Origin of the sequence: Bacillus sp. GZB (genome assembly GCF_001975995.1) — a bacterium.
Classification (GTDB): domain Bacteria; phylum Bacillota; class Bacilli; order Bacillales; family Bacillaceae; genus Bacillus; species Bacillus velezensis.
This window is the reverse complement of sequence record NZ_MTQG01000017.1, coordinates 630,374-685,404: the sequence shown is the minus strand read 5'-3', so window position 1 is coordinate 685,404 and position 55,031 is coordinate 630,374. Positions and strand designations below refer to the sequence as shown.

Genomic DNA, 55,031 nt, shown 5'->3' with positions numbered 1-55,031 from the left:
CGTTCAAGCCTTTGAACGCCGCGCGCAGTCACTTTCCACGTTCCCTCTTCTTTTCCGGCTGTGATGTATGAGCTTTCGGTGAGTTTATGCAAAGAAGCCGCAATATCGCCGCGTTCACACTGTGAAGCCATGCCGAAATATTTAGCGATCTGAAATAAGCCGGCATCCTGAATGGTTTGAGACGACTTTTTTCCTTTTAATAAATGAAACACAGCACTCGGAGTCCGTTCGCCGTCTATTTTGTCCAGACAGTCGAGAACCACGATATCAAAGTAGTTTATCGCCAATCTAAACACACCTACATTTCTTCTGTGACAAGTTTCGTTTTTTGGTTCTTTTTATTTTAACAGATTTTCATATAAATTTGACGTTTAAAGTCATCTTTTAGGGGGAAGTGCTAAAGAGAATCCCTTATGTGATAAGCATTCTCAATCATTTTTCTGTTGAAATTTGACACTAACATCATTACAATAAGTAAGAGGAATAGGTGTTATATTTAAAAATATATAAGGTAAACCATTTGTTCCAACACGAACAATCTGGGAGGTTTTATTCATGGCAAAGTACACAATTGTAGATAAAGATACGTGTATTGCATGCGGCGCCTGCGGAGCTGCGGCACCAGACATTTATGATTATGATGATGAAGGCATTGCGTTCGTTACGCTTGACGAAAATAAAGGCGTCGTCGAAGTTCCGGAAGTCCTGGAAGAAGATATGATTGACGCATTTGAAGGATGCCCTACTGATTCAATCAAAGTTGCGGATGAACCGTTCGAAGGCGACCCGCTGAAATACGAATAAAAAAGCCCTCCCCGTGAGAGGAGCTTTTTCGTCCTGAATAAGACTCCGGCTGTTATCGGCCGGAGTCTTATTTTTTGCCGATCAGCACAAACAAAAAAGCGTCCGGCTGTTTTCACAGAGCGGACGCTTTCAATCTTTATTGTGTTTGGATGCTGCGTTTTTGTTCAATCCAAGGTTTCAGCTTCGTAAAGATGAACGTAAAGACGATGGTGATGATAATGCCTTTTACAATGTTAAACGGCAGAATTCCTGCGACAACCGCCGTTTTTAACTGGCTGTTTGACAGTGCCGGTGAATGTAAAAACCAAGTATACGCGGGCAGGATAAGAATATAGTTCAAAATACTCATCAGCACGGTCATCGCCGCGGTTCCGGCCAGCAGGCTCACCGCAAGACCTTTTGCAGAATTGAGCTTTTTAAACATAAACGCCGTCGGCAGAATAAACAGCGTTCCCGCGATAAAATTGGCTGCCTGCCCGACAGGCACGCCTGCCATGCTTCCTTGAATGATATACTGCAGAATATTTTTAATCGCTTCAACCGCAATCCCCGCCGCAGGCCCGTAAACCAAAATGGCGATAATTGCAGGAACGTCACTGAAATCAATTTTCAAATAATCCGGCAGACCCGGAAACGGGAAATTTAACAGCATAAGCACAAAAGCAATACTGCTAAGCATACTGATGACAACTAATTTTTTTACTTTCACAATGCTCTCTCCTTTTCGATCAAATCTCTCGAAAAGAGGAAAGGTTCTTTTGCGCCCCAATAAAAAAACCGCTTTTGTTAAAAAGCGGGAGCTTACTAAGGCTTGGCAAAGAAACGTTTGATATAAGCATCAAAACGTCTGCTGAACCTCCATCTTCTCCCATCCAGACTATACTGTCGGCTCCGGAATCTCACCGGATCCTGCCGCCGAAGCAGCTCGCGGGCTTAGAGCATGATGCTCATCACCGCCGGTAGGGAATTTCACCCTGCCCCGAAGATTGATCTTATGAATTTATTCACATTATATATGATCAAATTGCAATTGTATAGAGAACTGCTCAAATTTAAATAAAATATTGGGGAAGCCCAATTTAAGCTGATTCAGCGGTTTCCTTTTCTCCTTTACTGCGTCAATACACATTGACACTCTATTGAGAATATGATAAATTATCAGATATTTAGTCAGCTAAACTAGGAGGAAATCTAACAATGTTTCGAGTTTTGGTCTCAGATAAGATGAGCAATGACGGCTTAAAGCCGCTGATGGAATCAGACTTTATAGAAATTGTTCAAAAAAACGTCGCGGATGCAGAAGATGAATTACATACCTTTGATGCCCTGTTAGTCCGCAGTGCCACGAAAGTAACCGAAGAATTGTTTAAAAAAATGACCTCTTTAAAAATCGTCGGCAGAGCCGGTGTCGGCGTAGACAACATCGACATTGATGAGGCCACAAAACATGGGGTTATCGTGATAAACGCGCCGAATGGAAACACCATTTCAACGGCAGAGCATACATTCGCGATGATTTCTTCATTAATGAGACACATTCCGCAAGCCAATATCTCAGTAAAATCTAGAGAATGGAACCGGACGGCTTTTGTCGGGGCGGAGCTCTACGGAAAGACTTTAGGCATTGTCGGCCTGGGCCGGATCGGAAGCGAGATTGCCCAGCGCGCCAGAGCGTTCGGTATGACGGTTCATGTATTCGATCCTTTCTTAACCGAAGAGAGAGCCGGCAAAATCGGCGTAAACAGCCGGACATTCGAAGAAGTGCTTGAAAGCGCGGATATCATTACCGTCCACACGCCTTTAACAAAGGAAACAAAAGGACTGCTTAACAGAGAAACCATTGCCAAAACGAAAAAAGGCGTCCGTCTTATCAACTGCGCAAGAGGCGGCATTATTGATGAAGCGGCGCTTTTGGAAGCGCTGGAAAGCGGCCATGTCGCAGGCGCTGCCCTTGACGTGTTTGAAGTGGAACCGCCAGTTGAATCAAAGCTTCCCGACCATCCGCTGGTGATCGCCACACCTCACTTAGGCGCTTCAACGAAAGAAGCACAGCTGAATGTCGCGGCACAGGTTTCTGAAGAAGTGCTGCAGTTTGCAAAAGGTCTGCCTGTCATGTCAGCGATCAATCTGCCTGCGATGACGAAAGATGAATTCAAAAAAATCCAGCCTTATCACCAAATTGCTGATAAAATCGGAAGTCTCGTATCACAATGTATGAAGGAACCCGTCAAAGATGTTGCGATTCAATATGAAGGCACCATCGCCAAACTTGAAACATCATTTATTACAAAAAGCCTGCTGTCCGGTTTCTTAAAACCGCGTGTAGACTCAACGGTCAATGAAGTGAACGCCGGCGGTGTAGCAAAAGAACGCGGAATCAGCTTCAGCGAGAAGATTTCCTCCAATGAATCAGGATATGATAACTGCATCAGCGTAAAAGTAACCGGAGACCGGAGCACATTTACGTTAACGGCTACGTATATCCCTCACTTCGGTGAACGAATCGTTGAACTGAACGGCTTTAATATTGACTTAAATCCCGCCGGTCACCTCGTTTATATCCAGCACCAGGATACGACCGGTGTAATCGGACGCGTCGGACGAATCCTCGGCGATAACGATATCAATATCGCTACCATGCAGGTAGGCCGTAAAGAAAAAGGCGGAGAAGCCATTATGATGCTTTCTTTTGATAAACATTTAGATGATAAAGTCGTCAATGAGCTGACTTCAATTCAGGATATTGTTTCCGTTAAACTGATTGATCTTCCGTAACCAACAAAAAACCCAAAACATTCATATGTTTTGGGTTTTTTTACGTTTAATGGCTTGGAAGCGGATTAGGCGCGGCAGGCACAGCGATAGGTTTTGTCACATCATAATTACCGATTTTCTTTGTATGCGCATGTGTGAACAGCACCTCAGAATAACCGAATTCCTTCGCAGTTAACAGAAGCCCTTCGATCATTAAAATCCCTTCCAGCGAATCTTCAACCGTATGTTTTTCGGACAATTGAATCCGCAGCTGCTCACCGTCTTCCCTTTCCGATACCGATGCAATCGCATCTGCTTCTATAATGCTCGCGGTCTGTGAGCCTCCGTCTGTTGTCTTCATCCCGTCAATAGCCTGATATACTGAATAATAGGTTTGTTCAGACGGGATGAGATACTCTTGTCCCAGACTGTCGCTGTAAGAAAAATACGCCCGGTTTGTCTGTTTATGTACGGACATCTCAGCGGAAATGCCGTAAGATTTATAAAAATCCTGTCCGGCTCCGTTTTGAACCTTTTTCAATTTAATCCGCTCGTAAGGACTCCATGTCAAAGTCTCTTTCAGCATCTTTTTCAATAAGTCAGCATCGGCAACTGATTCGATAGAGAACCGTCCGTTTACCTGCACAAGCAAGTCCTTCTTATCCGCCGTTACCTGCACACCGTCCAAAAGGTTCGGCACAGACAGGAAGGATTCGGGCACTTCTAGGTTTTCCGCTTCGGATAAAGCCTCTGAAACCGATTCATCCGGCTTCTTTTTTTCAAAACTGACCGGAATGACGGCGGATGTTTCTGAATCGGCAAATGCCAAAGTAATGTAATTGTTTTTGTTTTGGTTTGAGACGACGAACGTCTTCTGATCCGGCGGCTTGACAGAAGCTGACTGACTGGCTTTTTCAGTCTGGCGGCTGTCAGCGGTAAGATCACCGGAAGATTTGTTTGTCATCAGGTGAGGAGATATAATCAGAGCGATGCACAATGCGCAGACGCCGGCTGCGGCGGGGCCGATCCAGCTTCGGGCCGGTTTTTTCCTGTACGGTTTACCTGTTTCAATATTCCGGTAAATGGCCTCGGGTGAACGATGATCTCTAACCGCCGGAAGTTGTCTTAACAACTCCTCTACTCTTTCTTCGTTCCAATATGACTTCATCATCCATTAGCTCCTCCCTCAAAAGCTCCATCTGTTTCCGAAGTATTTTGAGCCCTCTGTGTTGGGTCGTTTTGACTTTGCTTTCCGAGAAGCGGAGAGCGGCGGCTGTTTCCTGAATGGAATATCCCTGAATAAATCTCAAGATAATAACAGCTCTTTGATCAATGGTGCAATGATCAAGCGCGGTATAAATTTCCCGGACGTTTTCATGCTGTACGGCGAGTTCGTCCGGAAGCAAATGCTGATCTCTGACATCTTGTGTATCCCAATCAAACGTACCCATAATACGCTGTCTGATCGTCTGCTGCTTGCGGAACCAGTCAATCGCCACATGGCGTGCGATGGATAACAGCCATGTTTTTTCACTGCTTCTTCCTTCAAATGTATGATAGGAATTCAAGACGCGGATATACACTTCCTGCGTCAAATCTTCAGCCTGCGACTTATCTTTTACCATATAAAATAAAAATTGATATAAATCTTGATGGTATGCATCATATAATATCTGAAAGGTTTCTTCCATGGGAAACCCCTCCGTTCACTTTTTTGTCGTAAAAATGCGTTGAAAAGTTACATTACAACTATATTACGAGAAACTGGAATTTGGAAGGGAATTTATATTAACATATTCTTAAATTTTTAAAGGAGAAACAAATAAAAAACACCCGCAGAACATGCGGGTGTTTCGTATGGAACAAGATTGTTCGTCAATTTCAGACGTCATCCTGCACTTTTGTCGGAATATAAAATGTAAACGTCGTCCCTTTGTCGATGCTGCTATGAACCGCAATTGAGCCGCCGTGGGCTTCCACGATATTTTTTACGATGGCGAGTCCGAGTCCGGTTCCCGCCCTGCCTCTTGTTCTTGCTTTGTCCGCTTTATAAAAACGTTCAAAAATAAAAGGCAGGTCCTCTTCCGGTATTCCCGAGCCGGAATCTTTGATATCGATTTTCAGTCCGTCTTTTACGGTCTGAGCCGCGATATGAACGCTTCCGCCTGACTCCGTGTGGCGCAGCGCATTATCTATAAGGTTGGTAAACACCTGTTCCATTTTATCTTCGTCAAAGACACACTCCGGCTGAGACACCGAGATGTCTTCTGTGAGCGAAACGCCTTTTTCCTTCGCTACCCCGGAAAATTTGCGGGAGATCTTCTCCAGAAATTCATGCAGGTTTACCGTTTCATAGTGCAGGCCCGTATGTCCGGATTCCATTCTGGCCAAATCCAGCAAATCATTGACGAGCCGGCCCATGCGAAGAGATTCATCATAAATGATCTGCGCGATTTCTTTTTTCTCCTCTTCAGTGCTTGCAATGTCGTCCACTATTGCTTCGCTGTATCCCTGCAGCATAGAAATCGGGGTTCTGAGCTCATGACTGACATTGGCAATGAAGTCTTCACGCAATTTATCGAGCCTGCGCTCTTCGGTCATATCACGGAGCACGGCCACGGCGCCGCGGACGTGTGATTCCGCATAAAGAGGCGACATCAATAAAACCCATGACCTTCCTTGAAGCGTCATTTCAATCATTTGCTCTTTTTCCGTGTTCACTGCATTTTGAAATAGCTCTTTTGCTTCAGGGGGAAGGTTATCTCCTTCTTTAATGTTCATGTTCTGCTCATAATACCATGCCTGCAGAAAACGTTCGGCCGGCGGGTTGGTCACCAAAATGGTGCCGTCGATATTAATGGTGATGACCCCGTCTGCCATACTGCTTAAAATATTGGACAGCTGTTCTTTTTCCTGATTCAGCGCGTTAATATGGAAATTGAGCTGCCGTCCCATCTGATTAAAGGCAATGGCCAGTTCCCCGATTTCATCTTGGGTCAGAATCGGAATTTTTGTATCAAACTTTCCTTTCGCCAAGTCTTGGGCGCCTTCCCGCATTTTCCGAAGGGGATATGTCACCCTGCTGGATAAAAAGAACGCGAAAAACGTTGTCAAGACGATGGCAATGCCCGCCGCAAGAAAAATATAGCGTGTTGTATGTTTCGTCGTATCTTTGACGGCAAGCAGCGATTGGGATAAAAAGACCATGCCTTTTTTGCCGTCTTTTTCATACGGCACTCCGACGATCAGCCGTTCGTTATCCGAACCGGCATTGTTGGGGACCGCGCGTTTGCTTACTTTTTTGCGGTCTGTCAGCGCCTTGTGCAGATCCCGGTCATGTTTGATCTGCTCTAATGTAATAGAGGATAAATGATTATCGTCATTGGGCGAATACCAGACATGCTTATCATCCTGAATGATCGCGATGCTCGTTAAATTGTCCGCCAGTTCCCACGTGATGGATCTGGCAAGCGGCTGGTCTTCATGATTTTCTATTATGACCGCAATTTTATCGGCAAGCTGCGTTAAATCTTTTTCCGCTTCTTCAACGTGGTAGTTTTCTATAAATTCCAGAAGCAGCACCGTTAAAATAAATAAAACAATTAACACGAGTGAAAGAATGGTAAACCAAAGCTTTCCTACTACGCTTTTCCAAAACTTCATTCAGCGCCTACCTCAAATTTGTATCCGACTCCCCATACGGTGACGATTTTTTTCGCCGCTCCCGGGGACACTTTATTTAATTTTTCACGGAGCCGTTTGACATGGGTGTCCACCGTTCTGAGGTCTCCGAAAAATTCATACTGCCACACTTCTTTTAAAAGCTTTTCCCTGTCGTACACTTTGTCCGGTGTTTTCGCCAGAAAGTACAGCAGTTCATATTCCTTCGGCGTCAGGCTCACCTCCGTGCCGTCCGCAGTCACCCTGTGAGCATCGTGATCAATGGATAGATGCGAAAAGACGAGCACATTTTTTGTCGGGGTATTTGCTGTCAGATAAGATGTTTGGGAAGCCCTTCTTAAAAGCGCCTTTACCCGAAGCACCACTTCTCTCGGGCTGAAAGGCTTGACGATATAATCGTCCGTACCCGCTTCAAACCCCTGGACGCGGTTGGCTTCTTCCCCTTTTGCCGTCAGCATGATAATCGGCGTCGCTTTTTTTTCTCTGAGCTGCCGGCATACTTCGATTCCGTCCGTTCCCGGCATCATTAAATCCAAGAGCACCAGATCATAATCTGATGCCAGCCCCATTTTAATGGCCTCGTCGCCGTTTTCCGCTTCTTCAATCACATAGTTTTCCCGTTCAAGGTACATTCTTAAAAGGCGTCGAATTCTGGCTTCATCATCTACTACTAATATTTTAGTTTCATTTGTTTGATCCATCGTTTTCCCCCTGCTTTCCTTCTGTTACTTTCATTTTAACAAACTGTGCGGCAGCTTGAGAACTGTATCGGCTTTTTGCATCTATGCGTACGAATGAAGTCCGGCAAGCACGAGATTCACAAAAATTAAGTTAAACATAATAATGGCGAAGCCGATGACGGCAAGCCACGCGGACTTTTCGCCATGCCAGCCTCTTGACAGCCGCAAGTGCAAATACGCTGCGTAAAATAAAAAGGTGATCAGCGCCCATACTTCCTTCGGGTCCCAGCCCCAAAAACGCGTCCATGCAAGCTGCGCCCAAATCATCGCAAACACAAGCGCGCCGAGTGTGAATACCGGAAAACCGATGGAAACAGCGCGGTAGCCGACTTCATCGACCAAGTCCAGATTCACATTTTTGACGAGCGGGCTGATAAGAGCGCTGATTCTCTTTCTGAATATCAGCCTGAGCGCACCGTATAAAACGAGACCTGCGCCAAACGACCAGATCACCGTATTGACCTTTCTGCCTGAAAAAATGGCCGGAAGCTCAATAAGCGGCTTCATTGCGCCTTCCGTAAGCAGTTCTCCCTCATGCGGGCCGACAAGCGCAGGCATATCATATATCATGACGCTTTTGGCTTCTTTTTTATCCACCCAATTAAATTCAGCTTTGTAGTCCGCCAGCCGGAATGCCGACGTGACGGCGATAAATGCCACGGTCGTCACGAGTATAAACATGATGACTTCAAGCCAGAACGTTTTTTTGCCCGGTCTGGATTGGTCGACATGCTTTAACAGGAAAATGACGCCGGCTACAAAACTGATCGCAAGAATCGCCTGCCCAAGCGCCGCCGTCGTGACGTGAATGTACAGCCAATTGCTCTGCAGTGACGGAATAAGCGGTGTAATGTCTGTCGGAAACATGCTTGCATACGCGATAAGCAAAAGCGCGATAGACAATGTGAACATGCCTAATGAAGGCAGTCTGTAAATAAAGTAAATAATAATAAAAGCGAGAACAAGCATCATGCCGAATGACGTCGTAAATTCAAACATATTGCTGACAGGCGCATGTCCGCTTGCCGACCATCTCGCAATGAAGTAGCCGAGATGACAAAGAAATCCGAAAATGGTTAACGTGATTCCGATAGCCGACCAGCGGCCCTTACCGTCCTTAGCACCTTTTGTTCCCCGGATGGCGCCGCCGAAAACCGGGACGGCAATTAAATAAATCAAAAAGGCAGCATAAAGAAAATTTGCGCTCAGCTCCGCCATGACACCACTCCTTTTTCACTAGGCCTGATTTTTGGCCAATTCTTTTTGATCGGCCGGCTCTTGAATCCCGGTCCCGCTAAGAACAAATTCGATATCTTTTTTCAGACCGAACCAGTTTTTGTTCGTATGTCCCGCCACAAGCACTTCATGATCACCTGTTTTGATCCAGATCCTTCTGTGCTGCCAGTACATTCCTTGAATGACGCCGATCATAAAGATCGCGCCGCCGACGGCAAGCACCCATAAGGTTAAGTCTTTTCTGACGGTGAGTCCTGTAATGTTTTTCGTTTCCACATGGTCGAATTTTAATTTGTACTTGTTACTTTCGGAACCTTCAACAGTCTGCTGAATCGCAACAAAACTTTTCTCCCCTTTCGGCTTGTCAGGAGCCGTGATTTTAAAGACAAAAGCCGGATTGTTAGGAACCTTCGTTTTCGTGCTCGGTTCTCCGTCCTTGTTAAAATAAAAATCAGGAAGATAACTGGCGATCTGCACTTTGTAACCGTTACCAAGATCATAGTCCGTGTCGGGATCAAGAAGATTGATCTTCAGTTTGCCGAATGACTGTTTTGTTTTTTGGTCGATCAGCTGAAATACCATCTGATCGAGCTGGTTTTCTTTATAGTCCACCTGATACACAGAATAGGAGTCAAAGCGAAGCGGTTCATTGACGCGGATATTGTTTTCTTTGACTCTTTTAAGCTTCGGCTTTTCGCCGAATACAATGTCGCCTTCCCTCTTGTACAAAACCGCGTCCGTTGTGAAGGATTTGGCGACTTTGCCGTTTCCGGCTCTATCAATGGCGTCGGCGAATACTTTTTTCTCAGTGTCTTTGTTATATGTCTGCATCGTGAACCGGTTGTTTTTTAAGTAATACTTGCCATCAGTACCGGGGATCTGAGCGGTTTCGCCTTCACGGACCCAGAGCGTTTCATCGACATACATACCGGGTACAAATCTCAGCATGGCTCCGATCAGAAAAATGATCAGACCGATATGATTGACGTAGGGCCCCCACCTTGAAAAACGGCCTTTTTCCGCCAGAATGCTTCTCTCTTGTTCTCGCACTCTATAATGCTTTTTTTTCAATCGTGTTCTGATGCCATCAGCCGCATCCCCGCTCAGCTCGGTTTCTGTCCGGCTGTATAGACGCTGCCTCTTCAAAAAGATCGGATTCCGCCGAACTCCTTGATTTTTCAGCGCTCTGTACAAAGGAATCACCCGATCCAGGCTGCAGATGACCAGTGATATGCCAATGGATGCGATCAGGAGCATATACCACCATGAGCCGTACAGGTGATGAAATCCCAGCAGATAGTACAGTTGACCGATTATGCCATACTGCTGTTCATAATATGTATCCGGCTGGGCGCCCGGCGGCAGATAAGCTTCCTGCGGAAAAACCGTGCCGAAAGCAGAGGCCGCCAGAGTAATGACAATCAGCCATATTCCGACTTTTACGGAAGAAAAGAAGTTCCATACCTTATCTACGATTGTTTTGTTATATGTTTGCGAACGCCTTGCGCTGCCGTCGTACCGCATATCCGCAAGCAGCGATTTTTGATCATCAAGCGGCTTCCCGCACGACTCGCACAAAACCGTCCCGGCTGGATTCACGTGCCCGCATTCACATTTGACCTTTTTCATGAAGACGCCTCCGGCTTAATTAAATTCATATAGTCATGAACCATGCGTTCTGTCATCGTGCCGGTCACCACTTTCACGACTTTTCCGTCGGGATTGATCAAAAATGTCGTCGGAATAGGTGATACGCCGTACGCGTCCAGCACTTGCCGGTCAGTATCGAGCGCAACCGGGAAATTGACGCCGTATGTTTTCATAAAATTATGTACTGCAATCTTTGATTCGCCGACATTTACCGCAACCACCTCGACACCGAGGTCTTTAAAATGCTTGTATTGATTCTCCATGTAGGGAAATTCCTGCTTGCACGGCTCGCACCACGTTCCCCAGAAATTCAGAAAAACGCCTTTTCCTTTTAACTGACTCAGTTCTATGAGTCTGCCCTCTGTATCTTTCAGCGCGAAATTCGGGGCTTTGGACCCCTCAGATATACGCTCGCCGTTTGTGTAAACAGCATTATAGATGGTATATCCGAGCGCGCAGAGTAAGATGAGAAGGATGCCGGTCCGAATGAATAAACGCCGCCGTTTTTTGTTCATTGTACACTGCTCCCCTCCCCTGCCTGCAAATCCATTCAATTATATCATCAACACGTTTTGTAATTTTTGAAGGTTATGTGAAAATTAGAAAGCGTTTTTACCGTGTTCAGCTAAAGCCCGCAGCCTTTTCACCTCATGCGGCGACAATTCTCTTGCGTCTCCTGTGCGCAGGCCTCTTAAATCTAAAAATGCGTATTCTTCACGTTTTAGTTTCAGCACGTCATGACCGATCGCCTCGAACATGCGGCGGACCTGTCTGTTCCGTCCTTCATGAATCGTCAGCTGAATGATGCTCGTCTGCTTTCTTTTGTCCAGGGAAAGCATTTTCGCTCTGGCCGGCGCCGTCTTGCCTTCTTCAAGCTGAATGCCGCGCTCAAGCTTTCTCAGAAGTTCCTTGGAAGGAATTCCCTTCACTTTGGCGACGTACGTCTTATCAATTTCGTATTTCGGATGCATGAGTTTGTTGGCAAACTCGCCGTCATTTGTCAGCAATAAAAGTCCGCTCGTATCATAATCAAGCCTGCCGATCGGATAAATGCGCTGCGGCACTTCTTTGAAAAAGTCGGTCACCACTTTCCGCCCTTTGTCGTCATCAGCTGCTGAGATCACTCCTCTCGGTTTATAAAGCAGAAAGTACACGGGTTCTTCCCGCTCCACCTTTAATCCGTTTACTTCAATCTGATCAGAACCGGTCACTTTTACGCCGAGCTCTGTTATTACTTTTCCATTCACCTTTACTTTTCCTTCTTTTATCAGCTCTTCCGCCTTTCTGCGTGATGCCACGCCGGCATGAGCAATAACTTTTTGCAGTCTTTCCATGTCGTTCACCTCAAGTATAATCTTACTTTTTTCCCCCTGAACAAACAAGCTTTTTCAAGGAGAGTTATTTTGATATATAAAAAGCGCCTGATTTCAGGCGCTTCCAAATAATAACGTAACTATGATGATGGATGCAACCACCCCGATCAAATCAGCAAGAAGACCAACCTTTAAAGCATCCCCCATTTTTTTGATGCCGACCGCCCCGAAATACACCGTCAGGACATACAGCGTCGTGTCAGTCGATCCCTGCATGACCGAAGCCAGCCTGCCGATAAATGAATCAGGCCCGTACACGGCGATCAGATCTGTCGTCATGCCGAGCGCCGCCGTCCCCGAAATCGGGCGGATCAGAGCAAGCGGCACGACTTCTGCGGGAATTCCGAGCGCTGTAAAGAAAGGCTTGCACAGCCCCATGACAAAATCCAGCGCGCCCGAGGCCCGGAATACGGTAATCGCCACCAGCATCCCGACCAAATACGGAATGATGGAAAACGCAATCTCAATTCCTTCTTTTCCGCCTTCAACGAATGATTCATACGTCGGCACTTTTTTGATCGTGCCGTATATCAATATACCGGCGATAATAATCGGAATCATGGCTAAAGACAGCCAATTCACCATTTCCATTCGCTTACCTCCCTTTTCTTTTGCGGCGGTACCAGAAGTAGCGGTCAATGAAAATCGCGCCGATTCCCGAAATTAAAGTCGCTAAGATGGTCGGCCCGACGATATCGGTCGGTGATTTCGCCGAGTAAGCCATGCGCACGGCAATGACGGTTGTCGGTATCAATGTAATACTCGAAGTATTTACCGCCAAAAAGGTAATCATGGAACGGCTGGCCTCAGACTTACCTCCATTCAGCTTTTTCATCTGCTCCATGGCTTTAATGCCGAGCGGTGTCGCCGCATTTCCCAGTCCGAAAAAGTTTGCCATGAGATTTGATAAGATGTATCCCATCGCCGGATGATCAGGGGGAATATCGGGAAACAGCTTAGAAATAAACGGGCGGCACATTCTGCTGAATATATCCAAAAGGCCGGACTGCTCGGCTATTTTCATCAGGCCGAGCCAGAACACGAGAACGCTCATTAATCCGAACGAGATCGTAACCGCTTCTTTCGCTCCTTTAAAAACGGCTTCATTCACATCCTGCAAGGTACCGTTAAACATCGCAAAGACAAGTCCGATTACCGTCAGACATACCCAGATTAAATTGACCATGACGAACCGCCCGCCGCGCTCATAAACAGGCTCGTAAACGTCTCAATGAAATGCTTTTTCGGTTTTTTATGGCGCTCGTTTTCATAATAGACGGGAATCTTGGCGATCACTTTCCCATCATGCATAACAGTCATCCGGCCGACGACATCAGGAATGAGAGAGGCGTCCTTTTTCCAGGCTTTTTTCGGTTTTATTAAGGTTGTGCGGATTTTCACATCGTCGATTTCATCCTCTTTTAACAAATATTTGACATCCCGGGCAATAAAAGCGCGCTTTCCGTAAAACGTCTTTTTCAGCTTCGGAATGCCGCCTTTTTTGGCGACGACATAGGTTTTATAGTGATCAAAGACATAATTAAACATATTCATATGATCATCCCAATCATCCGGATCATTTATGGTGACCGCGATGAGATCCGTACCGTCTTTTGAGGCCGTCGAGACGAGCGTCCGTTTCGCGATTTTTGTGTAACCTGTTTTTCCGCCTGTGCTGTAACGGTAGAGCCCTGTGAGAAGCTTGTTTTTATTTTTCCATACCCGGTCCATCGTTTCCGCCTTATACACTTTTGTGCCTGAAACGGTCCGGTATTCCTTGATTTTCATCGCGTATTTAGTCAAAAGCGCCATGTCATACGCCGTTGAATATAAATTTTCATGGTCGTCCAGTCCGTGCGGATTTTGAAATTTTGTATTTTCCATCCCGATTTGCTCGGCTTTTTTGTTCATCATAAATACAAAACCGTCAAGGCTTCCGCCGACATATTCAGCTATTGCTGCAGCGGCGTCATTTCCTGATCTCAGCATAAGCCCGTATACGAGATCTTTCAGCTTCACTTTTTGTCCCGGCTGAAGATAAATGGCTGAGCCTTCCGTTTTTACGGCATTCGGGGAAACCGTCACGGTCTCTTCCATCTTCCCTGATTCAATCGCCAGCACCGCCGTCATGATTTTCGTAATGCTTGCAATCCGCCGCTTATGATGTTCATCCTTGGCGAATAACACCCTGCCAGATGCTCCGTCGATTATAATCGCGCTTTTTGCGCTGACATGTATTTGGGCATGTGCCGTATTGCCGTCTGTAATGGAAAAAAGAATAACAAAAGTCAAAAGAAATACGGCAGCTTTTTTGAGAAAGCGCATGAATGCTCACGTCCTTGTTGTGGGTTTGTACAAGTTTATGCGCATGTCCATGACTTATGAATACCAATTGCGTCACTTTCACATAAAAAAACTCTCCCAAAAGGAAGAGTTTTTATCTGACTGATGCCATATTTGAGCCTGATGCTTCATATTGCGCTAATTCTTCCCGCATGCGCAGAAATTCACTGCTGAGCGAAAGCAGAAGGCTCCGCAGCGAGTCCGGCACTTGCTGGTAGAATTCAATCGCGCTTTGGCCTGTATAAGCGGCGCGGCTGTTTTCGTACCATGTATCCTTTTTCGGCATGAAAAACTCTTCCACGCACTGATGATACACTTTATACAGCGTTTTTTCCGCTCTCACCTCATGAAACGGCTCCTGCATTAAAAGCCGCCTGCAGGCTTCCTGGGCGCCTTCGCAAAAGACGGTCATCCTCCTCAGCACACTGAGCACGTCGCGGCAGTATGCCTCATCCGCCTCTCCTTGAGCCCGCATCTCCGGCAATGTTGTATGATTTAAATAGCTGCTGACCATCGTGACAACCTCGGCTAAAAATTCACCAGTTTCTTCAGTATGGGCCCTCACAATCGAATTTCCCATTTCCGTCCGTTTCCTTCCTCTCTTGTACGTCGTCATTTGCGTCATTCATCAATGGCCTTTCCCTACTATCGTATGATGAAAAACGATTATTATTTAATATCCTCAAAAGTTTGGTTGAAGTTTTCAAAGAATAAATCGGCTTCCTCCTGGAGAACGTCTTCCTCCGCATTTTCAGGAAGCGGCGGGAGCTCCTCCAATGTTTTTAAGCCGAATTGTTCAAGAAATACCGGTGTCGTGCCGTATAAAATCGCCCGGCCGGGACCGTCGGCGCGGCCCACCTCACACAGCAGCGCTTTTGACACGAGGCTGTGCAGAATCCGTTCAGACTTCACGCCCCGGATATCTTCAATTTCCGCCCGTGTGATCGGCTGCTTGTACGAGACGATCGCCAGCACTTCCAAAGAAGCCTGTGACAGCCCTTTTGACGGCACTTCGATTAGTTTTTTCAAATAAGGCACGAATTCTTTTTTCGTTCCAAGCATATACGTATCCGCATATTCGGTAAGCTCGATGCCTCTGTCGTCTTCCTTGTACTGAGCGGCCACTTCTTCCATGATTCCGGCCAGTTCCGCTTCTTCTATTTCAAGCACCGTCACCAATTGCTTTTTGGTCAGCCCTTCATCACCCGCCGCATACAGCAAGGCTTCCACAATCGCTTTCCAATTCACGATATCAAGCGCCATGAATGGATTCACTCCCCGTAATGTATATATCTGAAAAGTTTTCTTCCTGTTCAATGATAATCTGCTGATTTTTCATCAGTTCCAGGACTGCTAAAAACGTCACGACGAGATGGTCCTTTTGCCGAGAAGGAAAAAGCTCCGTGAAGTTTATTCTTCTCCCCGCCGTTTTTAAGCTTTTTACGATTTCGTTCATTCTGTCTTCAATCGGTATTTCCTGTCTTGTAATGGTCGTTTCTTTCGGCCGCGTGATTTTTTTACGCTGAAGCACCTTTTGAAACGCGCCGATCATGTCATAAACGGTCACCGACAGTTTCTGCTCGGTCTGTTTGATTTCTTTTGCATACTCACTTAAATCACTCGGCGGCTTTGTAAATGACTTTTGTCTTTCTTCTTCCCGCTCTTTTAAATCCTTCGCAGCGGTTTTATACTTTCTATACTCAATCAGCTTTTCAATCAGCTCGTCCCGTGGGTCTTCTTCTTCAAGCATTTCGTCTTCAAACAGCTCTTCCTCTTGTTTCGGAAGCAGCATTCTGCTTTTAATGCTGAGAAGCGTCGCCGCCATGACCAGATATTCACTGGCGACATCAAGTTCAAGCTCTTGCATTGTATGTACATATAATAAATATTGTTCAGTAATGGTTGCCACGGGTATGTCGTATATGTCGATTTCAAGACGGTTAATCAGATGAAGCAACAGGTCCAATGGGCCTTCAAACGTATCAATTTTCACTTGATATTCTACCATTATCTCACCATTTTCAATATCACTCTCATTGCCGGAAAAACTGGCTACCCTTTAGTATAATCCACCGAAATGCTCTCGTCCAATACTTTTATATACGTCCTCCGTTATTTAGAAAATACTGAAAAAGAAGATATACGCCTATACCTTTAAAGGCGGATGCACATATGATAGCCGTGTAAACTTGAAACAAAGGGAGGCTGATTTCACATGAGCGGAGCTTGTTTCGGCGGAGGTTTTGCATTAATTGTCGTTCTGTTTATTTTGCTCGTTGTCGTAGGAGCATCTTACATCTGCTAGTTCCTCAGGCTTCAGGCACCAAGCCGCTCTTTTTTCCTTTTCATAGCGCTGTGGTACACTGGTTTTAGCATAAAAGGAGGAAGCGGCTTGTATCCTAAAGCTTATATCGGCTTTTTGGCCGAATTTCACGCATCAAGAGATTATTTTGAGTGTCATGAACTGTTAGAGGAATATTGGAAAGAAAGCCCGGCTGAAAAGCGGAGCATTCATTGGGTCGGCCTGATTCAGCTTGCCGTCGCTCTGTATCACCAGCGCAGGGGAAATGAAGCCGGGGCGAAACGGCTGATTGCCAACAGCTTACGTATTCTCCGGTCTGAAAAGCAGGCGGTCTGTTCTCTCGGTCTCAGCCATCCGAAACTGATTGAGCTGATAGAAACGCTGGCAGACGATATAGAAGCGGGCCTGCCTTATAAAAGTGTTATGCTGCCGATTACAGATGAAGCCCTGAAAGAAGCATGTCTTGCCGAGTGCCGCCGAAAGGGCTATACATGGGGGCAAGACGGCGTATCAGATACCTTTCTTATTCATAAACACCGCCTGCGGGACAGGACGGATGTCATTAAGGAACGCGAACGGGAAATTGAGAGAAGAAAAAAAAGCAGAGGCTGACGGTCAGCCCTGCTTTTTCTATATCAAAACAGCTCCCGAAACCGTGAAGATTCCGGGAGCATTTGTCAGTTATTATATGAGATATCCTGATCTTTTTGATGTTGACAGCGTTCAAAAAAGCTTTGCGTTAATTCATTCGGAACGAGTGCCTCCGTTTTGAACAGACGTTTTAAGGCGTCCATCATTTGCTTTCCGATTCCTTGATGGCGGTAAGAAGGATTCACGCTGATATGCCGGATTTCAACTTCTGAGTCCTTTTTTTCGACTCCGATCGCTCCGACGATATCTTCATCCTCTTTCCAAAGAAAGAGCTGGCGGCCAGTATCCGTTTCATAGTCCTTTATTGTCTGCTGAAGCTGCTTGAGATCTTTTTCATTCGGCATAAATGACAGAAGACCCATCGCAATCTTTTCAAACGATTTTTTATAACGAATTAACATAAAAACCCCTCTATATCCAAAATGTCCATTCATGTCCTATCAAACGGATACATAAAGGCGATCCGTTTCCTCACATTATATCATTTTCGCCGCTGTTTTAAACGCTTTTCAACAAATTATTCAAATGAACGGTTTAAGTTTGCCATTTCAATGGCAGATACTGCGCAATCCGCTCCCTTATTTCCGGCTTTTGTTCCGGCTCGTTCGATGGCCTGCTCAATGGTTTCAGTCGTCACGATGCCGAAGATAACCGGGACGCCCGTCGCCGTTCCCGCCTGGGCAATGCCTTTTGCCGCTTCATTGCAGACATAGTCATAATGCGTTGTCGCTCCTCTGATAACCGTGCCGAGCGTAATGACGGCATCGTATTTTTTCGTTTCCGCCATTTTCTTTGCCGCAAACGGGATTTCAAACGCTCCCGGCACCCAAGCGACGTCAATGTCGTTTGATTCTACACCGTGGCGAAGCAACGTGTCTTCCGCTCCGCTTAACAGCTTGCTCGTTATAAATTCATTAAATCTGCCGACGACGATTCCGATTTTAAGTCCTGTTCCTACTAGGTTTCCTTGTATGATATTCATATGTTATCCATCCTTTTTTGTGAGATTTGTTTTTAGAAATGAAGCAGATGTCCAAGTTTTTTCATTTTGGTCTGTAAATATTGCTTGTTATGCTCACTCGCTTCCATTTGAAGCGGCACCCGTTCTGAAATGCTGAGACCGTATCCTTCGAGGCCGGCGATTTTCCGTGGGTTATTGGTTAAAAGTTTCATATGCTGAACCCCTAAGTCGCGGAGAATCTGGGCGCCGATGCCGTAGTTGCGCAGATCAGGCAGAAAGCCGAGCGCTTCGTTCGCTTCAACCGTGTCATACCCTTGTTCCTGCAATCGGTACGCCTTCAGCTTATTGATTAAACCGATTCCTCTGCCTTCCTGGCGCAAATACAATAGAACGCCTCGGCCTTCTTCAGCAATTTGCGCAAGCGCGGCATGAAGCTGAGGTCCGCAATCACAGCGATGGGATGCAAACACATCGCCCGTCAGGCATTCTGAGTGCACTCTGACAAGAACGGGTTCGCTGTTAAACAGGACATCCCCCATGACAAAGGCGAGATGTTCTTTTCCGTCAACCTCGTTTGTATATCCGTAAACTCTAAACGTGCCGAAGTCAGTCGGCAGCCTAATATCAACTTCTCTGTTCACAAGTGCCGTAATGTTGTAACGGTACTCTATTAAGTCTTTTATCGTAATCATTTTCAGCTGGTGGCGTTCGGCGATTTCGGCTAACTCCGGCACTCTGGCCATTGTGCCGTCTTCATTCATAATTTCACAAATGACGCCCGCCCCCTGAGATCCGCAGGCTTTTGCAAGATCAACGGCTGCTTCCGTATGGCCGGCCCGCTTCAGGACGCCTCCTTTTTTTGCGATTAAGGGGAAAATGTGGCCCGGACGTTGAAAATCGTCAGACACAGATTCTTCGTTCAACAGCGCCTGAATGGTAAAGGATCGTTCCTGCGCGCTGATGCCCGTTTTTGTCAGCCTGTGGTCAATACTGACCGTAAACGCGGTCTCATGTGAGTCCGTATTATGATCAACCATCGGGTGAAGATCCAGCCGGCCGGCGATGTCTTCAGACAGCGGCGTGCAGATCAGGCCTCTCCCATGGGTCGCCATAAAATTAACCACTTCCGGCGTGGCATGCTCAGCCAGCGCTACGAAATCTCCTTCGTTTTCTCTGTCTTCATCATCGACAACAATGATGACTTCACCTTTTTTCAGCGCCTCTAACGCCTCTTCTATCGGATGAAACATATCGATCTTCCTTTCTAAAAGCCGTTCTCGCTTAAAAAGGCTTCCGTGATAGTTTGATTGCTTTTCGTTTGTTCTGTTTTGTGCAAAAAGCGGTATAAGTATTTGCCGATCATGTCACACTCAATATTTACGGTCGATCCGACTGTTTTCGTCTGAAAAATCGTTTCTGAGATGGTATGCGGAATGATGGATACCGTTACGCTTTCGTCTGATAAACCGAAAATCGTCAGGCTCACGCCGTCTACCGTAATTGAACCTTTCAATACGAGCGTTTTTGTCAATTCCGGCGAAAGTTTTAAATCGTAATAGACCGCGTTGCTTTTTTTCTCGATCCGCGTAATTTCCGCCGTTCCGTCCACATGCCCTGATACAAAGTGGCCGCCGAACCGTCCGTTGGCGGACATCGCTCTTTCCAGGTTTACTTTACTGCCTTTTGACAAGCCGTTCAGCGAAGTGGCTTTCACTGTTTCCGGCATGACATCAACCGTAAATTGATTGTCAGAAAATCCGGTTACGGTCAGGCAGATGCCGTTTACCGCAATGCTGTCGCCAAGTTTCACATCACTTGTCACTTTTGAAGCGGCGATGGTTAATGCCATGGAAAGGCCTGTCTTTTTGATTGCTTGGATCGTGCCTGTTTCTTCAACGATTCCTGTAAACATCGTCACCATCCTTTCCATCTTTAGGTATGGCCGTCAGTTTTATATCCGGCCCGATTTGGGTGATTTGTGTGAATTGTAAATGGGGGACATCTTTCATTGATTGAAAACCTTCACCGGAGATCAAGCTGGGAGCAAGCGTTCCTCCGATTAATTTAGGGGCGAAATAGAAATGAAGCTCTTGGAAACAGCCTTCCTTGACAAAACTTCCGTGTACGGATGCTCCGCCTTCCACATAAACGGACATTATGCCCTTTTCAGCAAGAATGCTGAGCACCTCAGGGACGTGAATGCGGTCTGTTTCCAGCGGAATAACTTTTATTCCGAGTGCGGTCAGCCGGTCTTTCTTTTGCACGTCTGCACCTTTGGCCGTAAATATCCATGTCGGCGCAGCGCCGTCAGTGAGCACATTGGCCGTTTCAGGAATGGTCAGCTTTGTATCGAGAATCACTCTGACCGGCTGCTTCACCGCATCAGGAAGCCTGCAGGTCAGGCTCGGATTATCAGCTTTGACTGTGCCTGCTCCGACAAGAATGCTTTGATGCGATTTCCTGTATTGCTGGGCATCAAGCCTTGCCGCCTCTGATGTAATCCATTTGCTGTCACCGGTTTCAGTCGCTGTTTTCCCGTCAAGGCTCGCGGCCGCTTTCAAGGTGACATACGGAAGTCCGGTCCGCATGAAGTGAAGAAACATTTTATTCAGCTCTTCTGCCTGCTGCCTGAGAAGTCCGGTTTTCACTTCGATGCCCGCTGCTTCCAGCATTCCGATGCCTTTTCCGGCTACAAGCGGATTCGGATCTTTCACAGCGATGAACACCCTTTTTATCCCCGACTTTATTATCAGTTCGGCGCATGGCGGTGTTTTTCCGTAATGGCTGCAAGGCTCCAGCGTCACATACAAATCGGCGCCTTTTGCGTGTCTGCCGGCCATATTAATCGCGTGAACCTCGGCATGCGCTTCTCCGTATTGCAAATGGGCGGCCATTCCGACGATCTGTCCGTTTTTGGCGACGACAGCGCCGACAAGAGGATTGGACTGTGTCTGTCCTTCACCGCGTCTGGCAAGTTCTATTGCCGTATTCATATAATATTCTTCCATCGTTATCCCTCCCTTCTTCCACGCAATTTGGCGTCAAAAAAGCCCCGAATGTTTACACAGTTCGGGGCTTTGCCAGTTTTAATCCATAGGAAATAAGACTATACAGTAAGTTTATTTTTTGCATAGCTTCTCTCATCCTTCTCCCATCCAGACTTTCACTGTCGGCTTCAGCTTTTCACTGAATCCACCGTATACAGATGCATACGGGTCACGGGCTGTAAAGCGCAAAACGCCTTATTACCGCCGGTCGGGATTTTCACCCAGCCCCGAAGGATACAATCAATATTTTTTTGTCCTTATCCGCTATTATAACATCCTTTGCGGCAGGCGCAATGAATTTGCACCTAATTATTCAGAAAAATAAAAAGCGCCCTTTTCCCATAAAAGGCGCCTTTATTTATTCGTTCACTTTGACGACCTTCAATAAGCCGTCAATCCGGTTTGATTTGCTGAAATACGCTTTAATCTTATCTCCCTTTTTCACATCGGAGAGATCCTGCATCAGCTTGTCGCCGTTAAAAATGATTTTTGTGCCGTTTTCTGCCGTACCGTGGTACTCAGTTCCTTCGATTTTCGTAATTTTATATGTTTTGACTGTATATTCTTCTTTTTCCTGGGACAGGGTTTGTCCGATTGCAGTCGGCACGTCTTTCAGTTCAATATCGTTTATGACCATATAACCGCCCGCTAATAACAGCAGCAGTACAAGTAAAATGGCTGCTTTTGTTTTAATTCTTCCCATTTTTCTACCTCCAGCCCGTATCAATCTATTCATTACTATGTCATATTCCTTTTGTTCATGAATAGAAAACCGTTCTTCCCTGCGTGAGTTATTCATATAACGTTTCATAAAGGGAAGATGTTTCATGTATCTGTAAAACTTTCTATCTATTAAATAGATATACGAATTTATGTTCTGTTTTTGAGGGTGGAAAGATAAATTTATATAAAAAAAGCAGTTTTCCTCATGAAGAAAACTGCCTGTACGGTTTATTTCGTCTTGCGAATTTCGTTAAACGGGAAGAAGACGAATTTTGATGTACCCGCTATTTGTTTTTTCGTAAAAAGACCGAGGCCGTTGCGGCTGTCCATAGATTCTCTGCGGTTATCACCCATGACGAAATATTTGTCGTCCGGCACCTTCACCGGGCCGAAGTCTTCTGTCAGCCGGTCATAGCCGTCTTGCTTCGCCTTGTGCTTGTTTGCCGCTAAATACGGTTCGGACACTTTTTTGCCGTTGATGTACAGCTGATCGTTTTTCATTTGCACCGTGTCGCCGGGGAGTCCGATAATCCGTTTGACATAGTGTTCATTTTCTCCGTTCAGAACGACGATCTGGCCGCGTTTGAAGTCGCTTATGTATTTGACCGTCATATTGACAAAGATTCTCTCGCGGTCATGCAGCGTCGGATCCATTGATCTTCCATCAACGAGATAAGGGGCAAATAAAAAGTTTCGGATGAGCAGTGCCAGAACGACAGCAATGATAATGGCTTTCGCCCAATCAAGTACGGCGCTTTTTTTAGAAGTTTTTTCTTTTTCTGATTTCAAGTGATTTCCTCCCATTAGCCATGGTCGTTTTTATTTTACCATGAATCCCTGCACAGAGGGCAAATAAGCCCCGCACCTCATCCATTTTTTTCATTTTATAAGCCGGATCTGCTGATTTTACGGTATTTCACGAAGCTTCCGATCCGCCAAATGCACAAATACACAAAAGCAAGTTCCATCGTTAAAACGGCGAATTCCGCCGCGTCAATGCTTTTGAAATATTGGCTGAGCACGATACGGATCGCAATAATCGCGATAATGACATATTTAAAGTTTTTATTCCGCTTGGAGTAGACAAAGCCGTCTTCCCGGATTTCATAGGCGGTTTGCGACAGCATGATGACGCCGAATACCGCGCCTAACAGTCCGGCGATGGCGAGCTCCCAAAGAGCGGGAAAATGAAACGGCTTTCCCGGGATATTCATGAGCTGGCTGATGCTGAATGTAAAAATGACGGCGATAATTAAAAGCGGGAGAATGATGCCGAAGCCGCCGCCTTTAATCGGCCTGTTCCCCTTTTTCACCCTGAACCAAATAATAAGTGCGAGAATAATAATGACAAATAAAACGGTTGCCAATTGAACCAACGTTTCTACCTCTTTTCATTGTTGTAAACGGTCTTTTTCACTATACCAGACTGATCGCTGATGTTCATATATGTATTTTTTCATGATTTACACATGAGAATTTTCATATACATAAAAAAACCCGCCTGAAAAAGGCGGGTTTTCCGTCATTATCCTTCTACACGGATTTCTTTCATTTTGTCTCCGTTAGACATGTTTTTCGCATGCTCTAAACCGCTTGTCACTTTTCCGAATACAGTATGAACGCCGTTTAAATGCGGCTGCGGCTCATGTACGATGAAGAATTGGCTTGAACCCGTATCTTTACCGGCATGCGCCATTGATAAAGAACCGGCTTCGTGCTTATGCGGATTGCCTTCTGTTTCACATTTGATCGTTTTTCCGCTTCCGCCCATGCCTGTCCCAGTCGGATCTCCGCCTTGGCTGACAAAGCCCGGAATCACGCGGTGGAAAATAACGCCGTCATAAAAGCCCGTATTCGCCAGGTTTTCAAAGTTAGCGACTGTATTAGGCGCTTCATTCGGATAAAGTTCAAATTCGATTCTGCTGCCGTTTTCCATTTCGATGTAACCAGTTTTCATTCTCATTCCTACTTCCGTATTGTTTTTTGTCAAAGCCTTCTTCAATATGAATTTCAATTGTAAGCCGGCTTTCTTTTTGATATTCTTTTGAAGGAAGAGGCCTCTGCTCTTCTTTTCGCGGCTATTATACCACACCTTCAGCCGGAAAACGAATCTCCCCGCTTCCGCAGAAAGAAAATGAAACCAGAACAGCTTCACAGCCGTCTATGTATCGGAACTGCTTCACGCAGGCCCTCACAAACCGCTTCAAAACGGCATTTGTGAAAAGAAGGAGGTTAACCGCTTTGAAAAAAATGTGGATTGGATTGCTGGCGGCGGCCGTTGTATTGTGCACAATACCGAAAATCAGCCTGGCCGATGCCGCAGTCGGAGATGTCATCGTCACACTGGGGGCGGATCTGTCAAACGAAAACCGTCAGAAAGTGCTTGACGAATTAAATGTCCCTGATAACGCGACAAAAGTGACGGTCACGAATAAAGAAGAACATGAATATCTGGGAAAATATATATCGAATGCCCAAATCGGCACAAGAGCCATCTCTTCATCATCCATCACGGTGGCAAAGAAAGGGTCCGGGCTTGACGTTAAGACCCATAATATCGATTCCATTACGGATGAAATGTACTTAAACGCCCTGATGACAGCAGGAGTGAAAGATGCGAAAGTATACGTGACGGCGCCGTTTGAGGTATCAGGCACCGCAGCATTAACGGGAATCATCAAGGCATATGAAGTCTCATCAGACAAAGCGATTTCAGAAGATGTAAAACAGGTCGCCAACCAAGAGCTTGTTACGACATCAGATCTCGGGGATAAAATCGGGGATAAAAACGCCTCCGCGCTCATCGCAAACATTAAAGATGATTTCGCGAAAAACGGTGTGCCCGATACAAAAGAAGGAATCGAGAAAAAGGTCGATGATGCGGCTTCAAATCTTAACATTACACTGACTGACGCTCAAAAAGATCAGCTCGTTTCATTGTTTAATAAAATGAAAAATGCCAAGATTGATTGGGGCCAAGTCGGCAGCCAGCTTGACAAGGCAAAAGACAAAATCACGAAGTTCATTCAATCCGATGAAGGCAAAAGCTTTGTTCAAAAAGTCATTGATTTCTTCGCTTCGATTTGGAATGCGATCGTGTCTGTATTTACAGGAGACAGCGGATCAAGTTCTAACAGCTGAATGCAAAAAGAGACCGGACGCCATTGTTCCGGTCTCTTTTTTATTTATTGTTTGACCCCCGTCTTAAACGGCAGATCCAGTTTTACAATGTCTTCATAAGTTTCCCTTCTAATGACAAGATGCGCTTCGCCGTCTTCCACAAAAACGACGGCGGGACGCGGAATGCGGTTGTAGTTGTTAGCCATGCTGTATCCGTACGCTCCCGTGCAGAAAACGGCGAGAAGATCGCCTTCTTTCACTTCCGGAAGATCTATATCCCAAATGAGCATATCACCGCTTTCACAGCACTTACCCGCGATGGATACCGTTTTGTCGTGGTGTTCTCCGATTCTGTTTGCCGATACGGCTTCATATTTCGCCTGATACAGCGCAGGACGGATATTATCGCTCATGCCCCCGTCAACCGCTGCATATTTACGGGTGCCGGGCACTTCTTTTTGCGAACCGATGGTATAAAGCGTCGTTCCGGCGTCTCCGACAAGCGAGCGTCCCGGTTCAATCCAGATCTCCGGAATGTCAAAAGCGTGCAGCGCTGCGTTTTCTTTTACCGCTTCGATAATTTTTTCCACATAAACGGCGGGATGCAGGGGTTCATCTTCCTCCGTGTAGCGGATGCCAAAGCCGCCCCCTAAATTCAGCACTTCAGAGACAAAGCCGAATGATTCTCTCCATTCATTCAGTTTTGTGAAGATTTTTTCTGCGGCCAGCACAAAGCCCGCCGTATCAAAAATTTGTGATCCGATGTGGCAGTGAACGCCGAGAAGGCGGATATGGTCTGACTGTAATACTTGTTCAATCGCCTTTTCTATTTGCCCGTTATGCAGATCAAAACCGAATTTGGAATCTTCCTGTCCCGTCGTAATATAATCATGCGTATGCGCCTCTACCCCCGGAGTGATCCGCAGAAGCACATCCATTGTGCGCCCTGATTTGCGGCACAGTTCCGCGAGTAAGGATATTTCATGAAAATTATCAACGACAATGCAGCCGATTTGATGATCGAGCGCCATTTTCAGCTCTTCTTCGCTTTTGTTATTGCCGTGAAAGTGAATCCTGTCAGCCGGAAAACCAGCCGCAACCGCCGTAAACAGCTCTCCGCCGGATACAACGTCCAATGATAGCCCCTCCTGCTCAGCGAGCTGTATCATCGCAACGGAAGAAAACGCCTTGCTCGCGTACGCGACCTGCGCCTTTAAATCCGCGTCAATGAATGCCTGTTTAAAGCTTTTAGCGCGCTCACGTATTAAAGCCACATCGTAAACATAAAGAGGCGTGCCGTAATGCTCCGCTAAATACAGCGCGTCCACACCTCCGATTTCCAAATGACCTAGTTTGTTTTGTCTGCTTGTGCCATGTAAGAACAATGCTCATTCCCTCTTTCTGATCCGCATATGGGTGAAAAGGACAGCTTCTTATGAGCTGTCCTTATACAAGTCCCGTATAAGTTAAGACATACAATATCATAATCTTCTGTCGGTTTCAATGCGATTATGAACCGCTTGGCTGTCTTTGACGGTCTTTCGGGTGAACAATGCTCGGCCTGACTTTGGCTCCCGGCACTGTCGTCCGGACGAGCACCTGCCACAGCGCCTTGCCGTTAAACGGTAAAAACGGCCATAAATACGGCGTGTGAAACGAGCGGATATTCGCCATTATGATCAGCAGCAATGTAAAGCCTATCACAAAGCCTTTCACTTGGAAAATGGCCACGAGAACCATTAAGATGAGGCGTATCATTTTATTGGCGAGGCTGAGCTCATAGCTCGGCGTGGTAAATGATCCGATGGCGGCGATCGATACGTACAGAATCACTTCTGCTGAAAACAGCCCCACCGCTATGGCGATTTGACCGATCAGCACCGCCGCAATCAGACCCATGGCGGTGGATAAAGCGGTCGGCGTATGGATCGCGGCCATCCTGAGAAACTCAATCCCCAAATCGGCCAAAAAGATTTGCAGAATGATCGGGATATGCGTATTTTTATTTAAACCGATAAAATCCAATCTTTCAGGCAGAAGAGACGGTTCAAGAACAAAGAGGAACCAGATCGGAAGCAGGACCGTTGAAGCGATAATACCGAAGAACCTGATCCATCTTAAAAATGTTCCCACTGAAGGCGCCTGCCTGTATTCTTCCGCATGCTGAACATGGTGAAAAATCGTTGTCGGCGTTATGATCACGCTCGGTGACGTATCAACGACGATGATGACGTGCCCTTCCAAAATGTGATTGGCGGCCACATCCGGCCGCTCCGTGTATCTGACCATCGGAAACGGGTTGTAGCCCTGTTTGACGATGAATTCTTCCACCGTTTTATCAGCCATCGTCAATCCGTCAATGTCAATCGCATTCACTTCGTTTTCGACGATGCTGACAAGGTCCGGATCCGCGATGTCCTCTATATACACAATGGCAAGATCGGTCTTAGAGCGCTCGCCGACTTTCGTAATTTTGACGCGGAGCCTTTCGTCCCTGATTCGTCTTCTGATCAATGCTGTATTAATGACGATATTTTCGATAAAACCGTCTCTTGCTCCGCGGACGACCTTTTCCGTATCCGGTTCTTCAGGTGTGCGTCCGGGGTAACTTCTGACGTCAACGATAAAGGCGAAGCCCGCGTCTTCAACGATAACGGCGACAAGTCCGGAAAGCACCTGATCCGTTACTTCGTCGAGCGTTTTGACTTTTTGGACCTGCTGATTGACAAGCCTGTTTTCAACAACATCAATCGCTTCATCCGCATTCTCGTCATAATTATTGATGTCGACGAGCTGTTCCATTAAATGAATGATAAACAAAGTATCGGTTAATCCGTTGACAAAGTAAATCTGGACTTCCCGGTCTAATACTCGAACTTTGCGGACGCCGACATCATAGCTCGTTCCCATACCGACGCGGTCTTTAAAAAATTGTTCATTTTTTCTAGGATCCCGGTACACCTTGATCATGTTTTCCGGTTTTTCCGGCATGGCTTTCGCTCCTTTCTAAAATGAATTCGACCGCCTTCATCGTGATCGGCGAGCCTTTGGATATGTCATCTTTTCTCCCCATCTTTCCTATGTCGCCGATGCCCACAATGAGGGGAACGTCCAATTTATCCAGACAATACACCGTATCTCCGTTCATTCTGTGCTCGTCCATTTCTCTCATTCCGGTTTTATCGACGCCAAACTCCGTCACTTCTCCATCACGGTCAATGGAGACATCGACTTTCGTCCATTCAGCCTGATGGGTCTTAGAAGCGACCGCAATCACCCCCAGCACTTCAACGTCCTGATGTGAGGCAACATATTTCAGCGCCGTTTCGCCCGGCCCTTCCCCTTGCAGGCCTGAATCGTCAAACATGACAAACACCGGGTCATTCGGCGCGGCTTTAATCAGCTGAACAAGTTCGGGGCCGCTTCTCGTTGACGGATTGCCCTTTGATTGGGAAATACACCGTCCGCCTGCTTTTTCCGCGGCATATTCAATTGTTTTGGCGGCGTATACGTCCCCGTCTGTCACAAGAATGACCTTCCGTTTCGTCATCAGGCATTATCCTTTCGGTTTAAAAATAACGGCTACAAGAAATGCGAATAAAATCGCTGAAGATATACCGGCGGAAGTAAGTTCAAAAATCCCCATGGCGATCCCGATAAATCCATGCTCGTGAGCTTGATGCATGGCGCCGTGCAATAAGCTGTGACCGAAGCTGACGATGGGAACCGTCGCGCCCGCGCCCGCGAATTCGATAAATTTGTCATATATTCCGAACCCATCTAACAAGGCGCCGATGACGACAAAAGTTGTCATCACATGGGCGGGTGTCAGTTTAAAAATGTCAAGCAGCAGCTGACCGATAATGCATATAATTCCCCCGCAAACAAAAGCCAACAGATATTCCATTTATGATGCACCTCCCGCCCGCTCAAATACCACACCGTGCGCGATGGTCGGAATGGTTTCCTTCTGCTGGATCATTGTCGGACTTAAAAGCGCTCCTGTCGCGACAACGAGTACCCTGTTTAGAGTCCCTGCTTTTAATTGATTAAAAATATGTGTGTACGTAACAAGCGCAGAGCAGGCGCAGCCGCTTCCGCCCGCAAACACCTGCTGGTCCGGCGTATAGATGAGAAGACCGCAGTCATCGTGTTTCGTTCCCACGGGATAGCCTTCTTCTTTGAGCAAATCTTTCACGATCGGCGAGCCGACACCTGAAAGGTCACCCGTTAAAATCAGATCATAATCATCCGCCGTGCGGTTTAAGTCCTGCAGGTGCTGTTTGATTGTGTCGGCGGCAGCGGGCGCCATGGCGGATCCCATATCAAACGGATCTGTTATTCCGAGGTCGCTTACTTTTCCCACTGTTGCGCTTGTAATCTTGATATCAGAAGGGTTTTGGCTGATGATGACCGCCCCGCCCCCCGTGACCGTTGAAGTGGCGGTATCCGGTTTTTGCCCGCCATACTCCGTCGGATTGCGGAATTGCCGTTCTGCCGTCGCGTTATGGCTGCTCGTGGCTGCGATCGCCCGGTTCGCAAAACCGCCGTCAATGAGCGCGGATGCGACGGCAATCGTTTCCATTGATGTCGAACAGGCGCCGAACAGACAGAGGAACGGAATTTTCAGATGTCTGGCGACGTAGTTGGCGGTCACATTTTGATTTAAAAGATCCCCCGCGAGTAACAAATCAATATCGCTCTTTTTCAAATTCTGTTTTTGCAAAGCGGAGTTGATGGCATCTTCCATTAACTGACGTTCCGCCATTTCCCAGTTTTTCTGATTGCAGTGCATTTCATCGTATGTCTTATCAAACAGCGAACCGAGCGGGCCGTCTTTTTCTTTCGGTCCGGCGGCCGTCCCCGCCGCATTTACAAATAACGGGTTTTCAAACACCCAGGTTTGCTTTCCGGTCAATTTCATTTTTTCTCCTCCTACGAAAACAGTTTTTCACAAGCAAACCGTATCAGACCTACGATATAGGCTGCCACGACGCCGAATACAATGACGTTTCCCGCCAATTTAAACATGTTTGTCGCTACCCCGAGCACGAGTCCTTCACTTCTGTGTTCCAGAGCGGCGCTTGTCATACTGTTTGCAAAACCCGTCACCGGCACGGCTGAACCCGCTCCGGCAAACTGCCCGAGTCTGTCATAAATACCAAATCCGGTCAAAAGGGCGGAAATTAAAATAAGAGTGGCGGCCGTCGGGTTGCCCGCTGTTTTTTCATTAAAATTAAAAAAGTGGATGTAAAAGTCTTGAAGAGCCTGCCCGATCAGACAGATCAAACCGCCGATCAGAAAGGCTTTGACGCAATTCCAAACATATGGCGGTTTCGGCTGATAGTCTTTCACTTTTGTTTTGTAATTTTCTTTTAAGTTTGTCACGTCGGTTCCTCCTTATGAATGATGGATAAAATACAGCCAATGAAATAAAGAGCCGGCTATTTTGCCGAACACAATGGCCATCAGCAATATGATGATTTTGCTGCCGAAGCCGATCCGTTTGGCAAGAATGGGAAGCACGTTCAGCACTTCTGTAAGCGCGGCGGCCAGCATGCCGACAAACATGCCGGCCAAAAGCCCGACCGGAACGGCCAGCCATTCAGATAAAAAAAAATGATTCATATTTAAGGTTTCCCAGCCGCCGAACACAGCTCCTGAAATAACAGCTCCTTCGTAGGCCTGTACAAAGCGCATTGTTTTTGTCAGCTGCATAAGGCGGGGGACGATTCCCATAACGGTTAAAAAAGCCACAAAGCCCGCACCCACGGTCAGCCCTCCGCCAAGCCCGACAAATATAACGAAAAGAATGCTAACGATCATGCAGATCTTTCATCGTCTCTTCATTTTCGTGCATTGCGACATAGTGATCGAGATCAAGCTGATAATTAAACATCTCGACTTCCAGCGGGCTTGGCTCTTCATTCAGGCGTTTTTTGAAGATGTGATTAAAAAAGACGATCATACCGAGACCGAGGCCGATGCTGTATGGAATCTGAAGCAGATACGGATATTCATTCCGTTCGCCCGTTATGATTTCATATAAGGCGATATGAACTTCTCTCATACTGACATCTTCATGAAAATTCATAATGGCAAGACATGAACCGATAAAAAGCAGGAGCCAGACACCGACGAACAAAACGGCTGACAGCTGCTTTTTCTGGTAATGGATTTCCACTATCGTTTCAGCGCCGCCGACGGTCTGTACATCAAGAGCGGGAAAAGCGGTATGAATGGTTTTCAGCACTTTTATGATGTCCAGCACGACGATATTTTTGTCTTTTTTCGTGACCTTATACAGCGGCAGTGCCGACAGTTTTTTTTTCAGCTTTTGCTGTCCCGCGATCTGCGCGGCGTCGCCGATTGTGATGATATCTCCGGTATGAGCCTTCACGCGGTGGCGAAGTCTGAGAAATATTCGTCTTTCCATCTTGCATCACCATCTTTCGGGTGGTTATATATGTAGTATGTGGTTCACTTTTGTTCTCATTCATCAGCGACAAAAGACCATAAATTACCACCGATGCACAAATAAAAAAAGCCGGCCCGTAAAAGGTCAGCTTTCCGTATGATCCATCTGCACTTTAATCTGCTTTAATATTTTTTTCTCCAGCCTCGATACCTGGACTTGGGAAATCCCGAGCCTTTCGGCTACTTCCGACTGTGTCTGATCTTTATAATATCTCAGATAGACAATGAGTTTTTCCCGTTCTTCCAAATCACTGATCGCTTCCTTGAGGGCGATTTTGTCAAACCACTTCTCTTCTGAATGATCGGCGATCTGATCAAGCAGGGTGATCGGGTCTCCGTCATTTTCATACACGGTCTCATGAATGGATGAAGGCGCCCGCACCGCTTCCTGCGCAAGCACCACATCCTCCGCATCAATTTCTAAATGGTCCGCGATTTCCTGGACGGTCGGCACTCTTCCGTATGTTTTTGACAGTTCATCTTTCGCCCGGCGTATTTTATTGCCGAGCTCTTTTAAAGATCTTGATACTTTGACGGTTCCGTCATCGCGGATGAAGCGCTGGATTTCTCCGATAATCATCGGCACGGCATAAGTTGAAAAACGGACATCATAGGACAAATCGAATTTATCAACGGATTTTAACAATCCGATACAGCCGATCTGAAACAGATCGTCCGGCTCATAGCCTCTGTTTAAGAACCTTTGAACGACGGACCACACAAGACGCATGTTTTTTTCTATGAGGAGGTCTCTTGCCTGCTGGTCGCCCTCTTGGCTCTTTTTGATTAATTCTTTGACTTCATGGTCCTTGAGCTGCGCGTTTTTGCTGTTTTTCTTAACCTCCACATCCATAACAAATCTCCTTAATTACAAAGCGCTTTGCTTTTTGATAGGTGTTTTGTTAAGCGTATCGTCGTTCCCATCTCCGGCGAGGAATCAATCGTGACATCATCCATGAAGTTTTCCATAATGGTAAAGCCCATTCCGGAGCGCTCAAGCTCGGGTTTTGTCGTAAAGAGCGGCTGGCGCGCTTCCTCAAGATCCGTGATCCCGAGGCCTTCGTCACGTATGGTCAGATAGACGACATGATCCTCCAGCGTAACGGAGATGTACACCTTTCCGTCGCAGTTTTCTTCATAGCCGTGGATGATCGCGTTTGTTACCGCTTCTGATACGACGGTCTTGATTTCCGTCAACTCATCCATCGTCGGGTCGAGCTGTGCGATAAAAGAAGCAACTGTTACGCGCGCAAACGATTCGTTCTGACTGAGGGCTGAAAATTCAAGATGCATCTCGTTTTTCATGATGCCACCCCCAACGTTAAAAGCGCTTTTTGTTCTGATTGTTCGAACCTGATGATTTTAAACAGGCCGGACATGTCAAACAGACGTCTCACCGCGGGCGAAATCGCGCACACGACCATTTCTCCGCCGAGCTGTTTAATTTGTTTATAACGCCCTAAAATCACGCCGAGGCCGGAGCTGTCCATGAAGGTAAGATCTTCAAGGTTCAGCACGATGTGACGGATGCCGTCAGCCTCCAGCGATTCAGTAACCTTTTGTTTTAATGATTCTGCCGTATGATGGTCGAGTTCACCTGTTAATCGAATACAAAGCACGGATTCTTTGACATGAAAGTCAATTCCAAGGCTCATGCTCATTCCTCCTTGATATGATCGGATAATGAGTGTTTCGATTTTCGGGAAAGCAATTCCTTCACTATGACAAAACTAGTGTCCGTTCGCCACGATTATTTAAATTTTGTCCAATCTCCCATCGTCCGCTTCAGAAAAGTGAGAAAACCCGCTTTTTCCATGTCGTCTTTTGCCGTGACCGGGCTTTCAACGAGCACCTTTCCGTCTTTTTTCAGAACGAGGCTGCCGAGCACCTCTCCTTTTTTAACCGGAGCCGTTACATTGCCGTTGATTTTCACTTCTTTTTTTACTTTGTCCATGTTCTCTCCCTTTTTGGCCAGAAGAGAAATCGGCTCAGATGTGGTCAGCTTGATCAGTTTCTTTTTTCCTTTTATCACTTTTACCGTTCCGACGATTTGATCCCGTTTGTACAGCGGGTGTGTTTTGAACTGGCTGAAGGCGTAATCAAGCATTTTGGTCACTTGGGCATTTCTTTCTTTCGGAGTACTGGCTCCGAAAACGACAGCAATGACCCTCATATTTCCTTTTTTAGCGGTGGCGGTTAAACAATACTTTGCTTCGCCTGTAAAGCCCGTCTTCACGCCGTCTACACCCGGATAAAATTTGATCAGCCGGTTTGTATTGACGAGCCAGAACTTTTTGTCTGTATTTTCTCTTAAATAATCCTCATACGTTCCTGTAAATTGAGTGATTTTATCATACTTTAATAATTCCTTCGCCATTTTCGCCATATCATAAGCAGAGCTGTAATGGTCTTTTTCGGGCAGTCCCGTCGGGTTTTTGAAGGAGGTATCTTTCAATCCCAATTCTTTTGCTTTTTTGTTCATCCGGCTGACGAAATCCTCTTCTGAACCGGCGATATACTCCGCCATTGCGACAGATGCGTCATTTCCGGAAGCTATCGCAATTCCTTTGAGCATTTCTTTTACCGTCATTTCTTCTCCGGGTTCAAGGAAAATCTGTGATCCGCCCATGGACGCAGCATGTTCACTCGTCCTGACTTTATCGCTCATCTTTATTTTCCCTTTGTCAAGCGCTTCCATGATTAAAAGCATGGTCATGATTTTTGTCATGCTTGCCGGCGCCAGACGCTCCCTGCTGTTCTTGTTATAAAGAATGCTTCCCGTATCGCGTTCAATCAGCACGGCGCTTTTGGCTTCATGAGCGAGCTCCGATGTATGTTTTCCGTCCGGCTTTGCAAAAGCGGACGGTGCTGATGCCGTTAATAAAATGCCAATCAACAAAGTGGATATAAGACGTTTCATCTCCAAAGCCCTCCATTTCATAATCCTTTTTATTTTTTCCAAATCCGGTGGTTTTATACGCCTCATCTGGAAAATGTTTCGTGTTGAGGGCATAAAAAAACAGCTGCTTCCGAAGAAACAGCTGACTTATGCTGACTTATTTTTGAGATCGTGCGACTACGGCTTTTACAAGCTTCAAAAAGCCGCCTTTTACTTTTTCCGTCATTTCCATTACTTCTTCATGGGATAACGGCTGGTCAAGAATACCTGCCGCCGCGTTGGAAATGCATGAGATGCCGAGCACGCGCATCCCCGCGTGGTTGGCGACGATGACTTCCGGCACGGTCGACATGCCGACAGCGTCAGAACCCATCGTTCTTAAAAACCGAACCTCAGCAGGCGTTTCGTAAGACGGCCCCGTAACAGCTGTATACACCCCTTTTTGAACAGGAATGCCCAGCTCATCGGCCGTTTTTTCAGCCAAGCTTGACAGCTCTTTGTCATAGGCTTCTGACATGTCCGGGAATCTCGGTCCGAATTCAGCTTCGTTCGGCCCGATTAACGGGTTGGTGCCCGTAAAGTTGATGTGGTCTGTAATAATCATCAGATCGCCGGCGCGGAATTCAGTGTTGATACCGCCGGCTGCATTCGTCACGACGAGAGATTCAACGCCGAGCGCCTTCATCACGCGGACGGGAAATGTGACCTGATCCATTGAGTAGCCTTCATAGTAATGAAAGCGGCCCTGCATCGCGATGACCTGCACACCTTCAAGCGTTCCCATCACAAGCTGGCCGGCATGGCCTTCTACCGTTGAGACCGGAAAATCAGGGATCGTTTCATATGTAAGCTTGACAGCTCCTTCAATTTCATCGGCCAATACGCCGAGCCCTGACCCTAAAATCAGACCGATCTTTGGTGTTTCTTTCACGTGTTCTTTAATAAATGCAGCAGCACGTTCGATCTTTTGTTTCAAAAAAAGTCCCCCTACTGTAATCTTGATAAAAAGCTTTTTCCGTATTCCGGCTTTTCCGTTTTGAAATTATCCGCAATGGTTGCCCCGATATCGGCAAATGTATCCGCAAGCGGCAGCTGTTCAGTGTGCTTGTGCTTTTTGCTGTACACAAGAAGCGGCACATACTCCCTCGTGTGATCCGTGCCGTGATGGACAGGATCATTGCCGTGATCCGCAGTGATGATAAGCAGATCATCTTCTTTCATTTTTTCAAACACTTCCGGAAGCCTCGCGTCGAATTCCTCGAGCGCTTTTCCGTACCCTTCCGGATCGCGGCGGTGTCCGTACAGCGCGTCAAAATCAACGAGGTTGGCAAAGCTCAGGCCCGTGAACTCTTCACCGAGCGTTTCAATCACTTTGTCCATGCCATCCATATTAGATACCGTGCGGCGGGAAGATGTAATGCCTTCTCCGTCATAAATATCAGAAATTTTGCCGATGGAAATGACGTCTAATCCGCTGTCTTTCATTCCGTTCATTACCGTGCGGCCGAACGGTTTGAGCGCATAATCATGACGGTTCGGCGTGCGTTTGAAGCTGCCCGGTTCTCCGACGAACGGTCTTGCGATAATCCGGCCGACCATGTACTTCGGATCAAGCGTCAGTTCTCTGGCCGTTTCACAGATGCTGTACAGTTCGTCAAGCGGAACGACATCTTCGTGAGCCGCAATCTGCAGTACGGAATCTGCTGATGTATAAACGATCAGCGCACCCGTTTCCATATGTTCTTTTCCGAGCTCGTCCAGAATCGCCGTGCCTGAAGCCGGCTTATTTCCGATGATTTTCCGTCCTGAACGCCGCTCAAGTTCCTGAAGAAGTTCATCCGGAAATCCTTCCGGGAACACTTTAAACGGTTTTTCAATGTAGAGGCCCATAATCTCCCAGTGCCCCGTCATCGTATCTTTCCCGTTTGACGCCTCCTGCATTTTTCCGTAGTACGCAAGAGGGTGCTCCGTTTTTTCCACGCCCTTAATGTCTCCGATCAGTCCGAGACCGAGCTGCGCCATATGGGGCATATGTAAGCCGTTCATGTGCTCTGCGATGTGTCCGAGCGTATTTGCGCCTATATCATTAAAATCGGCGGCGTCCGGCGCTTCACCGATTCCGACAGAATCCATTACGATCAAAAATACCCGGTTATATTTGTATTCAGACATCATAAAAACCTCCTTTTCTTCCATCTGTCCATTGTAGCTTACAGAGGTCAGACAACTCAAGTATAAACCGTTTACATTCTTGTTGACAATGCCGATTCAAATAATTAGAACCTTCTCTGTATTCCGCCAATCCGGCAAAAAAAGCCGCGGCCCCTCTGGCAGCGGCTCCTAAGCGCGCGGATGATACTGTTTGTACACGTCCTTCAGCCTTGTTTTCGTCACATGCGTATAAATTTGCGTCGTGGAAATATCGGCATGTCCGAGCATCTCCTGCACGGCGCGCAGATCCGCGCCGTTTTCGAGCAGGTGCGTTGCAAAAGAGTGCCGAAGCGTGTGCGGTGTCAGCTCTTTTTTAATCCCCGCTTCAAGTGCGATTTTTTTCAGGTTTTTCCAAAAACCTTGACGGCTGATCTGCCTGCCGTGATGATTCAGAAAAAGCGCTTCGGTTACGTTTTTCTTTAATAATTTCCCTCTGGCTTTTTCAATGTATGCTTCTATCGCATGAGAAGCGGCTTCACCAATCGGCACAATCCGCTCTTTCCGCCCTTTTCCGAAGCAGCGGACAAATCCCATCGTCAAATGGACGTCGGATAATTTCAGCTCGATCATCTCGCTGACCCTGATGCCGGTCGCGTACAGCAGTTCAAGCATGGCTTTATCCCTGAGACCGAACGGGCTGTCAAGCTTAGGCGTGTCCAATAATCGCTCAACTTCGTGAAGCGCCAATACTTTCGGAAGCGTCCGCTCTGTTTTTTGTGTTTCAATATGTACCGAAGGATCTTTATCCGCGGCTTTTTCCCTTAACAGAAATTGATGAAAAGACCGGATTGACGCCAAATGCCTTGCAGACGTCTTGCCGGATTTCCCGGAGTCCTTTATATGCTTTAAATATTGAATAATATGAAGACGGGTCACATCATTCCATGAAGTGATCTGAAGGCTTTCAGTTAAGAAGAGAGAATAACTTTTCAGATCACGCTCATAGGACATCATCGTATTTTGGGACAGCCCTCTTTCAACCCTCACATAATGGATGAAATCCTTAATTTGATCCTTCACTCTTGATCTACTCCCCGTTTTGGTAAAAAAAGATCAATCGGCCGAACCAGCCGTCTTTCTCCTCATGTTCCGTTTTGGCCACTTTGACGGCGGAGCCTTCCGGTTTATCGTACCGATGATAGTTTTCATACTCTGAATTCACCCATATCATAGCATAATAGAACAGCGCGGTAAAACCTGTGAACAGAATAAACACTTTGATCGTATCCGCGGCTGTTTTTAGGAATCTGCCCATCTTTCGATCGACCCTTTCTTTTGGCGGCTGTTAGTACACCTTATGCCAATTTCAAAGGCTTTTATACATAAAAACAGCAAAAAACCCTTTCCTGGCAGAAAAGGTTCGTAGGCTTTTACTCTGTTTCATCCCCGCGGCAGCGGTGGCAGATTCCGTGAAAAGTCAATCTATGATCTTTAATTTTAAATTTCCAATCACGTTCAATCACTTCTTCAACGTCTTCAAGCAGATCTTCTTCAATTTCATCGACGGCTCCGCACTCCATGCACACCAAATGGTGATGAAAGTGAGCCGCGCCTTCTTTGCGAAGGTCGTATCGGGATACGCCGTCCCCGAAGTTAATTTTATCAACGACTTTTAATTCTGTTAATAATTCTAATGTACGGTATACTGTAGCGAGACCAATTTCAGGAGATTTCTCTTTTACGAGGAGGTATACATCTTCTGCGCTTAAATGGTCTTCTTCGTTTTCAAGCAGCACTCTTACCGTTGCTTCCCGCTGTGGCGTAAGCTTGTAGCTTGACGAGTGCAGCTGCTTTTTAATTCGATCAATACGGTTTTCCATGTCTTTCCCTCCTACGCCGCATTCCATGACTCATTATAACAAAATACGCGCAGAGTTCCAACTATAATTATTATAAACTGATAAATAAAAGTATTATTTTGTGATAATCATTCTAAAATATGCGTGATGACAGCTTTTCCATAAACAGCGGAGACACGTACGCCTCGAGCAGCGAGGCGATGACCGAGAAGAAAACGATGAGAATCAGCACGAAGGCGTAGCGTCCGAACCATTGGATCGGCGCGTCATGAAGGCTGCGTTTGACAAACAGCTGCCGGATCAGTTTCAGTGAAAAAGCGATGGAGCATGTCCCCATGATAAGATATGCCGGAATGAGAACGATGTTTTGCGGCAGAACCGAAATAAATGACAGGAAAAATCCGTTCATCCCCATCTGATTCACTAAAAAACCGACCGTGAAGCCGACGACGATTCCTTTTAAAAACACCATAATGAAAATAACCGGAAGACCGATCACGGAAATACCGAGGATCCACATCAGCCCCAAATATTTCACATCATGAAAGACGGCCTGCCAAAACATTTCTGAAGCGCCGGCATGTTTTCCGTCAGACAGCTGTCCGAAAAACTTGCTTAAATAGTAATACAGATCTTCTTTCTGCGTGATGGTCATGCTGTTGACGATGATCGCCCCGAAAATGACCCCCATCAAAAACAAGACGAACACAAATATATAAAGTGACAGATGATCCTTTACATGGCGAAAAAACAGTTCTTTGTACGATTGTTTTCTCATACCGCTTTCCTCCCGCTAATCTATTGACTTGATTTAGTAGATTGTATGAAAGAAAAGAGAAAACATGACAGAGAAATCATAGAAAGGCGCGAGATTCGGGCATAAAAAAAGAACCCCCGTCATCACTCCGGTGATCATAGGGGTTCCTTTTTTTATGCTTTATTCTTTCAAGCCTGTCTTTTTTGGTTTTCGTCACTCTTTCATGGGTGCTGAAAGACGGCGCCGTCCCCCTTGACAGGACTGCGTCACGCATCCCGTTTCTTTTGAGATGCTCCCGCATTTTTTTCGTTTTGCTCTTCGCCATGTGCCAATCGCTCCTTTTTCCCTTTTCTTTATCATAACAAAAAAATCCAGATGTGTTCATGAATACGGCTCATGTTTCGACCGGTAAGCGCGCAGAGACGTTTTCGCAGATGAATAGCTCCCCATTGCGGCGTATCCGTAAAAAAATCCCATAAAAATCCCCGCATACACGTGTTCATGGTGACCGAAAACGATAGACACAACATTTCCGGCAGCAAGGGCAATCGTGGGAACGAATATGCCCGGAACCCGGCAGAACACTTTGATCAGCTGTGTGACGCATAAGACGACCGGCACGCCGATCACAGCATCCCAAATATTTGTATGGATCAGCGGAAAATAATCCACATCGACACCTCTTTATTCCGTCTTTTGCTATCGTTAGCCTGCCTAAGAATTCCGCTTCCTATTCATGATAAAAAAACAGCACCGGCACATGTCCGGTACTGTAAGAGTTGTTTATTTTCCTGCCGCGGCCCGTTCTACGGCTGCTGATACGGCCTGATGCACGTCCGCATCCAAAGGCTGAGGCACGAGATCGCCGTGTTTTGTGCAAGAGGCGATGGCTTCTGCGGCCGCCACAAGCATTTCATGGTCGATTTTCTTGCTTTTGGCGTTCAGCGCGCCGCGGAAAATCCCCGGGAAGCCGAGAACATTATTGACCGAACGGCCGTCAGCTGCATAAGCGGCTCCGGCTTGTAATGCCTCTTCCGGTTCAATCTCCGGCTTCGGATTAGATAAGGCCAGAATGACGTGTCCTTTTCTGACATCCTCTTTTTTAATGAGGCCCGGAACTCCTGTGGTGCTGATCACAATGTCACACGTGTCCATTAATTCTTTGATACTTCCAAGCGGCTGACCTCCGTACTGAGCGAGGCGGTTCATTGCGTCTTCTGACTTGTCCGTTCCGCAGACCGCTTTGACTCCGTATGCCATAAACATGCGGCAGATGGCGACGCCTGCCGCGCCGAGACCGATCTGACCGACCTTCGCTTCTTTTAAATCAAGACCGGCGCTTTTACAAGCGGAAATGGCGGCGGCGAGCGTGACGACCGCCGTGCCGTGCTGGTCATCGTGCATAACCGGAATGTCCAGTTCTTCTTTCAGGCGGTCTTCAATGTCAAAGCAGTGAGGCGAACCGATATCTTCAAGCAGAATTCCGCTGAACCCCGGAGAAATATGTTTTACCGTGCGAATGATTTCTTCCGGATCAGAGGTATCGAGCAAAATCGGAATTCCGCTGATACCCGCCAGCTGGTCAAAAAGCGCGGCTTTCCCTTCCATTACGGGCATTCCGGCGACAGAGCCGATATTGCCGAGGCCGAGAATCGCCGTGCCGTCGGTGACAATGGCGACAGAATTGCTGATTGTCGTATAGATGGACGCTTTTTCAGGCTCGTTTTCAATCAGTCTGCACACATCGGCGACACCCGGCGTATAAACACGGCCAAGCTCAGCCAATGTCCGGATCGGCATTTTGCTTTTCATCTGAATTTTGCCGCCTTCATGAGCAGAGAGCACTTCATCTGAGACTGTATGAAGCCGGATGCCTTTACCGAGAGCTTCAATGGCTTGAATGATTTCCTGCAGCTGCTCTTCATTTTCAGCCTGCACCGTGATGTTGCGCATTGTGTAGTTCGGGCCGACTTTAACGGTTTCAACTTCCCCGATATCTCCGCCCATCACTCCGATGGCGGTTGCCACTTTTCCGAGATTTCCGGGAACAGTCGGCGTTTCAATCATTAACGTCCGAATCATATGCTTTGTAATCATGAAATGAACCTCCTAACCCAACTTTTGAGATTGCAAGGATTTTTCTTTCGTGTACCAAATGAATTTCCCCGTGTATCCGTATAATATTGCCAGTCCGATAGATACAAAACTGAGCCACATGAACGGCAGATAAGAAAATGTGGATACGCCGAGAATGCCGGCCATATAGATGCCGTTATCAGACCACGGCACCATCCCTGAAGTAAGCGTGCCGCCCACCTCTGCGTTCCGGGATAAAACTCTTCTGTCAAGTTTCAGTTTATCATAACTATTCTCCATGATTTTCGGCGTCAGGATCAATGACACGTACATCGCACAGCCGAAAATGTTTCCTAAAAGGGCGACGATCAATGTCGAAAGCGTCACATTTCCCGGTGTGGTCAGCTTTTTCTCAAAAGTTGAGACAATCACTTTTAATACACCGAGCTTCTCAAGAATTCCTCCAAAACCAAGACCGAACAGGATAACGACTAACGTATCCAGCATACCGGTAATGCCTCCGCGGTTTAACAGGCCGTTTAAAAATTCGACGTCCGTTTTAATAGAAAAACCATTATAAGCAGTCGCGATGGCACTGGCAAAATTCATTCCCTGAAAGACGGAAGCCCAGATTGCGCCAAGCAAAGCACCGATGACGATAACGGGCATAGACGGCTTTTTCAAAATCAGAAGGACAACGACGACAACAGCCGGAATGAGCATCCATATATGAATGTCAAACGTTTTCTGCAATGAAGATTTTAAAAATTCCACTTTGTCGAGATCAATATTTTTTCCGCCGTATATAAATCCCGTTACGGTAAATAGAATGGCCGTAATAATATAGGACGGAATTGACAGATACATCATCGCTCTGACGTGTGACAGCACATCCACCTTAGAAAGCGTGGAGGCAAGCACCGTACTGTCAGACAGCGGTGAAAGCTTGTCTCCGAAGTAAGCGCCGGACAAAACGGCTCCCGCTACGATCGGAAGCGGTATACCCATTCCCTCTCCGATGGCAATCATGGCGATCCCCGCGGTTCCCACGGTTCCCCACGACGTTCCGGTCGCAACGGACATAACGGAACAAATAACCAGTGTAGCCAGAAGGAAAACATGAGGATTAATAAACTCTAATCCATAATAAATTAACGTCGGCACAACGCCGCCGGCAATCCATGTCCCGATGAGCGCACCGACCGAAACAAGAATCAACACCGCTTCAAGACCGTTTGATATCCCGGTGACAATCGAAGCCTGCAAGTCTTTATAGGAATATCCCAGCCTGACTCCGAGAATAATAGCGAAAAACCAGGATATTAATAGAGCTAGCTGGATCGGCAAGTCTAAAAACACTGTGAACGATAAGACAAGTGCTAAAAACCCGAATAATAAGATAATAATTTCCAATAAATTCGGCAATCTGACCTCTTTCATAAGAAAATCCCCCTAGAAGAAAAAAGCTAAAACGCTTTCATCAAATGATATAACAAATTATACTATACTGCCTCATCCCTTTGTATGGCAACCGCCTATTCACTAAAAAACGTGAAAAGGCGGCTGTTGTTGCTTTAAAATTTATTTTTCTAATAGATCTTTTCCGGCAATCCCCGGTTTTGTCATTTCATACGGATTCAAAATGATATCCAATTCTTCTTCTGTCAGTACATCATTTTGAAGGCAAAGATCTCTTACAGATTGCCCCGTCATGATTGCTTCACGGGCAATTCGCGCAGCCGCTTCATACCCGAGGTGCGGATTGACCGCTGTAATGACGCCGACGCTTTTTTCCACGTATTGCTTCAGACGTTTTTCGTTGGCTTCAATTCCCGCCAGACAATGATCGGTAAATGAACGGAACCCGTTATTCATGATGCTGATGGATTGAAGCAGGTTAAATACGAGCACCGGCTCCATTACGTTAAGCTCCAGCTGGCCCGCTTCTGAAGCGAGGCAGATCGTATTGTCATTCCCGATGACCTGGAAGGCGATTTGGTTGATCAGCTCAGCCATTACAGGGTTGACTTTCCCAGGCATAATGGATGATCCCGGCTGACGGGCGGGCAGTGAAATTTCCGCAAGTCCCGCGCGCGGACCTGAAGCCATTAAGCGCAGATCGTTGGCGATTTTAGACATGTTCATCATGCATACTTTCAACGCGGCTGAAACTTCCGTATACGCATCAGTGTTTTGTGTGGCGTCAACCAAATGGCCGGCGCCGACAAGCGGCAGTCCGCTGATGTCAGCCAGGTGCTTTACAACCTGTTCTATGTAGCGCGGATCGGCGTTAAGTCCCGTACCTACGGCCGTTGCCCCCATGTTTACTTCATACAGATGCTGGCGGGATTGTTTAATTCGCTTTATGTCACGCTCAAGCACGCGGCTGTATGCTTCAAATTCCTGTCCGAGACGGATCGGCACAGCGTCCTGAAGGTGTGTGCGCCCCATTTTAATGACAGAATCAAATTGTTTCGCTTTATCTTTAAAGACACTGAGCATATGCGCCATCGTATCAAGGAGCTTATCCAAAAGTTTCAAGGTTGAAATATGGATTGCCGTCGGGAACACGTCGTTCGTCGATTGTGACATGTTGACGTGTGTGTTCGGGCTGAGGTGAATGTATTCACCTTTTTTATGGCCCATGATTTCAAGAGCCCTGTTGCCGATTACTTCGTTGGCATTCATGTTCATGGACGTTCCGGCTCCCCCTTGGATCGGATCGACGATAAATTGGTCATGCCATTTTCCCTCAAGAATTTCATCTGCGGCCTGTACAATCGCATTTCCGATTCCTTCATACAGCCGTTTTACATCCATGTTGGCAAGCGCCGCCGCTTTTTTGACGATGGCGAGCGCATTAATCATTTCTTCGTGGATGCGGTAGCCGGTAATCGGAAAGTTTTCTTTCGCGCGCAGCGTTTGTATTCCGTAATACACATCAGCTTCAATTTGTTTTTCTCCGAGGAAATCTTTTTCCTGACGATATTCTTTTTGCGCGTTTGTCATGCTAAAACCCTACTTTCTCTTTGTGGTAGTCATGTTTTTACAGTACAACGTCGTCTGCGATCGGTGTCTCCATAATGTTTTTGACTTCAGCCAAGTTGTGAGACTGGCCGAGCGCCCACATTAATTTCGGCACGATGGCTTCCGTGTTCATATTTCTGGAGCGGATAATGAGATCTTGATTGACTCTTCGGCCGACTTCATAGACGCTCATGTCCTCTCCTTCTTCAAGACATTGTGTCGTAATGACGACGACAATGCCGCTTTCAATCATTTCATTGACTTTGGCGAGAATGTCTCTTCCTTCAAACGGCACGCCGCCGCTGCCGTAGCTTTCAATGACGATTCCTTTGTACATGCCCTTTAATGCGTCAAACATTTCCGGTTTCAGCCCCGGGTGGAGCTTGAGCAGGCACACGTCCGTGCAAAGTGAAGTATTGACCGTAAAAGCATCGTCTTTTGGCATGTGCACTTGTTTGTTGTATTCAATTCCGTTTTCGGTAATAAACGCGATATACGGATAGTTAATGCTTTCAAATGCATCATAGCTTTTCGTTCTTAATTTAATGGCGCGTGTGCCTTGAATGACTCTGCCGTCAAATACGACGTATACGCCGCCCACCCCTTCACATGCGAAGCGGATCGCGTCCGTGATATTTTTTTTGGCATCGGTTTTTTGAAATGTAATCGGGATTTGCGAACCCGTAATGACGATCGGTTTATCAGCATGCTGAAGCATATAAGACAGTGCCGCTGATGTATAAGCCATTGTGTCTGTCCCGTGCGTAATGACGAACCCGTCATATGCGTCATATTTTTCTTTGACAGCATTTGCGATTTCGGCCCAGTATTCAGGCTGCATATTTGTGCTGTCGATGTTCATTAACGAATGGGTTTCCATCGTGTAATCGTTATCAAGTTTTGATACGTAGGTTAACAATTCGTCTGCTTTCACCCCGGGTGCAAGCCCGTTTTCTCCTTCGACTGAGGCGATTGTTCCTCCGGTTGTTAACAGCAATAATTTTTTCATACCCTGCACCTCTTCATCCATTTCTCAAGATGTGTTAAGCATTCGCTTTTCGCATACTTTTAATCAAATTATAGACAGACGAATGAAATTAATCAAGTGATTATTATTCAATTCGCGTACACTTTTGCATATCGATATGATATAATTTGCTCAAGTGAAAAGGAGCGGTTTTGAATATGAATTTAGATCGTTTAACTGAACTGAGAAAAAAGAAAAATTGGTCTCTTCAATATACGGCTGACCGTCTCGGCATCGCCAAAAGCACGTACGCCGGGTATGAATCAGGATACCGGCGTCCGTCATTCGAGGCGCTGGGCACGCTTGCCGATCTGTTTGACACGACGTGCGACGATTTACTGGGGCGCACTGAAAAAAAGGCGGAGCCGTTTGCCCAGACCATCGAATTAACAAACGCCGCACAAGGCCGCGGCACACTGACCGTTGACGGACAGCCGCTGAATCAGGATGAAATCATCGAATTGATTGCGTTTGTCCGCACGAAAAAGAAGGTGCAGGAGGAGCTCCGCTAAAAACCGGCTTTTACGGCTTGATTCTGCCGTACGTCCCTCCGCCCCCGGCCTCAAGGACGAGCTGCCCGGTGCGCGCTTTATGAATGACAGCCGCTATTTTAGGCTGGACGACACGCGCCAATTCCTCTTCTTGCGCCTGATGAAGAATCGCCATCTCTGTCCCGAAAGCCCGCTTCAGTTTTTCTAACGTTTTCGGCCCGACCCCGGGAATGAACTGCAGCGGGATTTGATGAATATACGGCGGCCGCGGCACGCGGCTTTTTTTCGGGCCGCTCAGTTCCTCCAGCCGTTCACTGACCCCTTTTGTCATTGTTTTCCCCCCGCACTCCGGACATGCGGAAGCTCCTTTTTCAACCGGGCTGCCGCAGCGGTCGCAAGCCGTCCGGTAATACTTCCCGAGCTTCGGGTTCAGCCCGTAATTCGCCGTGATTTTTCTTCCGTCCTTCCCTTTTAAAGCCAGCGAAAATTCCGTGAAATTCGCTTCTTTAAGAAGCATTTCATTATATTCTCTGCCGATTTTTCCTAAGGAATGCGCATCAGAATTTGTTAAAAATGTATACGGATCAAGTTCTGTTACCCGCGAAGCCATGTCGGTGTCACAGCTTAACCCGAGTTCCGCCGCGTCAATGAGCGACGGGTCGAAAACTTCTCTCAAAGAAGATATGACCCCTTTTCCGTACAGGCTTTTATGCGGGGTGAACATATGGGCGGGAATAAACAGCCCGCCCAATTCCTTTGTTTTCCTTTGTAGATTCAAACCGGTTTCATAAATGCGCTGGGAACTGAGATGGATATTTTTAAGCCTTTTTGCGAGCCACTCAGAAAACATCTTCATTTCGGCAAGAGCCGGCATAAAGACGAGAACGTGAATCGGCCCGCGGCATGTGTGATCATAGATTTCAAGCTCACTGCCCAACAGAAGCGTCGTATTCCGATACCGGATGCCGCCTTCTTTCAGCTCACGGTATCCGCCTTCATCAATTCCGCGCTCGATTTCTTCTATGACTTCCGGGGAATGGCAGTCGATGATGCCCAATAGTTCAATTCCCTTCCCCTCACTGGCTTCTTCTAAAATCCGGTGCAGCGTCAACGTTTTGGCCCCGGTGATTTTGACCGGTTTTCCCGTATAGGTGCGGCCGATATGAATATGCAGATCCGCATAGATGGTTTTCATCATTTTTCCTTCAGCGCTTCTTTCAGCTGGAGATACTGAATCGCGTACGCCGTTTTTGCGTCATACACCCTGCGGGATTCAATCAGCTTCACGGCCTCTTCAAGCGTGACCTGCATGACTTCGACAAATTCATCCTCATCCAGCTCTCGTTTTTCTTCCAGCAGCGAAAGCCCTTCCGCAAGAAAGAGATGCACGATTTCATCAGCAAACCCGGGTGATGTATAAAAAGCGGTGATTTTCGTCAAGGTTTCCGCCGTATATCCCGTTTCTTCCTCGAGCTCTCTTAACGCCGTATGTTCCGGCTCTTCCCCCTCTTCAAGCTTCCCGGCCGGAATTTCAACGATTGTCCGTTCCAGCGGCTTTCTGAACTGGTTCACCAAAATGATTTTTCCTTCCTCGGTCACCGCAAGTACGGCCACCGCTCCCGGATGTTTGACGATTTCCCGCTTGCTTGTTTTTCCGTTCGGGAGCTCTACATCCTCTAAGTAAAGATCTATGACTTTCCCGTCATACAGCTTTTTTTTCGCAAGTGTTTTTTCTTCTAAATGTTTCATCATTTCATCTCCCGTTCTGTCTCTCTATTATGCCTCATATATTTTATCATACATGCATGAGAGGGAGGTGCTTTTCGATTGAAGGTGTACCGGAAGGATAAGAGTATCGTATTGGTCGGAAAGGCGTGGGAAGTGCGGGCTAAACTGAAAGAATACGGACGGACATTCCGCTATATCGGAGATTGGATCACCGGGCCTTAACAGTTGAAAACTTCGCGCCTTTATATTACGGTCAATAAAAGACTATAAAAAGGAGCGAAACGATGAGAAAACGCACACTGGGACATTCTGATTTAGAAATAAGCGAAATCGGGCTCGGCTGTATGTCGCTGGGCACGGATAAAGCTAAAGCGCTGTCTATTTTAGATGAAGCGATCGAGCTTGGAATCAATTATTTAGATACCGCTGATCTTTATGATTTCGGCAGAAATGAGGAAATTGTCGGGGAGGCCGTCAAAAACCGCAGGCACGACATCATTTTAGCCACGAAAGCCGGAAACCGCTGGAATGATGATAAAGACGGCTGGCATTGGGACGCTTCCAAGGGCTACATAAAAGAAGCGGTCAAAAACAGCCTGCGCCGGCTGAAAACGGACTATATCGACCTTTATCAGCTGCATGGCGGCACGATGGAAGACCATATTGACGAAACGATCGAAGCATTTGAGGACTTAAAACAGGAAGGTGTCATCCGGTATTACGGCATTTCCTCGATTCGTCCGAATGTTATTAAAGAATATGTGAAAAAATCAAATATCACCAGCGTTATGATGCAATACAGCCTGCTGGACCGGCGTCCCGAGGAGTGGCTTCCCCTTTTAGAGGAGAACGGAATCAGCGTAGTCGCAAGAGGGCCTGTCGCTAAAGGGCTTCTTACGGAAAAACCGCTTGATCAAGCGGCCGCAAGCGTAAAAGAGAACGGCTATTTAACATATTCTTTTGCAGAACTGGCAGAAACCAAAAAAGCGATCAGCGCTGCCGCACCTGACTTGAGCATGACGGAGCTTTCTCTTCAATACTTACTGTCACAGCCGGCCGTCGCTTCTGTCATCACCGGAGCCAGCTCACTTGAGCAGCTGAGAGAAAACTGTTCGGCTGCAGAGGCCCGGCGTTTAAGCAGCCAGGAAATCAAAGCCCTGCAATACCATACAAAACGGGACGTATACGAAGCCCATCGTTCTTAAACAATAAAACCGGCACCTTGTCAGATGCCGGTTTATTTATATTTGTGCCAATCGAGACTGCTTTCATTCAGAAGCTCTTCAAAGCTTTTATGTTTTTCTTTTTCTTTTCGCTTTCTGATTTGTTCCGCCTTTTGCTGCGCCTGTTTTTTCTCGTCTTCTTCCTTCAGCTCACTTTTCATTTGCAAAAGCCTGGCCTTCAGATCTTCCCCCAGATCGTCTTTTAAGCTGTGTTTTTCGTTAGGCAGCTGCTTTTTCATCATGACGCCCCCCGTATCTGAATATGGTGAAGCAAGTGTACCACGGAGCGCCGGAGGCCGGCAACGTTCACGGTCCTGAAAAGCCGGAGGAAGGATTTTTCATATGAAAGGAGGGTGCCTGTGTGAAAAAATGGCTGGCGGTGTTCGGTTCGGCTTGCGCAGTCTTTTTGGCTGCCGGATTCGCTTTTACGAATCTGATTATGTTTATGAAGAAAAAGACGGATGAAGATATCATGAAAAAAGAAACGGCGGACGGGCATGATAGATTTGATTCCTTTCAGGCCATGGAAAAAGAAGAAGCCGTCATCCTGTCACGCCACGGGTATGAGATCAAAGGCTTTTACGTCGCCCCGCATCATACGGCAAACACCATGATTATTTGTCACGGCGTTACCGTAAATTCGTTCAATTCATTGAAATACATGGATTTATTTTTAGATTTAGGATGGAATGTGCTCGTATATGACCACCGCGGGCACGGAAAAAGCGGCGGCAGAACGACGAGCTACGGCTATTTTGAAAAAGATGATTTGGAAGAAGCCGTGAATTGGGTGAGACACAAAACCGGAGACGGCGGTCGAATCGGCATCCACGGGGAATCGATGGGGGCGGTGACGGCCTTATTATACGCGGGCGGGCATCAGGATGAAAACGGCGCTGATTTTTATATTGCGGACTGTCCGTTCGCAAGCTTTCGCGATCAGCTCGCCTACAGGCTGAAGCGGGAGTTCCGGCTGCCTCCGTGGCCGCTTCTGCCTTTGGCTGATTTCTTTTTGCGGATGAGAGAAGGCTACCGTATCCGTGATGTATCTCCTCTATCGGTTATCAGCCGCATCCGGCAGCCCGTGCTGTTTATTCACAGTAAGGAAGATGATTATATACCCTCCGCTTGTTCCGAATTGCTGCACCGCAGAAAACGCGGCCCTAAGATGCTCTATCTGGCCGAATCGGGAGGGCATGCCATGTCGTACACCAAAAATCCGGAGAGCTACCGTAAAGCCGTTCAAACCTTTTTAGATACCATGACGCAAACGTAAAAAAGCGAAAGAACGTATGCTGGTTCTTTCGCTTTCCCGTCATAAAACGTCGGTAATCCCGTCCATATTTTCTCCGATCCAATCAATGGCGAGGTCGATTGTCGTAAACTCCTGCGCTTTGAAGGTCATCTCATCCTGAAGCAGCCAGACATCCTTCTGAACGGATTCAGCGCCTCCGATGGACCAGTGCAGCAGACTGTACGGGTGGTTGTTGTTCAGAAAGGATACCCACGTTTTATGCTGTGCCGTCTGTTTAATGGCTTTCAGCTTTTGATTCACTTTCCGTTTCTCCCTGCTTTACTAATATGCTCATTCTCGGGCTCAGCATCTCTGCCGGGCTTTTTAAGACGAGCGTTTTTGCCTTTTCATTGTAATCGATTGTCATTTCCTCGTCAAAAAACACTTTTTGTGAGGTCTGGATGTAAAGCGGAAGTCCGTTGGTTTCAATGGCTTCGCATTGTCCCGTTAATTCGTCCGCCAGCCAGATGGTCGGCACGCCGCTCACCGCGCACCCGCAGCCTTCTGCGTCATAGCGGAGCTGCGCTTTTTTCCCCGGGTTGGCGTCCATCGCCTGCTGAAGTGTGTGTTTCGCCGCATCCGTCACATGTATTTGCATAGATGATCCTCCGTTTTTCATTTTCGCCATTGTAGCATACCGAGCCGCTGTATGCATTGTTTCTGCTTTCTTTACAGCAGCCCGCTCTCCTTAGTCCTTTGCCTCTTGTTCAGCCGCCTTGATCCAGTCATTTTTCCCTTCACTATACTTTGCCATATCGTATGGGTATGTCTTAGCGAGGTGCCGTTTCAGTTCCATGTATTGAGCCGCTTTTTCAGGCTTTGCAGTGAGGTAATCCCGGAACAGCAGATGACGCTTCACGTCCGGATGGCCTGTTTCGTATATGTGGACGTGATGTGTGCGCTTGCTGCCGCCTTTTTGAAAGAAACGCCGGCCCTCTATCCCGTTTTCCCCTTTCGCCTCATAGCCGAGTGCTTCCAGCTGCGGACTGAATCGGTCGGCATCCGAAATATCTTTGACCTCCGCCAGTATATCGATGACGGGTTTGGCGGCCATCCCCGGGATAGAGGTGCTGCCGATGTGGCTGACAGAATGAAGTGCTGGGCCGAAGATTCGGATCAAGTCCGTCTTCTCTCTTTCAAATATTTCTTTCCATTCCGGCTTGTACGGAACAACTTCCGCTTTCCTCTTCGGATAAAGATGAAAAAACGAGAGGGTCAACCCTTCCGGCGTCTCTATCTGTCCGGCTTCTGTGAAACCTGTTTTTAAATAGAGAGAGACTGCCGGAACGTTTTGGCTGGCGGTAGCCGCCTCTATTTTTTGGGCGTCCCGGTTTTGATCTATCACAAATTGAATAAGCGCCCGTCCGATTCCTTTTCGAAAGCCGGACGGGTGCACCGTCAGCCTGCATATGACAAGGTCATATCCCTTTTTTTCATACGAAATGACGCCTGCAAGCTGATCTTTTTCCTTGAAACCGGCAAACGTCTCCCGTGACCGCTGTATATCATCGGGTGTTTCATGCAGGGCGGGAATGCCGAAAAAGCCGATCAGCTCGGCTTCTTTTTGATAAGCGCAGCGCTGAACCGCCGCAATTTCCCGCGCGGTCTGTTCTTGTGTATGCTGTAAAAATGTAATCAATCTTCCGCCCCTTTTGACGCAAACATCCGCTGTGACTCCGTCTTCGTAATGCGGACCGCGTACGCTTCATACCAGGCGGTTTTTCCTTTTTGTTTTGCCGCCTGGTGGTCAGTATGATCTTTCCACCTTTTAATCGCTTCCAGGCTGTCCCAGTAGGAAACCGTGATGCCGCAGCCGTTTTCCTCCCGAACGCTTTCCGCACCTAAAAAGCCCGGCTGTCCGCCTGCCAAATTCATCATGCGCTCTGCCGTATGTTCATATTCCTCATCATATTTTCCCTTTATTGATGAAAAAATGACCGCATAATAAGGCGGTTTGGGCGTGTCAGCTAAAAAACCCATATTCATCCCCCTCTACATATATTTCACAAACAGAATCCGGTCTTCTCCCGGACCGTCATAATTCGCAAAAACAGGGATTCCGTTTACGGTTTTGGTTCCTTTTTCAGCTTCAAAGCCTAATTTTGTATGATAAGCGATTGATACTTTATTGACAGGTGCCGTCACGCAATTGACTTTTGTGCAGCCCCTTTTTTTCACCGTCTCCATAAATCGATCGTAGAGCTGTTTTCCAATTTGCATTTTTCTGAAATCCGGATGCACACCGGAAAAATGAATGTAGGCTGTCTCAGGGTCTGATTGTGACTGAAAACCGATTAAAAAACCGGTCATTCCCTCCGGCCCGTACGTGATAAAGCTTGTGTCCTGAAAATGTTCAAAAAACAAGCGCGGCAGTTTGTCTTTCATCTGCCTGCCGCCCCACCAATCATTCAAAACAGACGTAACCATTTCATAGTCTTCAGAGGTAATTGTTCGAATATCCATTATCGATTGACTCTCCTTTTCGTCCGGCAAAATGAATGTCAGCTCTTCTCATTGGAATATAAAAAATTATATGTGGGTTGTTTGCAATTGTAAATGATTTCTTTTCAAGCGAACGAATCAGCACGTCTTCCAGCCGGGGAATGATTTACCAGTATAAACGTGATCATTGTTCGGGTACAATGAAAAACAGAACAAATGTTCCCGGAGGTTTTTTTATGGCTGATATTCTTCTTGTAGATATGCAATCGTTTTATGCGTCTGTGGAAAAAGCGGAAGCGCCTCATCTCAAAAGCCGGCCCGTGATTGTCTCGGGAGATCCCGAAAGACGCAGCGGCGTCGTGCTTGCGGCTTGTCCGCTCGCCAAACGATACGGCGTAAAAAATGCCGAACGGCTGTGGGAAGCGCAGGCCAAATGTCCCGACGCCGTTATTGTCCGTCCGCGGATGCAGCGGTATATTGATGTATCCGTCATGATTACCGAACTGTTTGAACGGTATACCGATCTTGTAGAACCCTACTCCATCGATGAGCAGTTTCTCGACGTGACCGGAAGCAGGCGGCTGTTCGGTGATCCTTTTACAATTGCCGAAAGCATTCAGCAAGCGATTATGCGTGAATTCGGAATTTATGCCCGTGTCGGCATCGGGCCGAATAAGGCGCTCGCGAAAATGGCTTGCGACCATTTTGCCAAAAAAAACGCATCCGGCATCCACAGATTGGATATGTCAAATATCAGGCAGGATCTGTGGCCGCTGCCGATCGGAAAATTATTCGGCATCGGAAAACGGATGGAGCATCATTTAAGACGGATGGGTATCAGCACAATCGGCGGGCTTGCCGGACACCCCGCCGAATTGCTGAAAAAACGCTGGGGCATTAACGGCGAATTGCTTCAGCGGACAGCCCGCGGCATCGATCCCTCTCCGGTCACCGTCAACACGCACAGCCGGCAAAAAGCGATCGGCCATAACATGACCCTCCCGAGAGACTACAGCCGCTTTGAGGATATCAAAGTCGTGCTGCTGGAGTTAAGCGAAGAAGTGGCCCGCCGCGCCCGTTTCAAACAATACATCGGCCATACGGTTTCGGTCAGCATCAGAGGCGCTGATTTTGAATTCCCTTCAGGTTTTCACAGACAGAGAAAGCTGGTGTCACCGACTAATTTCGGAATGGATATTTTTAAAACGGCGGTCAAGCTCTTCAAAGAGCATTGGAACGGTGCGCCCGTCCGCAGCGCCGGCGTCTCCCTTTCCCAGCTGGAGCCTTGTGATTATGTTCAGCTGAGCCTGTTCGATGCCCAGGAAAAAAAGATCAGTCTCGGCAAAGTATTGGATGATATTCATGAGCGGTACGGCCCTGCGTCGCTCCTCCATGCCGCTTCACTGACAGAGGCCGGCCAAGCCTTTCACCGGGCTGAAAAAATCGGCGGGCATTACAAATAATTTGAGGTGATATACATGAATCCGAACAAATTAACACCCGGGTATAATGTCATGTGGGAATCAAGCCGGATGATGCTGCCCGAACATCGGGAGCAGCTGCTTGCGAAAAAACGAAAAGAACGGGAATTCCGGCCTCCGGAACTGAGCGAAGAGCAACTGAACGACATGAACCGCATCATTGCGGCGTCGATTGAAGAAGGCAGGGCCATTTCGGTCACCTACGCTTCCGCACACGGCCCCCGCCGCTTTTGGGGCTGGGTAAAACAAGTGAGGCATGACGAAAAGCGTTTAAAAATCATAAACGATGAAGATGCGTTAACGCTGCCGTTTCATCGTATTCTCTCAGCTGAATTGGAATAAAAATCCTAACCCGGCCCTGACAGAAAATATGATAGAAGAGTGGGAGGATCACATGATATTTAGTAGAATAAAGATGAATGACAAGAATAGGAGAATATATAATGGATCAATTTATAGAAAAAATGCTGGGACAAGCCCTCCGCCAGTATGGACGGAATGTGTCGACAGATCCGCTGAGCCCCTATGAAAAACAGAGTTTAAAAAAAGCTTTAGAAGAAAGAAGGAATGAAGAACCCGATGAGGATCTCCATGCCCATGTAGAAGATATTATCTACGATTACGTCACCAATCAGGGGCAGTTTTCCTGACACGACGTTTATGCACCGGGCGATAAGGGAAATGTCCGAGAGTAAACCCTTAAAGATTGCGTGG

General features: G+C 46.9%; 69 protein-coding genes and 2 riboswitches (1 of these 71 cut by a window edge). Of the genes, 12 read left to right on the top strand and 57 right to left on the bottom strand.

Translation table 11 applies throughout. The features are described from left to right. On the bottom strand, positions 1-287 hold the 5' end (the start) of the coding sequence (locus BXO87_RS14355) for a YpbB family protein (protein WP_038459009.1). The gene continues 772 nt to the left of window position 1, outside the view; only the first 287 of its 1,059 coding nucleotides appear in the window; its start codon is at positions 285-287; the stop codon falls past the left edge of the window. 268 nt (positions 288-555) lie between these two features. On the opposite strand from BXO87_RS14355, the gene BXO87_RS14350 reads away from it, so the two are divergent. After that, positions 556-804, top strand: a complete 249-nt coding sequence (locus tag BXO87_RS14350) for a ferredoxin (protein ID WP_003153403.1) — start codon at positions 556-558, stop codon at positions 802-804. A gap of 136 nt (positions 805-940) precedes the next feature. On the opposite strand, the gene BXO87_RS14345 is transcribed toward BXO87_RS14350, so the two are convergent. Further along, positions 941-1,513 (bottom strand): ECF transporter S component, encoded by a 573-nt coding sequence (locus BXO87_RS14345; protein WP_003153402.1) that lies wholly within the window; start codon positions 1,511-1,513, stop codon positions 941-943. Positions 1,514-1,660: 147 nt separating this feature from the next. Further along, positions 1,661-1,795: riboswitch (FMN riboswitch) on the bottom strand. 206 nt (positions 1,796-2,001) lie between these two features. Between BXO87_RS14345 and serA the strand changes: the two genes are divergently transcribed. After that, a complete protein-coding gene (serA, locus tag BXO87_RS14340; protein WP_007409437.1) occupies positions 2,002-3,579 on the top strand; it encodes a phosphoglycerate dehydrogenase in 1,578 nt (525 codons plus the stop codon). Between the two features lie 46 nt (positions 3,580-3,625). On the opposite strand, the gene BXO87_RS14335 is transcribed toward serA, so the two are convergent. The 14 genes from BXO87_RS14335 to BXO87_RS14270 form a co-directional block, all read right to left on the bottom strand. Continuing rightward, the gene (locus tag BXO87_RS14335; RefSeq protein WP_456305001.1) at positions 3,626-4,729 is read right to left on the bottom strand and encodes a sugar dehydratase; all 1,104 of its coding nucleotides are present in this window, start codon (positions 4,727-4,729) and stop codon (positions 3,626-3,628) included. After that, positions 4,665-5,249, bottom strand: coding sequence for an RNA polymerase sigma factor SigX (gene sigX / locus BXO87_RS14330; protein ID WP_003153399.1), 585 nt, complete (start codon positions 5,247-5,249; stop codon positions 4,665-4,667). Before sigX ends, BXO87_RS14335 begins: the two co-directional genes overlap by 65 nt. Before the next feature lie 190 nt (positions 5,250-5,439). Beyond that, positions 5,440-7,221, bottom strand: a complete 1,782-nt coding sequence (locus tag BXO87_RS14325; protein ID WP_007409435.1) for an ATP-binding protein — start codon at positions 7,219-7,221, stop codon at positions 5,440-5,442. Further along, complete coding sequence (gene resD, locus BXO87_RS14320; protein WP_003153397.1) at positions 7,218-7,940, bottom strand: DNA-binding response regulator ResD; 723 nt, start codon at positions 7,938-7,940, stop codon at positions 7,218-7,220. The genes BXO87_RS14325 and resD overlap by 4 nt, the downstream gene beginning before the upstream one ends. A gap of 81 nt (positions 7,941-8,021) precedes the next feature. Beyond that, complete coding sequence (gene ccsB / locus BXO87_RS14315; protein ID WP_007409434.1) at positions 8,022-9,197, bottom strand: c-type cytochrome biogenesis protein CcsB; 1,176 nt, start codon at positions 9,195-9,197, stop codon at positions 8,022-8,024. 18 nt (positions 9,198-9,215) lie between these two features. Then, positions 9,216-10,844 (bottom strand): cytochrome c biogenesis protein ResB, encoded by a 1,629-nt coding sequence (gene resB, locus BXO87_RS14310; protein WP_038459011.1) that lies wholly within the window; start codon positions 10,842-10,844, stop codon positions 9,216-9,218. Further along, positions 10,841-11,380 carry a thiol-disulfide oxidoreductase ResA gene (gene resA, locus BXO87_RS14305; protein WP_003153391.1) on the bottom strand — a complete coding sequence of 180 codons (540 nt, stop codon included), beginning with the start codon at positions 11,378-11,380 and terminating at the stop codon, positions 10,841-10,843. Before resA ends, resB begins: the two co-directional genes overlap by 4 nt. A gap of 84 nt (positions 11,381-11,464) precedes the next feature. Next, entirely contained in the window at positions 11,465-12,199 is a 735-nt protein-coding gene (gene rluB, locus BXO87_RS14300; protein ID WP_007612296.1) for a 23S rRNA pseudouridine(2605) synthase RluB, read from the bottom strand. Between the two features lie 93 nt (positions 12,200-12,292). Next, the gene (gene spmB, locus BXO87_RS14295; protein ID WP_003153387.1) at positions 12,293-12,829 is read right to left on the bottom strand and encodes a spore maturation protein SpmB; all 537 of its coding nucleotides are present in this window, start codon (positions 12,827-12,829) and stop codon (positions 12,293-12,295) included. A gap of 4 nt (positions 12,830-12,833) precedes the next feature. Continuing rightward, positions 12,834-13,424, bottom strand: a complete 591-nt coding sequence (locus tag BXO87_RS14290; protein ID WP_003153385.1) for a nucleoside recognition domain-containing protein — start codon at positions 13,422-13,424, stop codon at positions 12,834-12,836. Then, entirely contained in the window at positions 13,412-14,563 is a 1,152-nt protein-coding gene (locus tag BXO87_RS14285) for a D-alanyl-D-alanine carboxypeptidase family protein (RefSeq protein ID WP_020956018.1), read from the bottom strand. Before BXO87_RS14285 ends, BXO87_RS14290 begins: the two co-directional genes overlap by 13 nt. A 112-nt stretch (positions 14,564-14,675) precedes the next feature. Further along, a complete protein-coding gene (locus BXO87_RS14280) occupies positions 14,676-15,161 on the bottom strand; it encodes a DUF3907 family protein (protein ID WP_003153380.1) in 486 nt (161 codons plus the stop codon). 89 nt (positions 15,162-15,250) lie between these two features. Beyond that, the gene (gene scpB, locus BXO87_RS14275) at positions 15,251-15,844 is read right to left on the bottom strand and encodes an SMC-Scp complex subunit ScpB (protein WP_007409428.1); all 594 of its coding nucleotides are present in this window, start codon (positions 15,842-15,844) and stop codon (positions 15,251-15,253) included. Beyond that, positions 15,834-16,589, bottom strand: coding sequence for a segregation/condensation protein A (locus BXO87_RS14270; RefSeq protein ID WP_007409427.1), 756 nt, complete (start codon positions 16,587-16,589; stop codon positions 15,834-15,836). Before BXO87_RS14270 ends, scpB begins: the two co-directional genes overlap by 11 nt. 207 nt (positions 16,590-16,796) lie before the next feature. Between BXO87_RS14270 and BXO87_RS14265 the strand changes: the two genes are divergently transcribed. Beyond that, positions 16,797-16,886, top strand: a complete 90-nt coding sequence (locus BXO87_RS14265; protein WP_003153376.1) for a YjcZ family sporulation protein — start codon at positions 16,797-16,799, stop codon at positions 16,884-16,886. 87 nt (positions 16,887-16,973) lie between these two features. Then, positions 16,974-17,495, top strand: coding sequence for a DUF309 domain-containing protein (locus tag BXO87_RS14260; RefSeq protein WP_007612304.1), 522 nt, complete (start codon positions 16,974-16,976; stop codon positions 17,493-17,495). A gap of 65 nt (positions 17,496-17,560) precedes the next feature. On the opposite strand, the gene ribT is transcribed toward BXO87_RS14260, so the two are convergent. From ribT to BXO87_RS14210, 9 genes are all read right to left on the bottom strand, one after another. Beyond that, positions 17,561-17,935 (bottom strand): GNAT family N-acetyltransferase RibT, encoded by a 375-nt coding sequence (gene ribT, locus BXO87_RS14250; RefSeq protein ID WP_015240122.1) that lies wholly within the window; start codon positions 17,933-17,935, stop codon positions 17,561-17,563. 116 nt (positions 17,936-18,051) lie between these two features. Then, positions 18,052-18,516 (bottom strand): 6,7-dimethyl-8-ribityllumazine synthase, encoded by a 465-nt coding sequence (ribH, locus tag BXO87_RS14245; RefSeq protein ID WP_003153372.1) that lies wholly within the window; start codon positions 18,514-18,516, stop codon positions 18,052-18,054. Positions 18,517-18,548: 32 nt separating this feature from the next. Beyond that, the gene (locus BXO87_RS14240) at positions 18,549-19,745 is read right to left on the bottom strand and encodes a bifunctional 3,4-dihydroxy-2-butanone-4-phosphate synthase/GTP cyclohydrolase II (RefSeq protein ID WP_038459014.1); all 1,197 of its coding nucleotides are present in this window, start codon (positions 19,743-19,745) and stop codon (positions 18,549-18,551) included. A gap of 14 nt (positions 19,746-19,759) precedes the next feature. After that, on the bottom strand, positions 19,760-20,407 hold the full coding sequence (gene ribE, locus BXO87_RS14235; protein WP_007409425.1) for a riboflavin synthase: 648 nt from the start codon (positions 20,405-20,407) through the stop codon (positions 19,760-19,762). Beyond that, complete coding sequence (gene ribD / locus BXO87_RS14230; RefSeq protein ID WP_038459016.1) at positions 20,388-21,503, bottom strand: bifunctional diaminohydroxyphosphoribosylaminopyrimidine deaminase/5-amino-6-(5-phosphoribosylamino)uracil reductase RibD; 1,116 nt, start codon at positions 21,501-21,503, stop codon at positions 20,388-20,390. The genes ribE and ribD overlap by 20 nt, the downstream gene beginning before the upstream one ends. A 131-nt stretch (positions 21,504-21,634) precedes the next feature. Beyond that, a riboswitch (FMN riboswitch) is annotated at positions 21,635-21,781 on the bottom strand. A gap of 119 nt (positions 21,782-21,900) precedes the next feature. Beyond that, positions 21,901-22,245 carry a hypothetical protein gene (locus BXO87_RS14225; protein WP_038459018.1) on the bottom strand — a complete coding sequence of 115 codons (345 nt, stop codon included), beginning with the start codon at positions 22,243-22,245 and terminating at the stop codon, positions 21,901-21,903. A gap of 248 nt (positions 22,246-22,493) precedes the next feature. Further along, a complete protein-coding gene (gene lepB / locus BXO87_RS14220; RefSeq protein ID WP_032861567.1) occupies positions 22,494-23,069 on the bottom strand; it encodes a signal peptidase I in 576 nt (191 codons plus the stop codon). 80 nt (positions 23,070-23,149) lie between these two features. Continuing rightward, a complete protein-coding gene (locus tag BXO87_RS14215) occupies positions 23,150-23,641 on the bottom strand; it encodes a CcdC protein domain-containing protein (protein WP_038459020.1) in 492 nt (163 codons plus the stop codon). Between the two features lie 149 nt (positions 23,642-23,790). Next, on the bottom strand, positions 23,791-24,222 hold the full coding sequence (locus tag BXO87_RS14210) for a peptidylprolyl isomerase (RefSeq protein ID WP_003153363.1): 432 nt from the start codon (positions 24,220-24,222) through the stop codon (positions 23,791-23,793). 284 nt (positions 24,223-24,506) lie between these two features. On the opposite strand from BXO87_RS14210, the gene BXO87_RS14205 reads away from it, so the two are divergent. After that, positions 24,507-25,406 carry a DUF1002 domain-containing protein gene (locus BXO87_RS14205; RefSeq protein ID WP_022553018.1) on the top strand — a complete coding sequence of 300 codons (900 nt, stop codon included), beginning with the start codon at positions 24,507-24,509 and terminating at the stop codon, positions 25,404-25,406. A 44-nt stretch (positions 25,407-25,450) separates the two neighbouring features. On the opposite strand, the gene lysA is transcribed toward BXO87_RS14205, so the two are convergent. The 24 genes from lysA to BXO87_RS14085 form a co-directional block, all read right to left on the bottom strand. Next, entirely contained in the window at positions 25,451-26,770 is a 1,320-nt protein-coding gene (gene lysA / locus BXO87_RS14200) for a diaminopimelate decarboxylase (protein WP_038459023.1), read from the bottom strand. A 124-nt stretch (positions 26,771-26,894) separates the two neighbouring features. Beyond that, positions 26,895-28,376, bottom strand: coding sequence for a spore germination protein (locus BXO87_RS14195; RefSeq protein ID WP_038459025.1), 1,482 nt, complete (start codon positions 28,374-28,376; stop codon positions 26,895-26,897). Further along, a complete protein-coding gene (gene spoVAEA / locus BXO87_RS14190; RefSeq protein ID WP_029326123.1) occupies positions 28,330-28,938 on the bottom strand; it encodes a stage V sporulation protein SpoVABEA in 609 nt (202 codons plus the stop codon). The genes BXO87_RS14195 and spoVAEA overlap by 47 nt, the downstream gene beginning before the upstream one ends. A gap of 3 nt (positions 28,939-28,941) precedes the next feature. Further along, positions 28,942-29,292 (bottom strand): stage V sporulation protein AE, encoded by a 351-nt coding sequence (gene spoVAE / locus BXO87_RS14185; protein WP_007409415.1) that lies wholly within the window; start codon positions 29,290-29,292, stop codon positions 28,942-28,944. Further along, on the bottom strand, positions 29,293-30,309 hold the full coding sequence (gene spoVAD / locus BXO87_RS14180) for a stage V sporulation protein AD (RefSeq protein ID WP_015240132.1): 1,017 nt from the start codon (positions 30,307-30,309) through the stop codon (positions 29,293-29,295). 11 nt (positions 30,310-30,320) lie between these two features. Then, the gene (gene spoVAC / locus BXO87_RS14175; RefSeq protein ID WP_003153353.1) at positions 30,321-30,773 is read right to left on the bottom strand and encodes a stage V sporulation protein AC; all 453 of its coding nucleotides are present in this window, start codon (positions 30,771-30,773) and stop codon (positions 30,321-30,323) included. A 12-nt stretch (positions 30,774-30,785) separates the two neighbouring features. Next, positions 30,786-31,211 carry a stage V sporulation protein AB gene (locus tag BXO87_RS14170; RefSeq protein ID WP_029326122.1) on the bottom strand — a complete coding sequence of 142 codons (426 nt, stop codon included), beginning with the start codon at positions 31,209-31,211 and terminating at the stop codon, positions 30,786-30,788. Next, entirely contained in the window at positions 31,201-31,821 is a 621-nt protein-coding gene (locus tag BXO87_RS14165) for a stage V sporulation protein AA (protein ID WP_007409412.1), read from the bottom strand. The genes BXO87_RS14170 and BXO87_RS14165 overlap by 11 nt, the downstream gene beginning before the upstream one ends. 126 nt (positions 31,822-31,947) lie before the next feature. Beyond that, a complete protein-coding gene (sigF, locus tag BXO87_RS14160) occupies positions 31,948-32,715 on the bottom strand; it encodes an RNA polymerase sporulation sigma factor SigF (RefSeq protein WP_003153348.1) in 768 nt (255 codons plus the stop codon). Positions 32,716-32,726: 11 nt separating this feature from the next. Next, complete coding sequence (spoIIAB, locus tag BXO87_RS14155) at positions 32,727-33,167, bottom strand: anti-sigma F factor (protein WP_003153347.1); 441 nt, start codon at positions 33,165-33,167, stop codon at positions 32,727-32,729. Beyond that, on the bottom strand, positions 33,164-33,517 hold the full coding sequence (gene spoIIAA, locus BXO87_RS14150) for an anti-sigma F factor antagonist (RefSeq protein WP_007409411.1): 354 nt from the start codon (positions 33,515-33,517) through the stop codon (positions 33,164-33,166). Before spoIIAA ends, spoIIAB begins: the two co-directional genes overlap by 4 nt. Before the next feature lie 95 nt (positions 33,518-33,612). Then, positions 33,613-34,782: a D-alanyl-D-alanine carboxypeptidase family protein gene (locus BXO87_RS14145; protein WP_029973633.1), complete on the bottom strand. Its 1,170-nt coding sequence runs from the start codon at positions 34,780-34,782 to the stop codon at positions 33,613-33,615. A 136-nt stretch (positions 34,783-34,918) separates the two neighbouring features. After that, the gene (locus tag BXO87_RS14140) at positions 34,919-35,737 is read right to left on the bottom strand and encodes a purine-nucleoside phosphorylase (protein WP_007612343.1); all 819 of its coding nucleotides are present in this window, start codon (positions 35,735-35,737) and stop codon (positions 34,919-34,921) included. 11 nt (positions 35,738-35,748) lie between these two features. Beyond that, the gene (gene deoB, locus BXO87_RS14135; protein ID WP_015417748.1) at positions 35,749-36,933 is read right to left on the bottom strand and encodes a phosphopentomutase; all 1,185 of its coding nucleotides are present in this window, start codon (positions 36,931-36,933) and stop codon (positions 35,749-35,751) included. A gap of 168 nt (positions 36,934-37,101) precedes the next feature. Further along, a complete protein-coding gene (gene xerD / locus BXO87_RS14130; protein WP_007612347.1) occupies positions 37,102-37,992 on the bottom strand; it encodes a site-specific tyrosine recombinase XerD in 891 nt (296 codons plus the stop codon). A gap of 7 nt (positions 37,993-37,999) precedes the next feature. After that, entirely contained in the window at positions 38,000-38,227 is a 228-nt protein-coding gene (locus BXO87_RS14125; protein WP_003153331.1) for a YqzK family protein, read from the bottom strand. 115 nt (positions 38,228-38,342) lie between these two features. After that, a complete protein-coding gene (gene fur / locus BXO87_RS14120; protein ID WP_003153330.1) occupies positions 38,343-38,792 on the bottom strand; it encodes a ferric iron uptake transcriptional regulator in 450 nt (149 codons plus the stop codon). 112 nt (positions 38,793-38,904) lie between these two features. Further along, complete coding sequence (gene spoIIM / locus BXO87_RS14115) at positions 38,905-39,549, bottom strand: stage II sporulation protein M (RefSeq protein ID WP_007409404.1); 645 nt, start codon at positions 39,547-39,549, stop codon at positions 38,905-38,907. A 76-nt stretch (positions 39,550-39,625) separates the two neighbouring features. Then, positions 39,626-39,853 carry a hypothetical protein gene (locus tag BXO87_RS14110; RefSeq protein ID WP_012117898.1) on the bottom strand — a complete coding sequence of 76 codons (228 nt, stop codon included), beginning with the start codon at positions 39,851-39,853 and terminating at the stop codon, positions 39,626-39,628. A gap of 56 nt (positions 39,854-39,909) precedes the next feature. Further along, a complete protein-coding gene (locus tag BXO87_RS14105) occupies positions 39,910-40,200 on the bottom strand; it encodes a hypothetical protein (protein ID WP_003153325.1) in 291 nt (96 codons plus the stop codon). A gap of 111 nt (positions 40,201-40,311) precedes the next feature. Next, positions 40,312-41,625, bottom strand: a complete 1,314-nt coding sequence (locus BXO87_RS14100) for an NAD-dependent malic enzyme (protein ID WP_038459028.1) — start codon at positions 41,623-41,625, stop codon at positions 40,312-40,314. Positions 41,626-41,637: 12 nt separating this feature from the next. Further along, positions 41,638-43,044: a Na+/H+ antiporter NhaC gene (gene nhaC, locus BXO87_RS14095; RefSeq protein ID WP_038459030.1), complete on the bottom strand. Its 1,407-nt coding sequence runs from the start codon at positions 43,042-43,044 to the stop codon at positions 41,638-41,640. 141 nt (positions 43,045-43,185) lie between these two features. Then, on the bottom strand, positions 43,186-44,613 hold the full coding sequence (gene aspA / locus BXO87_RS14090; RefSeq protein WP_003153322.1) for an aspartate ammonia-lyase: 1,428 nt from the start codon (positions 44,611-44,613) through the stop codon (positions 43,186-43,188). Positions 44,614-44,650: 37 nt separating this feature from the next. Continuing rightward, positions 44,651-45,640, bottom strand: coding sequence for a type I asparaginase (locus BXO87_RS14085; RefSeq protein ID WP_003153321.1), 990 nt, complete (start codon positions 45,638-45,640; stop codon positions 44,651-44,653). Between the two features lie 176 nt (positions 45,641-45,816). Between BXO87_RS14085 and BXO87_RS14080 the strand changes: the two genes are divergently transcribed. Next, positions 45,817-46,170, top strand: coding sequence for a helix-turn-helix domain-containing protein (locus BXO87_RS14080; protein ID WP_007409399.1), 354 nt, complete (start codon positions 45,817-45,819; stop codon positions 46,168-46,170). 10 nt (positions 46,171-46,180) lie between these two features. Here the strand turns inward: BXO87_RS14080 and BXO87_RS14075 are convergent, their stop codons facing one another. Together BXO87_RS14075 and BXO87_RS14070 are read right to left on the bottom strand one after the other, a co-directional pair. Beyond that, positions 46,181-47,344 carry a TIGR00375 family protein gene (locus tag BXO87_RS14075; RefSeq protein WP_076851376.1) on the bottom strand — a complete coding sequence of 388 codons (1,164 nt, stop codon included), beginning with the start codon at positions 47,342-47,344 and terminating at the stop codon, positions 46,181-46,183. After that, complete coding sequence (locus BXO87_RS14070; protein ID WP_061046644.1) at positions 47,344-47,898, bottom strand: NUDIX domain-containing protein; 555 nt, start codon at positions 47,896-47,898, stop codon at positions 47,344-47,346. Before BXO87_RS14070 ends, BXO87_RS14075 begins: the two co-directional genes overlap by 1 nt. Positions 47,899-47,976: 78 nt before the next feature. Between BXO87_RS14070 and mciZ the strand changes: the two genes are divergently transcribed. Together mciZ and BXO87_RS14060 are read left to right on the top strand one after the other, a co-directional pair. Then, positions 47,977-48,099, top strand: coding sequence for a Z-ring formation inhibitor MciZ (gene mciZ / locus BXO87_RS14065; RefSeq protein ID WP_041482451.1), 123 nt, complete (start codon positions 47,977-47,979; stop codon positions 48,097-48,099). Positions 48,100-48,161: 62 nt separating this feature from the next. Further along, positions 48,162-49,082, top strand: coding sequence for an aldo/keto reductase (locus tag BXO87_RS14060; protein WP_007409397.1), 921 nt, complete (start codon positions 48,162-48,164; stop codon positions 49,080-49,082). A gap of 32 nt (positions 49,083-49,114) precedes the next feature. Here BXO87_RS14060 and BXO87_RS14055 read toward each other — a convergent pair whose 3' ends face one another. Next, positions 49,115-49,339: a YqkE family protein gene (locus tag BXO87_RS14055; RefSeq protein WP_076851375.1), complete on the bottom strand. Its 225-nt coding sequence runs from the start codon at positions 49,337-49,339 to the stop codon at positions 49,115-49,117. Positions 49,340-49,461: 122 nt separating this feature from the next. On the opposite strand from BXO87_RS14055, the gene BXO87_RS14050 reads away from it, so the two are divergent. Further along, positions 49,462-50,376, top strand: coding sequence for an alpha/beta hydrolase (locus BXO87_RS14050; protein ID WP_020956031.1), 915 nt, complete (start codon positions 49,462-49,464; stop codon positions 50,374-50,376). 39 nt (positions 50,377-50,415) lie between these two features. Here the strand turns inward: BXO87_RS14050 and BXO87_RS14045 are convergent, their stop codons facing one another. The 5 genes from BXO87_RS14045 to BXO87_RS14025 form a co-directional block, all read right to left on the bottom strand. Continuing rightward, a complete protein-coding gene (locus BXO87_RS14045; RefSeq protein ID WP_003153307.1) occupies positions 50,416-50,655 on the bottom strand; it encodes a DUF2552 family protein in 240 nt (79 codons plus the stop codon). Beyond that, on the bottom strand, positions 50,630-50,992 hold the full coding sequence (locus BXO87_RS14040) for an iron-sulfur cluster biosynthesis family protein (protein ID WP_014305346.1): 363 nt from the start codon (positions 50,990-50,992) through the stop codon (positions 50,630-50,632). Before BXO87_RS14040 ends, BXO87_RS14045 begins: the two co-directional genes overlap by 26 nt. A gap of 90 nt (positions 50,993-51,082) precedes the next feature. Then, positions 51,083-52,033 (bottom strand): GNAT family N-acetyltransferase, encoded by a 951-nt coding sequence (locus BXO87_RS14035; protein ID WP_076851374.1) that lies wholly within the window; start codon positions 52,031-52,033, stop codon positions 51,083-51,085. Next, positions 52,030-52,374 carry an antibiotic biosynthesis monooxygenase family protein gene (locus BXO87_RS14030; RefSeq protein WP_015240143.1) on the bottom strand — a complete coding sequence of 115 codons (345 nt, stop codon included), beginning with the start codon at positions 52,372-52,374 and terminating at the stop codon, positions 52,030-52,032. The genes BXO87_RS14035 and BXO87_RS14030 overlap by 4 nt, the downstream gene beginning before the upstream one ends. 12 nt (positions 52,375-52,386) lie before the next feature. After that, positions 52,387-52,857, bottom strand: coding sequence for a GNAT family N-acetyltransferase (locus BXO87_RS14025; protein WP_007409392.1), 471 nt, complete (start codon positions 52,855-52,857; stop codon positions 52,387-52,389). Positions 52,858-53,072: 215 nt separating this feature from the next. Between BXO87_RS14025 and BXO87_RS14020 the strand changes: the two genes are divergently transcribed. The 3 genes from BXO87_RS14020 (at position 53,073) to BXO87_RS14010 (ending at position 54,967) form a co-directional block, all read left to right on the top strand. Further along, positions 53,073-54,299, top strand: a complete 1,227-nt coding sequence (locus tag BXO87_RS14020; RefSeq protein WP_076851373.1) for a DNA polymerase IV — start codon at positions 53,073-53,075, stop codon at positions 54,297-54,299. A 15-nt stretch (positions 54,300-54,314) separates the two neighbouring features. Continuing rightward, positions 54,315-54,659, top strand: coding sequence for a YolD-like family protein (locus tag BXO87_RS14015; RefSeq protein WP_076851372.1), 345 nt, complete (start codon positions 54,315-54,317; stop codon positions 54,657-54,659). Between the two features lie 101 nt (positions 54,660-54,760). Further along, positions 54,761-54,967 (top strand): YqzH family protein, encoded by a 207-nt coding sequence (locus tag BXO87_RS14010; protein WP_003153294.1) that lies wholly within the window; start codon positions 54,761-54,763, stop codon positions 54,965-54,967. The last annotated feature ends 64 nt before the right edge of the window (positions 54,968-55,031 follow it).

What these genes read in the sequence shown, in the direction of transcription:
- BXO87_RS14170 (WP_029326122.1), bottom strand. Translation starts at nt 31,211, where the DNA reads ATGATCGTTAGCATTCTTTTCGTTATATTTGTCGGGCTTGGCGGAGGG.
- BXO87_RS14100 (WP_038459028.1), bottom strand. Translation starts at nt 41,625, where the DNA reads ATGATTACAAAGCATATGATTCGGACGTTAATGATTGAAACGCCGACT.
- spoIIAB (WP_003153347.1), bottom strand. Translation starts at nt 33,167, where the DNA reads ATGAAAAACGAGATGCATCTTGAATTTTCAGCCCTCAGTCAGAACGAA.
- BXO87_RS14165 (WP_007409412.1), bottom strand. Translation starts at nt 31,821, where the DNA reads ATGGAAAGACGAATATTTCTCAGACTTCGCCACCGCGTGAAGGCTCAT.
- BXO87_RS14110 (WP_012117898.1), bottom strand. Translation starts at nt 39,853, where the DNA reads ATGGCGAAGAGCAAAACGAAAAAAATGCGGGAGCATCTCAAAAGAAAC.
- BXO87_RS14055 (WP_076851375.1), bottom strand. Translation starts at nt 49,339, where the DNA reads ATGAAAAAGCAGCTGCCTAACGAAAAACACAGCTTAAAAGACGATCTG.
- ribD (WP_038459016.1), bottom strand. Translation starts at nt 21,503, where the DNA reads ATGGAAGAATATTATATGAATACGGCAATAGAACTTGCCAGACGCGGT.
- BXO87_RS14060 (WP_007409397.1), top strand. Translation starts at nt 48,162, where the DNA reads ATGAGAAAACGCACACTGGGACATTCTGATTTAGAAATAAGCGAAATC.
- sigF (WP_003153348.1), bottom strand. Translation starts at nt 32,715, where the DNA reads ATGGATGTGGAGGTTAAGAAAAACAGCAAAAACGCGCAGCTCAAGGAC.
- fur (WP_003153330.1), bottom strand. Translation starts at nt 38,792, where the DNA reads ATGGAAAACCGTATTGATCGAATTAAAAAGCAGCTGCACTCGTCAAGC.
- ccsB (WP_007409434.1), bottom strand. Translation starts at nt 9,197, where the DNA reads ATGGCGGAGCTGAGCGCAAATTTTCTTTATGCTGCCTTTTTGATTTAT.
- BXO87_RS14125 (WP_003153331.1), bottom strand. Translation starts at nt 38,227, where the DNA reads ATGGGCAGATTCCTAAAAACAGCCGCGGATACGATCAAAGTGTTTATT.
- resB (WP_038459011.1), bottom strand. Translation starts at nt 10,844, where the DNA reads ATGAAAAAGGTCAAATGTGAATGCGGGCACGTGAATCCAGCCGGGACG.
- nhaC (WP_038459030.1), bottom strand. Translation starts at nt 43,044, where the DNA reads ATGAAAGAGGTCAGATTGCCGAATTTATTGGAAATTATTATCTTATTA.
- BXO87_RS14030 (WP_015240143.1), bottom strand. Translation starts at nt 52,374, where the DNA reads ATGGGTTTTTTAGCTGACACGCCCAAACCGCCTTATTATGCGGTCATT.
- BXO87_RS14270 (WP_007409427.1), bottom strand. Translation starts at nt 16,589, where the DNA reads ATGGTAGAATATCAAGTGAAAATTGATACGTTTGAAGGCCCATTGGAC.
- BXO87_RS14070 (WP_061046644.1), bottom strand. Translation starts at nt 47,898, where the DNA reads ATGAAACATTTAGAAGAAAAAACACTTGCGAAAAAAAAGCTGTATGAC.
- BXO87_RS14085 (WP_003153321.1), bottom strand. Translation starts at nt 45,640, where the DNA reads ATGAAAAAATTATTGCTGTTAACAACCGGAGGAACAATCGCCTCAGTC.
- BXO87_RS14210 (WP_003153363.1), bottom strand. Translation starts at nt 24,222, where the DNA reads ATGAAAACTGGTTACATCGAAATGGAAAACGGCAGCAGAATCGAATTT.
- resD (WP_003153397.1), bottom strand. Translation starts at nt 7,940, where the DNA reads ATGGATCAAACAAATGAAACTAAAATATTAGTAGTAGATGATGAAGCC.
- BXO87_RS14290 (WP_003153385.1), bottom strand. Translation starts at nt 13,424, where the DNA reads ATGGTCAATTTAATCTGGGTATGTCTGACGGTAATCGGACTTGTCTTT.
- aspA (WP_003153322.1), bottom strand. Translation starts at nt 44,613, where the DNA reads ATGACAAACGCGCAAAAAGAATATCGTCAGGAAAAAGATTTCCTCGGA.
- spoVAD (WP_015240132.1), bottom strand. Translation starts at nt 30,309, where the DNA reads ATGAAATTGACCGGAAAGCAAACCTGGGTGTTTGAAAACCCGTTATTT.
- ribT (WP_015240122.1), bottom strand. Translation starts at nt 17,935, where the DNA reads ATGTTAATTCGTTATAAAAAATCGTTTGAAAAGATTGCGATGGGTCTT.
- BXO87_RS14015 (WP_076851372.1), top strand. Translation starts at nt 54,315, where the DNA reads ATGAATCCGAACAAATTAACACCCGGGTATAATGTCATGTGGGAATCA.
- lepB (WP_032861567.1), bottom strand. Translation starts at nt 23,069, where the DNA reads ATGGGAGGAAATCACTTGAAATCAGAAAAAGAAAAAACTTCTAAAAAA.
- BXO87_RS14335 (WP_456305001.1), bottom strand. Translation starts at nt 4,729, where the DNA reads ATGATGAAGTCATATTGGAACGAAGAAAGAGTAGAGGAGTTGTTAAGA.
- BXO87_RS14285 (WP_020956018.1), bottom strand. Translation starts at nt 14,563, where the DNA reads ATGCGCTTTCTCAAAAAAGCTGCCGTATTTCTTTTGACTTTTGTTATT.
- spmB (WP_003153387.1), bottom strand. Translation starts at nt 12,829, where the DNA reads ATGGAAATGGTGAATTGGCTGTCTTTAGCCATGATTCCGATTATTATC.
- resA (WP_003153391.1), bottom strand. Translation starts at nt 11,380, where the DNA reads ATGAACAAAAAACGGCGGCGTTTATTCATTCGGACCGGCATCCTTCTC.
- spoIIAA (WP_007409411.1), bottom strand. Translation starts at nt 33,517, where the DNA reads ATGAGCCTTGGAATTGACTTTCATGTCAAAGAATCCGTGCTTTGTATT.
- BXO87_RS14350 (WP_003153403.1), top strand. Translation starts at nt 556, where the DNA reads ATGGCAAAGTACACAATTGTAGATAAAGATACGTGTATTGCATGCGGC.
- BXO87_RS14195 (WP_038459025.1), bottom strand. Translation starts at nt 28,376, where the DNA reads ATGCCGGAAAAACCGGAAAACATGATCAAGGTGTACCGGGATCCTAGA.
- ribE (WP_007409425.1), bottom strand. Translation starts at nt 20,407, where the DNA reads ATGTTTACAGGAATCGTTGAAGAAACAGGCACGATCCAAGCAATCAAA.
- rluB (WP_007612296.1), bottom strand. Translation starts at nt 12,199, where the DNA reads ATGGAAAGACTGCAAAAAGTTATTGCTCATGCCGGCGTGGCATCACGC.
- BXO87_RS14145 (WP_029973633.1), bottom strand. Translation starts at nt 34,782, where the DNA reads ATGAAACGTCTTATATCCACTTTGTTGATTGGCATTTTATTAACGGCA.
- sigX (WP_003153399.1), bottom strand. Translation starts at nt 5,249, where the DNA reads ATGGAAGAAACCTTTCAGATATTATATGATGCATACCATCAAGATTTA.
- ribH (WP_003153372.1), bottom strand. Translation starts at nt 18,516, where the DNA reads ATGAATATCATACAAGGAAACCTAGTAGGAACAGGACTTAAAATCGGA.
- BXO87_RS14010 (WP_003153294.1), top strand. Translation starts at nt 54,761, where the DNA reads ATGGATCAATTTATAGAAAAAATGCTGGGACAAGCCCTCCGCCAGTAT.
- BXO87_RS14265 (WP_003153376.1), top strand. Translation starts at nt 16,797, where the DNA reads ATGAGCGGAGCTTGTTTCGGCGGAGGTTTTGCATTAATTGTCGTTCTG.
- BXO87_RS14020 (WP_076851373.1), top strand. Translation starts at nt 53,073, where the DNA reads ATGGCTGATATTCTTCTTGTAGATATGCAATCGTTTTATGCGTCTGTG.
- BXO87_RS14080 (WP_007409399.1), top strand. Translation starts at nt 45,817, where the DNA reads ATGAATTTAGATCGTTTAACTGAACTGAGAAAAAAGAAAAATTGGTCT.
- BXO87_RS14240 (WP_038459014.1), bottom strand. Translation starts at nt 19,745, where the DNA reads ATGTTTCATCCGATAGAAGAGGCGTTAGAGGCGCTGAAAAAAGGTGAA.
- scpB (WP_007409428.1), bottom strand. Translation starts at nt 15,844, where the DNA reads ATGGCGCTTGATATCGTGAATTGGAAAGCGATTGTGGAAGCCTTGCTG.
- BXO87_RS14075 (WP_076851376.1), bottom strand. Translation starts at nt 47,344, where the DNA reads ATGAAAACCATCTATGCGGATCTGCATATTCATATCGGCCGCACCTAT.
- BXO87_RS14040 (WP_014305346.1), bottom strand. Translation starts at nt 50,992, where the DNA reads ATGCAAATACATGTGACGGATGCGGCGAAACACACACTTCAGCAGGCG.
- BXO87_RS14325 (WP_007409435.1), bottom strand. Translation starts at nt 7,221, where the DNA reads ATGAAGTTTTGGAAAAGCGTAGTAGGAAAGCTTTGGTTTACCATTCTT.
- deoB (WP_015417748.1), bottom strand. Translation starts at nt 36,933, where the DNA reads ATGTCTGAATACAAATATAACCGGGTATTTTTGATCGTAATGGATTCT.
- spoVAE (WP_007409415.1), bottom strand. Translation starts at nt 29,292, where the DNA reads ATGGAATATCTGTTGGCTTTTGTTTGCGGGGGAATTATATGCATTATC.
- spoIIM (WP_007409404.1), bottom strand. Translation starts at nt 39,549, where the DNA reads ATGAGAAAACAATCGTACAAAGAACTGTTTTTTCGCCATGTAAAGGAT.
- BXO87_RS14225 (WP_038459018.1), bottom strand. Translation starts at nt 22,245, where the DNA reads ATGGGAAGAATTAAAACAAAAGCAGCCATTTTACTTGTACTGCTGCTG.
- BXO87_RS14025 (WP_007409392.1), bottom strand. Translation starts at nt 52,857, where the DNA reads ATGGATATTCGAACAATTACCTCTGAAGACTATGAAATGGTTACGTCT.
- serA (WP_007409437.1), top strand. Translation starts at nt 2,002, where the DNA reads ATGTTTCGAGTTTTGGTCTCAGATAAGATGAGCAATGACGGCTTAAAG.
- BXO87_RS14280 (WP_003153380.1), bottom strand. Translation starts at nt 15,161, where the DNA reads ATGGGAAATTCGATTGTGAGGGCCCATACTGAAGAAACTGGTGAATTT.